Genomic DNA, 42,478 nt, shown 5'->3' on the forward strand with positions numbered 1-42,478 from the left:
CACCGCCCCCTTTTGATGCGCGGCCATTCATGAGCGATCCAGCGGGCGATCTCGGATTCATCCCGCTCCACCGCCCGGCGCTCGGGGCGCTGGAGGCTCCATCCCAGCCGGCCGGTCAGCAGCCGCCACACCGACGCCCTCGACAGGGCTGTCCCTGTCATCCGCTCGACCACGAGACCGACCCGTTCCAGTGTCCACAGATCAGCCTCGAAACCATGCGCCTGAGCCCCTTGTTCCAGCGCGGTCCGCACCTGCTCGACCTGGGCGTCGTCCAGCTTGGGCGGGCGACCGGTGGCCGGGCGCCGCCGCAAGGCGTCAGTGCCTTCCTTCTCCCAGACCCGTTTCCACCGCCGCACACTCTCGTCACTGACCCCCAGCATGCGTGCGATCTCGGCATTCGAGCGCCCCTGCCCGAACAACTCGGCCGCCCGCACCCGCCGAGCCTCGGCCAACTGTGGTCGCGTCAAAGGAGGAACGACAGGCCCTGAGACAACAGACGAAGGCTTGGAAGACACGACAACAGACTCCCACCAACGAGCCCGCCGCACCCACAGAACTAACGAAAAGATCAGTAGGGGCTCGTTCCGGTCGTCTCGGGCGCTATCGCCAAGGAGGTTGGTCATGCCCGATTTCCCGACCACGCGGTGTCGGAAGCCGCTGACTGTCGGACAGTTGAAGACAGTGCTGTGTGCCCTGCCGGATGACATGCTCGTCGTCCTATCCAGCGACGGGGAAGGCAACCGATACTCGCCGCTGCTGGACCTCGCGCAGGCGATGTACCTCGACGAAACCGGCGGCAGAGGCCGGGTCTATCCGACGAGCGAGGAACTGCGGCGGGACACCGGAGCCCGGGACCTGCTCTACCCCGACGCGATGCCCGCTGACGCTGTCGCTGCCGTGCTCCTGTACCCAATACGCTGACGCAACCATGCTGAACCGGCGGCGCTGCGCTCGGCAGCGTCCTCCCTCCGGGCCGTCGTGGCGCTGCTGGAGGCGGGTTTCCATGTCGACTGCGGCTCGGGACTGAACGCTCGCCCAGCGGCGCGCGGGGTTGTCGCCAAGACGACTACGCCTGAACACGGACCCCTGTGCACGGGCGGTTCAACCACGCCACGACGTCGGGAGCACGTTCCGTCGCTCATTCGGCGCTGCCGAGGCCCACTCGCACCCAGAAGGGTTCAGCGGTCCCCTCCCAGCTCCTCGCCCCGGCTGGGAGGGAATCTTCCCGCTGCCACCGCAGACCAGGTGACGGAGCACCGTGCTGCCTACGGCCGGTCGGTGTGCGGGGACATGCCGGGGCGATGACTGGAACAGGAGGACCTTCTTCATGGCCAATGGGGACCTGCTGCACACGACGCTGCGCCACATCCAGGACGGCCGCGAGTCCTGGGATCAAACGGTGTGGCGTGCGGGAAACCGGGGATGCTTTGCGTTCCACGCGGCTCGACTCGCTGGCGCGGTCCTGGAGGACCCCGAGCCGACCATCACCTGGGGGGACGGCTCGATCGACCCGAACGACGACGTCCGGGTGGTGGTGAATGACGCCGCACGGGCCCTGGGGTACGAGGACGGCGACTTCATCAGCATCAACCTGTTCGCCCGTCGAGCCCTGAAGTTGAGCGATGAGCAGGCGGCGGAACTGTTCTGCGGGTGCAACGGCCTGGCGGACCTCGAACGGCTCGTCCAGGAGTACACCGCGCAGGAGGCCGAGGGGGAGTGACCGCGGCCGTGGCCCTCTCTTACACCGAGGAGCGGAGGCGGGCCTGCGGGCGGTTGCTGTGTTTCTCGCAGCGGGTCGGGCGCCAGACGTCGAGGGCCCGGCGCCCGGCCCGCCCTGAACGCGTGATCGACGGCCCGTGGACGGCAGCTGATCGCGACACGCTCGGGGCCAACGAGCGGCCCGAAAGAAGGAAGGGCGGAGTGATCGTGGAAGCGCGCAACTACAGCCTGTGGAGCACGACGGACGATCCCGCGTGGACCGGCCATAACTCGGGCGTGCCGGATGTGCTGATCGTCCACGGCCTGACCGAGAGCCAGGCGCGATCGGCCCTGGAGCGCCTGCGCATGCTCTACCAGGACGACGGTCTGGAAATCAGGCTGAACAGCCGAAAGCTCTGACACGGCGGATGATTCCGCAGCCCCGACACGACGGTGCCGCCCTTCCCGGGCGGCGCCGTCGTGTCGTCCTCGTTGGTGCACGAATGGAAGGAAGGAGCCGATGGACGAGGACGACCGGAAGACCGTCGCGGTCGAACTGACCGTTACCGAGACGGTGAACTACACCTTTCCCGTCACTGTCGAGATACCAGGCGCCATAGCCGAGAGCCCGGAGGACTTGGCGGGATATCTGGAAGATCACGAGGACCAGTGGCTCGATGAACTGCCGATCGACGGAAGCGTGGGATATCTGACGATCACTGAGCGCTCCGTCGATGAAGCCAAACTCCTCCCTGAGCCGTCCGAGAGCTTCACGACAGCGACTGCGCCGTACGGGGACGAGGACGGGGAGGCCGACGAGAAGGACTGCGCCAGGCACGACGAACTCCGCTCCGGGGATGGCGGGGACGCGCTGGCACTGACCGAGGAGCTTGTCGCAGCGGCCCGTGATGACCCATGACCCGGTTGACCGGACGCGAGCCGGACCACTGGCACACCCCCGGCGGCGGCCATGCCATGCGGGACCCCCGCAGAATCGACGGCTACCCCCCTCAGTCGTGGACCGCCGATGAACGCGCCTACGTCGAACACCTGCTGGCGCATTGGCACGCCCTGCACGATCCCCAGCCCGAGGACGACGACCCCGAGGCGGTGAAGCGGGTCTTCGAGCTGCTGGCCATCCACCAGGACATCGTGGTCCTCCTCAGGGAACTGATCACCTCCCTGCGTCACCAAGCCAGGCGGAACACGGACTCGGGGGCGTCGCCATGAGAACGCGCCCCCCGGAAATCCACCGAGAACTACGCGGGCACGCGTTCTACCCGCCCGAGCAGGACCTGGCCGCGATCCCGCCGCTGTACGGCACGGACCACCAGCCCGCCGGGGATGCGATCGTCCACCTGCGGTACGTCGCCCCCTGGGGCGAGTGGTACATCACCGAGCTGGACCCGGACACCGGAGAAGCCTTCGGATGGGCGGCCCTGGGAGACGACACCACCCAGGGCGAATGGGGCTACATCGACCTGCCCGCCCTGGAATCGTTCGCGTCCGGACCGGACCAGCTTGTACGGCGGGACCTACATCACCAGCCCGTGCCCGCACGCGACTGTCTGCCCCACGGCCGCAGCCGCTGAGCACCATGGCCCGCCATGGCGGGCCCGCTGCCGATAGGCCGCTGACTCGGCCTGTTCAAGGGTGAGCGGGGCCGCCTCGCAAGGACTCCGGCAGCGCCTTTCGTCTGCATTCCACGCTGCCGGACCCGCCCGCACGCCGGGCGGAACGGGCGGCTCCCTCCCAGCCCTGCGCCCCACCCGCAGGAGTGGGGCCGCCCTGTACCGCCAACAGCCCATGACCTGTCTCCGCGGTCGCGGAAACGGGGCTGCCGGGTGAGGCGGACTGCTCTCGGGTGGGGACTCTGGAATGAGAAGGGACACACCTCGCCATGGCCAATGCCGAACTGTTGAACGCCACCCTGCACCACATACAGGAACACCCGGAAACCTGGCTCCAGCCGTACTACCGCCAGGGCGACAAGGGCTGCTTCGCCTATCACGCCGCCCGGATCGCCGGCGGGCAGCTGATCAGCCCTCAGCACGTCATCAGTCTCCCCGGCTGCGACACAGAGCTCAACAGGAACGCTGGGCTGGCATACAACGACGCCGCGCGCAGCCTCGGCTTCGAGGAGAACGACACGATCGAGATCCGCGAGTTCGCCCGCCGCGCCCTGGCGCTGACCGAGGACGAAGCGGACGACCTGTTCCACTCAGATAACGACCTCGACGACCTGGCAACTCTCGTCGCCCAGCACACCGCATAGCGCGGAAGCGTCGAGTGCCTGGGACGGTTGGTTGGCCTGCCTCTTAGCGGGAGACCGGCCGTCCCAGGCCTGCGCAGCACCACGCGTCAGCTCATCTTGACGAAGCAGAACGCTAATCGGATCAGTGCGAAATGACTCGCCATGCTGGCCGGGAAACTCCCGAATCTGATCGCCCCCTGCGGACGTTCGGGGCAATTCCACAGCCGCATTGTAATGAGGAGCAATAGCTCCGACAGCAAGAGGCAAGCGCGGGCGCTATGAATCCTCCTCCGAAGTGGAGGACCGGGGCGGGAAAGACTTCGCCAGCCCTTACAGCGGCTCTGATGCCCTACCCTCGTGCTGGCAGTCAAGAAACGGATTGGGGGCAACGTGCGTCGACTTCCCGATGGTGCACGGTGACGAGCGGAACTGTCCTGTGCGCACCGACTTGGTCAGCACGGGCAGAAGTTGCCGTCGGAAATTCAGCGAATTGGGGAGCCGGCCTGGGAACGTCTGGCCTCCGGACGGTGATGCATCCCTGCAGCAGTACCGAAGATCGCCTCTACGGGGAAAGGCGCCGAGAGAGGTGGCATCAATGGTCGTTGATTTCCCGCCCAGTGCTGTCAAGATGATCGCTCGCCCCACGAAATCAGGAGCTACTGAATATGGCCAAGCGGGACAAGCCGGCGATGTACGGTCACTACGCCATTGTGGAGCGCTATCAGGTGCCGGGTGAGAGTGTGGAGTTCGTGCTGGCCCACGGGTCGGAAGAGGTGCAGCCCTGGGCTGTAGGCGGTGGCGTGAGGCAGGGAGACTACTTCCATTCGGAGAAGGCGGCCCGCGTGGAGTTTGCGCGGCGCGTGGCCGAATCCCTCGACCTGATCGTGGCGCCGGACGGGGCGGTGGCGGTACTGCCCCAGGAACGAAAAGAGCTCACGGACCTGGCCCGCTCTTACCAGGAGGCGGCGGCCGCCTTTGAGGGGTCCGAGCACGACTGCGACGAGAACGACATGGCAGTGGACATGCGCACCGCTGCTGACGCCGTGACCATACGCCTTCAAGAACTCGGCATCATCGCCGGTGTCTACGAGACGTGGGAGATGAACACCGCGCCACGCGCACGGTGAAAGAGGAGAGTCGACTCCCATCGCAGGACTCGCTGATATGAACGGCGCAGAGGTGGCGGAGAGCCGGACTTCTGCGTGTTTGGCCAAGGGCTGCATGTCGCAAAGAAAGGGAGGAAGCGGTGCCTGATAAGAAGGTGGGAGAATCCGGTTGGTTCTTCCTTGAATGCGGCTGCGTCGTCTTCGTGGTCAAGTACTGGCGTTTGCATACTCTGGGACCCGGCACGAAAGAGTGTCCGGAGTCTCAGCGGCTGCACGCCGCGTTTGCGGAAGTTGCCGTGGACGGAACCGTTCACGATACGCTGCCTCAGCGACGGGCGATCAACGAGCATTACGGGGTTCCGGAAAAGATCACGGCCGCTTTCGAATCCCGCTACGCCGGCATGCGGCTCATGGAGCGTCCCGAACGGGTTCTCGTGGACGGCATCGGCGAGGTGACGGGCTGGTATTACCTCCGATGCGGGTGCCGGATCTTCGTAAAGTATCCGGGCTGCTACGTGCACGTGGTCGATGAGCCCAATGTCTGCGACACCATGCGGGGTCTGAACTGCGCCTACAGGCAAAAGCTGCGGAACTCGACACCCGACACCCCGGATGCTCTTGACGACTACATCGCCATGCTCCGGCACGTCGGCACGCCAGATTCCAAGGTATCTGAACTGGAAAGCCGAAGGAACGCTCTCGCGGCGCTTGGCAAAGGAAGGTGACCAGGCCGGGGACAAAGACCTGTGTGGCGTCCAGCGGCACAGACTTCGTCCGGCTCGGTGCGTCTGAGGTACGCAGGTTCCCTGGGACCGGTCGACAAGGTGCGGCTTGTCCGAGACTCAACGGCTGCCCACGCAATACGCTCGGCTGGGGAAGCCCGGCTGACCGTATCGCTGAGTGCTTGGCCTCTGGTGTCAGGGCGGCCTCACCGGTCGTGGCCGGTAGCGAGGCTGGGGTCAGGCGATCGTGTAGGGCCGCGGATAGCCCAGGTGCTCGTAGTGCGCGGCGTCGTTGTCGAGCTGCTTCAAGGCGTGAGCACGGCCATACGCTTCCAGCAGCATGACTGCGGTACAGATCGCGATGGTGTGGATGCGGTCCAGCGGCGCTAAGTCCTCCAGGGCTTGGGTGAGCGTCGACTCCTTCGCGGCGACCCGGTGTATGGCCGTCGTCGTCGCGTACTCGTGTTCCAACGGCGCCAAGGCTGCCAGTCCGTTGATTTGGCGCACCGTCATGGATGGTTCCCCCAGGGTGTCGAAGAGGTCGTCGTGGTCGAGGACGAGCCAGGCGAGAACGCGCTCCAACCGGCCGGCGTCCAGCCCCGTGAGGCAGGTTGCTATTAGGGAGCGGTTCTGGGCGAGGTACGCACGTGTCAGATCGGTCGCTCGCCACATAGAGTCCACCAGCCACCGGTCGTCAGTTGTCATCTCCCCCTTCTAGCGGATGGGCGGGGATATCGCGGCGATTCCCGTCTGATTCACCACTTCGGGTGGCACGCGTATCGACCGAGATGCGATCACCTGGTTGGTCACCACGGATTGCAGGGACCGCTGCACGTCTTCCTCGTCGATGCCGGATCGTTCGATCCAGCGGACCTCGTCGAGAGCCTCCGCCGCCAGCGCGATGAAGACCACAGCAGCTTCCCACTGCCGGACCACCTCAGCCACCGGGACAGATAGGTCCGGCGCCCCGTCACGAGTTGCCTTGCGGCGAGAGGTCGTCAAGACGCTGCCCGCGCCCGTGCTCAGTGCGGCACGCCTGCACGCCAGGGCCCGGGCCCTCTCCCTCCCTCTGAGGGCCTTGGCGTGCGGGTCTGCGGCATTGCACACCAATCTCCGCACACCACCGATTCGCGAAAGGAGCATCACCGATCATGGCCAACGCCCGCCTGCTGCACGCCACACTTCGGCGTATACAGGCCTGCCCGGAGTGCTGGAACCAGATGACTTATCGGCGCCGGGACCAGGGCTGTTTTGCCTACCACGCTGCTCTGCTGGCCGGCGCCCAACTGGCCAGACCCAATCCCGTCATCGCAGGGAGCGACGGCAGCGTCATCGGCTCAAACCACTCCACGGAGCTGGTGTTCAACGAGGCCGCCCGCGCTCTGGGCTTTGCTGAGGGGGACACCATAAGCATCCCGGCATTCGCTCGGAAGGCCCTGCGGCTGACGGTGCGGGAGGCGGCCGAACTGTTCGACGCGCTGAACACCCTCGCTGATCTCGAACGGTTCGTCCGCCGCTACGCCCGGACGGATGAGTGCACATGAGTGACCGCGAGTACTTCCAGTTCTTGGCCTACCGGTGGGATGTCACGCGGGCTCAGGAGATCGCCGCTGACCTGCCCGTCTATCGCATGGCCGTTGAACCGTGGTTCGGATGGCTTCCCGCGGTCAGGATCGATGAGGACTACATAGACCGGGTCGACCTGGACCGACCGCTCATTGTGGTGAAGATCAAGGAAGCCGACGGCGCCTTGTTGATCATCGACGGATGGCACCGGATCGCCCGCGCACAGCGTGACAGCGTCTCCCACCTGCCGGTGACTGTTCTGAACGAAGAGCAGGAGTGGGAGGTCCGGATCTTCGGCGGATCAAAGAAGTCGCGGTCTCGCAGCGGGCAGCGATCGTCTGCGGCGAGGCGGCCCCGCGTGAGCGGGGCGCAAGGCCCTCGTCGCGCGGCACCTCCGACAAGGCGGGGAAGACGAAGGAGGAAACGATGACTACGGACTCCTACGTCTTCGAGGAGTCACCCGACGGCGAGGATCGTGAATTCTGGGCCCAGACGGCAGGCTCGATATGCCACACCCTCGAAATTCGCGACACGGGCGAGGCAGTCAGCCTCGACCTGTGGTCGGAGGCCATCGACCTGGATGCTCCCGAATGGAGCGGCAGAGTGGAAATGCACATCACCTATAGCGATGTCCGCAAGATGATCGCTCGTCTGACACGGATCTGCGAGCGCCATGAACTGGACCTGGGCTAGCTTTCTGTGCCGCGTCAGCCCGACCTAGACATTCATCTGCGTCTGCTGCATGGCCTCGACTCCGATCGCGCCATCCGCAACCCGGACGGCGACGATGGCCGGTGAAATACCTACCAGCGCCTGCGTGACTCTCGTGAAGGTCAAGCACGTCCTGGTCCTGATCAAACGCGCCCATCGGAGGCGTGGCCACCGGCGGGCACCCCGTGGCGCAGTTCTCACCAGAACACGCTGTGTGGAGTGGAGAGTGGGTTCCTCCTTCCGGAGGGAATCGGAGCCGACGCGTCAAGCGGCTGCGGAGCGGACGTTTGAGCGTTTCGCTGCGCCGTATTCCTGTGAGGGGCAAGAACAGAGTCACGCCCCGAAGAACTGCAGGATCGAACGTGGTCTTGCCCGGGGCAGTTGATCAGTAACGATATTTCGCGTGCCTTTCGTGTGATGCACCCCCGAGAGGAAGGAAAGGAGCACGTCCGTATGTCTCAAGAGACGCTGGAATGGCTGAACGCCAACGTGCTGATTGGATTCACCGACAAGCGCGGAACGGCCTGGCATCACCGGCGCAGCCTGGAGGGTGACGAGCCCAACCACTATCCAGGGCCGGTGCCGGTGGAGGACGTCAGGAGGCGATTGTTCGGCTGGGAGGCCGTCTCTGGCGAGGTGTTCGTGAAGAACCCGGTCACCGGCCGACTCCAGCAGGACAGTACGCGCCAGGCGTTCCTGCGAAGCGACAACGGCTACGTCATGGGGTACTTCACCCCCGGCTACCAGCCTCACCCCTACGAGGAGTGGCTGATCAACAAGATCGGCTCCCTTCTGGACGACGAGCTGTCGATCGGCTCGGCCGGACTGCTGCGCGGCGGCGCTGTCGCATGGGTCTCGATCGAGGTCCCCGAGACGATCACCACGCCGGAAGGGGTCGAGTTCCGCCCGAACCTGTTCGGCACGACGAGCTTTGACGGCTCGCTGAAGACCCGGTTCAAACGGGCCGCGACCAACATCGTCTGCGACAACACGATGGCGTTGGCGCTGTCGGAGGCCGGGCAGGAGATCGCGATCAAGCACTCACGGCACTCACGGCTGAAGGTCGCCGAAGCCCGCGAGGCGCTCAACCTCGTCTACCAGACCGCCGACGACTTCGCCGCCGAGATCACGCGGCTGTGCCAGACCACGGTCACTGACCGGCAGTGGGACGCCTTCCTCGACGCCGAGGTTCGCGTGCCGGCGGAGAAAGGGCGCGGCCGCACTTTGGCGGAGAAGAAGCGTGACTCGCTGACTCGGCTGTGGAACGAGGACGCGCGGGTCGCGCCTTGGCGCGGTACTGCCTACGGCGTCGTGCAGGCGGTCAACACCTACGCTCACCATGAGGCAACGGTCCGCAACGTCCACCGGCCGGAACGCAACATGCTGCGCGCCATCACCGGAGGCGTCCACGAGATGGACCGCAGCATCCTGAGCACGCTGACCGGCCTGCTGGATCGCACTGACCTGGTGCGGGCCGCATAGCACCACCCCGCTTCGAGGGGCCGCGGTACGTCCGGCTGGGCGGGCCGGGTACGGCCCGCCCAGCCAGACGCACCTCGCGGCAGCAATCGGCTCCGCCCGACGTCCCACTCAGCGCAGCGCGGCTCGGGCTCCGAGCCTGGGGATGGGGGGAACGCACCGCTGGTCATCTGTGGACACTCCATCCCCTCAGCAGGGGTGTGCCTGAAGAACCGTAAGGACTGAATCCCCTACCAACGGCCTACGTGAGAAGGAGGACCTCGTGCTTGCGCACTATGGCCCGCTCCCGAACTCCCCGTATCTCGACATGACCGACACCCACCAGACGGATGACGAGGAACGAGGGTTCCATCATCTGCTGGAAGAGCATGGCTTCCACCACCTCGCGGAAGTCGCGCACGGAATCGGCGAGGATGAGAACTACCGCGACGACGACGGATGGCAGCGATTCGATGCCGATCTTGCCCCGGCCCTCGCAGCCCAGGTAATCTCCGAGATCCTCATCTATATCTATCGCGCCGCAGGACGCGACGTGATGGACCACACGGTCACCGAGGCATTGGCGGAAGTCGATGAGATGCTGAGGTACTACTGACCGGCCTCTCAGCGGGCCGGACTCCGCGCCGGTCCGGTTCGTACCTTGGCCGTCCAATTCACCAGCGCCCCGTCGCCGGATGGTCCTTCGGCACAGGACATCAAAGCGCCTCGTCCCAGACCACTGTCCCCCTAATCCCGCGCCGCCTCAACGCCTGCCCCTCGGCTCTGCTGATCTACCATCCCCGTCAGTTCGCGATATCCCGAAGGGCTGATCGGACTGGAGCCATGGGCCGAAGCATGCAACAGCTGGCTTAGAAGAGTGGGTTTACGGGCCCCACAGCTGCTCCTCAAAAGGGAATTCTGAAGTCCAGCCGTCCCCCGCAAGGGACGTGGTACCCGATGCGGTTCGACTGCCAGTTGGGTGCCAATCGCAGGGCGCCCCCAGGCCCCTTCGCCCAGCGGCCCAGCTCGTTCCGAGAGTGGCCGAGGACCACGTGGTCCCTTTCTCCATAGCCAAGGGCGATCGCCAGTCCAGAGCTGAGCCATCCGCCCATCACCAATCCGAGCTCTGCACCATCGAAGGGAGAAGACCAACATGTCCGACCGACTTGAATGGGCGGAAGCGGACAGCCCGGCAGAACTGCTCTATCCGGGCACCGACATCGACGGTGCCACCGTTGAGCCTGGCGAGATGGCCGTTGCGGTGTGGACCGGCAGCAACGGCATCGCCTTGTACGGACCACAGAAGCAACTGGCCGACCGGTTGGAGCAACTCGCCCGCGCTGTTCGCTGTGCCCCGCCGGCTGGGGAGCGGGAGGCGTGCATCGACCGTGCTCTCGACCCGCAGTCCCCACGTACGGAGGATGCCGACTCCGACGCGCATCTGGCGGCGCGGGAAACGAAGTGCGGATTCACCAGCACCGTCGTAATGGACCCCCGCCAGGCAACGTGTTCGGAGTGCATTGAGATCTGGAACAGTGACCCTGCCGTCACCGATGAATCGCGCGTTCGCCTCACCCGTCCTCTACCGATGCCAGAACCCTCTGAGCCCCGTGACGCCGAGGAATAGGCGTGGTGCGAGGAGGAGACGGCGACGCGGGTTCGCCCCCGTCACAGTCGTCGCGACACCCTCGGCCATGCGCCGCTAGGCACCGTTAAGGAAGCGTACCCGCCTGGTTGCAGGTCCGGACGACGGTGAGTTGAGGCTGCCGGAATGCGACGCGTCAGCGGCGCATCTGCGCACATTCAGGGGATCGGCCCCCAGGATTGAGGCGCGCGACCATGCGCCGGCCTGGCGTGGGCGACGATCAGCAGGAGTCGTCCGAGTGGAATGGGCGGGAGTCCTACCGAACGGCACTGCCTCCCACGGCGGTCGCTCTCGGGGCGTGCCATGCCCGCCCGGTCGCCCCTGCGACGATCCCGACTGTCCCTGCCCGGACACCACCATGCTCAAGGACAGGGCGGCCAGTCCAGAAAACCGGCTGACGAATGGGACGCCTGGCGAGCCCCCGGACAACTGCCGGCTCAAGCACAGCCTCACTGGCTAGATCTCTGGGCCTGATCCCGGCGTCGGTGTTCTGAAAACCGGGCGGTCCGCCGCACCTCTTGCCTGGACATCGACGTAATGCTGCTCCCGTTGCAGCACCTTCTCGGCACATCGCCGTGCCCACGGCCAGCCCTGAGCCATGAGCCGCGGCCCGAACCGGCTCCGTCACGTCCGCGCCCGACGGCGAGGCCTGCCTCGGTCGATGTCGCACCACTGCCGGGCGCTGAGGCCAGCTACGCCACTTATGTCTTTCGGCATGGGCTTCAACCAAGGCCCTTCCAACGCCTAATCGCCTCTAGGCCGGTTGCCCGGAGCCCGAAGTCCGTTCCGCCGGCGGCAATCCGTGGCCGCCGCACCCGTTGTCGCTCGACTGCATTGAAAGGAGGAAGACAGTGATACCCGCTAACCCGCCGGATGCGGCGCGTGAGCGGTACGTCCGCAACATCACCGCCGTGTGGCGGTCCGCCACGGCAGATCAGGAGCAGCGCGGCCGCGCCTGGTACCGCACCGCGCACGAACTGGCGGACATGATGACCGGCGGCAATCCACAGGCGGGTGCGGGCGTGATCGCCGCCTTATCTGCCAACAAGTCCTGGTCGGAGAACATCCGCCTAGCCCGCCAGGCCTGCGAAAGCGGCCTGTCGGGCGGGCACTTCACCGATGCGCTGACCAAGGCAGCGAAAATCCTCGCAGGCGCGGACCCCACCGAAGTCCTACCGATGACCCGCAAGACGGGCCACTTTTACCGATGCATCGCGAATCCATCCGATCCCGATGCCGTGGTCATCGACCGGCACGCCCACGACATCGCGGTAGGGGAGACCTACGGCAATCGCGATCGTGGCCTGTCCAACCCACGCCGGTACACGGCGCTGGCGCACTGCTACCGCGAGGCGGCACTGCGCCTGGGGGAACTGCCAAGCACTGTGCAGGCCGTCACCTGGGTCGTTCACACCGAACGCCTCGCCGGTACAGGAACTCGCCGTCCGCGCACCGGTCCCTGACCTCCGTGCAGGAGCCGGCCGCCGATCTGCGCGGCCATCTGGCCAGGATCACGAGTTCACGCTGTCCCATCCCAGCCAGTTCCGAGGTTCTCGGCGCCCACCCGTCGACCCGGCCGAACGCCCTCCGGCTCAATCAGGAAGGAAAGCCGTAGCGCTCATGACCAGCCCAGACCCCATCCCGCCTTTGCTTTGGTTGCGCGCCAGGATCTGCTTGGTGGAACTCATCGGAGAGCTTGGCCTCGGCGTACATCACATCGTCGTCAGTGTGATTGCCCGCTCGCCAGCCACTTCGGCACTTACCGCGGTCGTCACCGCCAGACACATCGCATACGACCCTGCGGAGTTGACACACACGCACGAGTTGCTGGCGAAGGGCATGGAGCCCGCTGTACAGGCGGCTCTCGTCGCCCGGTCCCGTGTACCCGGCTGCGGCGGACGAGAGGTCCTGCGTGGTTGGAAGATGACTGACGCGTGGCTCGAACCACTCACGGCAGAAGAGGTGCGGATCGCCTACACCACCAACCCGACCACCAGGGAACCGTTGCCACCGGAGCCAAACGTCGACTACCACGCTGGCCTGCCGATACCTCCGCCCTGATCACCTCTCAGCCAGCACCATCCTTCGGGATAACGCAGGAGGAAGCGCACGACCAGCCGTCAGAATCCTTTCTGCGAGGTTGTGCACGGCGAATCCACAAACCGGCGGACACCGTGCAAGCCCAATCCGACGGCACATCCGGCGCCCTGATCGGCGATCAGGGCGCCGATCGATACCCGTAGCGTGCTCACCGAGCCAGGACGGCACCGTACCAGAGGCTGCGGCGGTGACCTTCGGCCGCTCTACCTCATCTGGTCGGCACCCACGACACCACCACTGCATCCGCTCCGCCTCGATGACGCGCAATGCACGATGACCCGTTCGGCTGGACGGCCGCGGAGGTCGTCACGACATCGGACTGAGGAAGCGCCTGACGCATTCTTCCTTGAGTTCTCCTCTCCCCGGGCCGGCTGGGGGCGTCGTCCCGGTCCTCGTCGCCGACGGGTGGCTGGCTTGCCCGGCGGTCCGCTGGATGCGGTCCGGTTGGGTTTCTTGGCTTAAGCCGCCCGTTGGGGTGAGTTCGGGGGTTGGCTGGCTCTGGCCGGCAGGCCAGAGAAGAGGTCCACTGAACAAGGTGCCGGTGTATTGCAATTCTCGACTTTTCCAGGCGCGCCCCTCGCGGCCCTAACCATCTGACCGGGAACCTGACACCCTCTCAAAACAGCCTCAGCCGCCCATTTATCCAGCTGATTGATGAACCAAGAACTAGCAGCCTCGAAGTGGGGCCAAAGTCCGAAGGACGGGGTGACGCCAGCGGCCGTGGAAGGGCTGTGCGCTCGGGCAGGGCGAGGACGGCGTGGGCCAGTATCGGCTCCACTCGGGCTGGCCAGCTCGCCCCACCACCAGTACCTCACTGGTGCCGGCCCGGGCGGGTTCGGCGCGCTTGTTCGGCTGGTGGCGAGGCGAGGGCCGGTCTGTCTCGCGCTCAGCCCCCGCCGGGGACAGTGGCCGGTAGGCTTTCTCCGCCGGCGAGGGAGGGCCCAGTCCTCGGCTGAATGGTCAGGGGATGCTGACGCTTGCTCCGAATTCGAAGGCGCCGGCTTGTCCGGGGGTGAGCTGTCCGATGGCCTGGCCTTGGCAGTCGGGCTGGTCGTAGATGGTCGCGGTGGCGTCGGTGCCGTTGCGCACGGTCAGTGGGGAGATCTGTCCGTTGTAGCAGCCGCTGGGGTCCTGGATTCGCTGGAAGCCGATGGTCAGGGTGCCGGTCGCGGCCTGTGCCGTGCCCGGCAGGGACAGGACGAGCGTGCCGGCCGCGGCGACGGCGGCGAACAGGGTGGCGAGTCGGTTGAGTCGCACGAAGCCCTCCAAGGGGGATCGGGAGATGCCGGCGTTGGCGCGGCATCCGCGGGGGAGTGATGGAACGGTCGGGGTGGGCCGGGCCCGCCTCGGCCTTTCACGACCGGGCCGTCTCGGCACGGGGCTGGCTGACTGTGGGGCTATCGGGCGAGGACGACGACGACCGTAGGGTCATCGCAGCCGGCGGCGATCTCCTGGATGGCGGTGTGTTCGGCCGGGTCGGCGGTGAGGCCCCAGCGGGTTTTCACCACGACCCAGTCGGTGATGTACCGGCAGGCCACCCCCTCGGCGGGCGGCATCCATTCGGCCGGGTCGCGGTCGGCCTTGGACTGGTTGGCGGAGTCGTGGACGGCAAGCAGCGCGCGTTCGTCGTCGAGGTCGTTGGCGTAGGCCTGTCGCTCGGCGGCGGTCCATGTTGAGGCGGTGGAGTCCCAGGCTTCGCCGAGGGGGACCATGTGGTCGATGTCGACGTCGTTCTTGTCGGTCTGGGTGGTGTCGTCGTACCAGCTGAACCACTGGCCGGTGTCGGCGGTGATGGTGCAGCGGCCGGTGATCTCCGGTGCCACGACCGCGTCCCGAAGGAGGACTTCGTTGCGGGTGTTGCAGCCATCCCGGTCGGCGTCGATCCAGTGCTTGAACTGTTCCCGGGAGTAGCCGTCGCGGCTGCCTTCGTCTTGGACGGGAAGGTTGTCGATCAGTTCGGACAGCGAGGCGGTGATGACGTCGCCCGGCGCGGCCGCTGCCGGTGAGACGGGGAGGGCTAGTACTGCTGCGAGGGCGGCCAGCACGGAGGCCAGCGCGATCGAAAGACGCTTCATGCATCCGGCATAGCCCCCAACGACCTGGCGGCGCTGGGAAGCCGACAGGGGTTCACTCGCCCGTGGGGCGCGCACTTACAGCCTCGCTCCCGCCTTCGAGACCAGCCGCCGGCGCGAGAGCTTCGGCGATCGCGTTGGGGTAGGAGGGTGGCGGCCGGTCCCGGACTTCGGCGTGCATGAGGGGCATCCGTTGGCCCTGCGCCGTAGCGTCGGTGGCGTGACGGAGGCGGTGCAGCGGGAGCAGGGGATGCGCCTCGCCGCGCAACTCCGTCGACTCCGCGCCCTCTGGGGGTGGAGTCGGGTGCGGTTGGCCGATGAGGCGGGGGTCTCGCGGGCTACCCGCGCGGGAGAGGCCCCCAGCCGAAGGCTCTGGGCTAGGGGCCTCGATCGAGCGGAGAGCTACCGCTCCCTGGGCACAGACCGGGGGAGCGGCACCGGACGAGACCAGGTCACCCGTCGCAGTCGAACGTGCTCTGATCGTGATCCGCTGGCGGGATGGATTGGGCGGGCCAGCCTTGCAACTCGTAGCCGAACACGTAGCAGTGGCTGTACTTCGACTGGCGCACGGGGCCGCTCATCCCGCTCCCCGGGATGAAGCAACGCACGTTCATGCTCGGCGCCGACAACGCCTCCTTGGCCGCCTGGAAGATGAACGGCGGACCGAAGACGGCCCAGTCCACGTAGTGTTTCCAGTCCATCGGACCGACCTGGGCGGGGACGGGCAGACCGGCTTGCTTGCACTCGTTGATCGCCTTGTCCACGCTCGGCTCGTTGAGCAGGGTGAGGAAGAGCCAGAGGTTGTACAGGAACCACAGGACGTGATGGTCCGGATCGTCGGGCATCACCGCGCCGACCACCGCCGTGAAGCGGCCGGACTTGATCGCTTCCTTCAGCGCCGCGCGGGCGGCGGCGCCACCGTCCTCCGCGAGGACCACCCGCAGGGCCGATGTGACGGGGTCGTACTTGTTCCCCAGCACCCACGCGTACGTCGGCGTGATGGCCTGCCGCATTTTGGGTGCGTAGTCGTTGTAGTTGGTCAGGGCGTACTGCTTGATCCAGTTCGACGGCGCGTCGTGGACCTTGCCGGGATTCTGCCGGATGGTCTCCATGACGTACCCGCTCAGGGCACGGAACCTGGGGTGCCTTGAGTTGTAGGCGCATTCACCGATGGCATCGTCCAGGATGTCGCACACCCCGTACACCTGGTTGCGGTAGTCGGGCACGGAGCCGAAGAAGAGCGACCAGTACGTCGGGTGCTTGTCCGAGTCGTTGTACCGTTGCGCCCGCTCGACGTCCTGGTCGCTGGCCGCGGGGCCCGGCTCGACCCGCCAGGTGTGGAAGAACTGGGTGTGTTGCGGGTCCGGGCAGGTGTCCAGGGCTCCGAGCAGACAGGCGGCGTGCATCTGGTTCGCCGGTGAATCGAACCCCGGTCCGGGCATCTCGTCGATGAACGCGCACAGTTTATGCGTGAGTTCGGTACCGCCGCGGACTGTGGAGTCCCGGCCGACCCGGGCGGTGCCCCCGTCGTTGAGCGCGGCTTTGAGGCCGTCCCGCAGTTTGGTGTAGACGGTCACGACGCATCGGCTTCCTTGACCTCGACCGTGAAGCTGGTCTCGGTGTGGCCCAGGTAGTTGCTGGCGGTGAGGGTGTACGTGTTGGGACCGTATGCGGCGGTGGGCGCGGTCTTCACCCTGATCTCCCCGGTGTCGCTGTTCAGGCTCAGGAAGTCCGGGAGCGTGCCGCTGGTGATCTTGTAGGTGACGGGCTGCCCGCCGTACCCGAGGCCGGGTGAGAAGGGGACGGACTCCGAGCCGACGTAGAGGTGGATGTCGGGCATGGTCAACGCGCCGGGGGCGTGGCCAGCCATGGTCAGGGTCCATTCGGTCTTGTCGCCGTCGGTCAGCTTGGGCGTCGAGCCGTCGACGAGGGAGAGGTAGCCCTTGGCGCCGGAGGGCGAGACCTTCTTCTCAGCGTCGGGGTAGACCGGCTGGAGGGTGAGCTTGAGGGACTTCAGGTTGTCGCCCTCGCCCATTTCGGCGTCACCGTTGACGGTCGCCCACCACCACTGGGTTGCGATGTCGGCGTTGGGCTTGTCATCCGTGACCTCGTCGGCGAAGCGGACCTCGCCGTTGGTGAAGACGCTGAGGTATTGCTGGATCGGCTTCTTGCCGTCCTTGCGGTCGATGTCGGTGGAGAAGCGGGTCAGCCCCTCGCCGTTGGTCTGGGAGAACCAGACGGTGGCGGGACTGTTGTCGGCCGTTCCGGTGCCGAGCGTGCTGTTCGACGTGGCGGTCAGACACGTGCTGCCCACGCTGAGCCGACTGCCCTGCAGGCTGACGCCGCCCTGGGACTTGTCGTTGTAGGCGACGGCGTAGTCGATCGCGGAGCCGTGTGACTTCAGTGCGAAACCTGCCTCCTTCGCCTGGTGGTCGAGGAACTCCTCGAACGGGTTCGGTGGGTCCTTCTTGATGAACAGCTCGTAGATCAGGAAGCCCAGTCCCGCCAGGGCGCAGATGACGGCGAGGACCTCGGCCGTGGTGATGGCCAGCGCGACAGCGCCCACCTCGATCCCGGCGAAGGTCACCACCCAGCCCCCGATGATGGCGAACAGCGTCAGCGCCCCGCTGGCCACCATGAGGGAGTTCATGGCGACCTGTGCGGTGTCGCCCCCCTCGGTCAGCGCCCTGATCGAGAAGTACAGGCCGATGATGACGAAGATCGCACCGAAGGCGCTGGCCACGAACTTGGTGAGGTTGGGCCCCATGAACTTGGCCAGCAGCGACGCCTCCTCGGCGGCCTCCGCGCCCCCGGCGGCGGCCACGCCCTGGGTGCCGGTGCTGCCGAGCCAGCGGGCCAGGCGGCTGCCGAGCTTGCCCACGGCCTTGTTCAGTGCCTCGGACTCGATGCCGAAGGCGGCCTTGCCGAGGGCTGCCATCCGCTGCCATCCTGTCAGGCCGCTGGTGCTGAAGATCGCGTAGATCTGGACGCCGCGCACGACGAGAGCGGTCACCAGTTCCGTGCCCATCCGCACGGCGTTGAAGATGACCTCCGCTCTCTCGTTGGCGCTGAGCTTGTTCCACGACTTGAACGCCAGGCACAGGTTCCACACGGTCAACGCGGTGATACCGCCGACGATCGCCACGCTCAGGACCTTGGCGAGTGCCTGGAACTTGGGATTGGTCACGAACTTCGGAAAGACCTTGTCGGCGAAGTCCTGCATGATCGAGCCGAGCGGTGCCACCCCGCTCCCAGCGGCGGCCAGGACCACCAGCGCTTCCAGCGACTTCTGGAGCGCGTGGGTCTCTTCCTCCTCCAGGAGCAACTCCTTGAGCAGGAGCACCTGATCGTGCAGGTTGGAGTTGTTCTCGTTGCTCTTGATGAACTGCTTCAGGTAGTCGATGATCAGGTCGTAGCTGACCTCCGCGCCCGACGCGTTCAGCAACTGCGGCAGGGCGAAAGTGATGTGCAGCGTCCGGTACATCTCCAAGTACTTCTTGGCGAAGTACCCGGACGGGTCGAGCGCGTCGAGCAGCGCCACGTACTGCTGCGCCATCCGCGCCAGCTCGCTGCTGTTGTCCTTCCCGGGGCTGCTGATGGCGCTCTGCAGGAACGCCCACGAGGTGGGGAAGGTGAGCTGGGAGTAGATGGCGAAGGCCCAGAAGCGCTTGTTGTCCTTCGCGTACTGCCCGACCTGCTTGATGTTGGCGATCAGCTTGTCCCGGACGTCCGCGTCGAGGGCGGCGGAGTGCTCCAGGTCCTTGAGCCAGACGTCCACCCGGTGATCGATGGTTTTCTTCTGGTCCTCGGTGTTCTTGGCCTGGTCGTCCAGGAACGCCTTGGTGTCGGGGTTCTTTCCCTGCCAGGCGTGGGAGAAGAGGGTTTTTGTGTGGATCTGGTAGACGGGTGAGAACGCCACCTCGCCGTTCAACCAGGTCGCGGCGCGGACGGTGTTGAGCTTTCGCAGGTAGGTGTCGTTGGCCTTGGCCATCCCCTGGACCAGGACGGCGGTCGAGAGGCTTTCGTACCACTTCCGGCTGGGCTTGCCGTCCACGTCAGTGCCCAAGACGTCGGCGAGGTACCCCTGTGCCTGGGGCTGGTTGACCGTCGGGTACAGCTTCTTCCACAGCTCGCTGTCCACACAGCTCAGCATGAGCGTGTTGAGGTCCTCCCGGACCTTCTCCTGCACGGCGTCGACGAGCTTGCCGTCCGCGGCCGTCCGGTACAGCGACATGTTCAGGAGCGTCTTCGCGTCCAGCTTGTCGTAGTAGGTCGCGGTCACCGACGGCACCACGGACGAGGCCAGCTCGGGGTAGCGCGACTGGTTGTCGGACAGGTACGCCGACAGCTGCGAGGCCCGCATGCGCCGGACGAGCAGGCCGTCCGGCCCCGACCCCGTCGACCCGCGCGGGTTGAACTCCAGGGTGCCCGCCGGTGGCAGTCCGGTCGCCTGGCACACGGCGTCGGGCAGGTCCGACCAGACCAGGTTCCGTCCCAGGACGGCGGCCTGCTCGACCAACCGGCCGTCCAGGTACAGCGCGCCGTCGAAGATCCCGATCACCCCGGACGGCCCCTCCTCATCACCCCCCAGGCTGTAGTAGCCGTTGACCTCAGGACTCGCGTACTCCCCCCGCACCCCGTACACGGTGCCCTTCCGGTCGGGCGCACCCACCAGGATGGCGCCCTCCACCGTGTCCAGTGACGACGGAAGGGCGACGGCGAGTCGGTACGGGTACACCGGCTCCTTCCCGGAGCACCCCGGTCCCATCGGGACGCCGGCCCCCAGCGTGAAGTCCAGGTTCCACGTGAAGTGACCCGCGTCGTCGTGGCTGATCTTCACGCCCGACGTGTACTCGGCGCCCCGCGTGCCCGGGTTCCACTGGCTGTCGGGGCAGCGCAGGTCGGTGAAGACGAACCCGGAGGCGTCCGGCTGGGTCTGGTCGTCCACCGTGTCGTAGGTGAACTCGAACCGCAGGACCTTCCCACTCCACGTCGCCTTCTTCCACGCCTCGGACGTGCTGTCCCACATGAGGTCGACGACCCGTTCGCCGTCCAGTTTCGTCCGCGCGCCCGCGTCCTTGGCCACCTCGCATACGAAGGCGGTCCGGTACTGCGCGTAGAAGCCGACCTCGGCGCCCACCTCGCCCATCAGCCCGGCGCCGGACCGGTGGCCGGGGGCGAGTCGCATGCGCCCGCCGCCGTACGCGCCGTGCCAGGTCACCACCCGCTCGAACTCGTCAACCGACCAGGCGTCGCGCGCCAGCGGCACGCGGTCGAGGAACAGCAGGTCCTCGGCCTGGTTGTTCGGCGTCGGACGCAGGAGCGTCAGCGTCCGCGGCGCCCCGTCCTTCGGCGCCTCACCGGAGCGGGTGTCCACGGTGATCTCGTAGGTCAGCGCGCTCGGCCAGTCCCACGCGTGCCGGGGGTACTGGTCATCGGTCGTTTCCCGCGCGGGAAGCTCCTGTTGGACGACGGTCATGGAGAACTCCTCAACTTTCGCTGGACGCCGTGATCTGAACACCCGGCCCGCACGGGGCTGGAGTCCGTCGCCACGGCTTCGTGATGGACGGCCTGTGATGCCGTGACCGGCGTCGGCGGACGAAGCACTCGGGAGCGGACGCACCTCTCCCCGGTGTCCTGTCCGAATTGATCGCGCGGCGACATCGCTGAAGGCGGTGGCGCTCGATCAGGCGTCACACGCCGGTTGAGCGGTCTTCAGCGGGAACAGGGGCGTATGGCTCTCGAGCCTTCCGTGCCGCCGTCTTCGCCGGATCGTGCGGCCACATCACCGTCTTCTTCCATGACAGGCATGTGAGCGTCCTTCTTCATGACCCCGGACGCGGAGCCGCGTCTCTCGGACGGCTATAGCTCTATCCCGAGTGGTCACCACTCCAGTGCATCGAACCTCTGAAGACCGCCATCAGTGTGAAGACGTAACGATTCCTCTATTCCCGTCCAGGCCTATGAGGCGGCTTTTCGGAGCCGTGGGAAGTCTGACACCCCTTTCATAGCTCTCTTTCGAGCTATTACAGAGGCTGGGGGTGGGAGATGCGGGGAAGTTCTTGGGGTTGGCGCTCAGCGCCGCTCTGCGGGGCGAGGATGGCTCGGCTGTGGCAACGGGACCGGCGGGCCGGCTACGCGGCTCACGTGCCTTCCAGGGCTTCTGCTGACGCCTGGGTCGGGCGGTGTGTTCAGGGTGATGGCGCTCGTTGAAAGCGACCACCCCCTGCTCGGGAGTGGACCCACCCCTGCTCAGTGGATCTCCCCACCAATCCCGCACCTGACCTGTGGCACGGCGCCACAGCGACGGGGTCGCCCCATAGCCGGCCAGGTCCAGGGGCGGGGCGAGCAGCCCAGGGGGGCCGAAGGCCAGCGCGCAGCGCCGCCGCAGGCGCCCTTGACGGCTCGGCACGGCCCGCACACTCAACAAGCGGGCGGCCCCGGCCAACAACGCGCGCGACGCTCGCTGAAACTCCCCACTCCGTTGAACGCCGGACCGAGTGGGGCGACGAGTGCCCCTGGCCGTTTTCAGGAATCGCCATCAAGCTCCGCCGCTCTGGCCGCCCAGGTCCTCCAGAACCAGCTTGCCGGCTTCGTCGCCGCCGGATCCACGCCGGACAGGGAGGGCGATCCCCGGCGCCCCTGATCGGACAAGCCCCCGGGTGTTGCGGCAGACTACCGGCGACGCCCCGGAGGTAGAACGCTATGGACATCGACCTAAGCAAGGCGATCGCGACCGTCGAGGAACTGCTCACCGAGCTGAAAGCAGTGGACGGTACAGCGGTCGACGAGGCACCGACCCGTGCCGGCCAACGCCAGCGCACACACCTGAGCCGCACACTGCAGGAACTCGCCCACCTGGGTAACCGCAGCTCGGTGGAGATCATGGACGTCTACTACCAGTTCAAGCGCAGAGACGCCTCTCGCGAGGAGCGATCACGGTGAATGAAGCCACCGAGACCCTCCTGCACGAGGCCGTCGAGCGGCTCCAGGCGGCGATCCGGTCACGCGACTGCCCGGCCGTGGTGGCTCTCCACGGTCAGCGCACGCTGCTGCTGTCGGACTACGACTATCTGCGCGACGCGGCCACCGCCCACGCATTCGAACACCGCGCCGCTGAAAAGGCCCGAGAGATCAAAGCCACACGCTGGGTAATCGTCGTCCCTCAGGTGTGGCTCGCCACGGACACCGGCATCTCCGCCCGCGCGGTCTCCAACCTCCCACTGCGCGACGGAGAGAACGAGGTCATCAGCTGGACGGCGTTCGACGCCGACGACGGAGTGGACTACGGATTCGTCCCCTACACCCGTCGGCCCAACGGCTCCCCCGTCTTCGATGAGCCAAAGATCTTCACCGAGCCGGTCCACCCCCACGCCCAGATGCCCGGCATCACTCTGCTGCGCGGCCTGAACGACGGAACAGACCCGACTGCTGACTGACCCGCCAGCCCGCCACGTCGACGCGTGCCGCCATCGGCACCAGCCGGAGCGGACCACAGACGTGGGCGCCGGCGAGGAGGGCAGCGCCGGTGGGCTCTCAGCTTGAGGATCAACGCTTGGATCCAAGACGTGATCCGGGATCATTCCGAGCCGAAGCGAACTCATGAACACCCCGAACTTGGGCACTGACGCAACGCGCTGTTTGCGGTGTCCCACCCCTCTAGCATCGGCACTTGCTGTGACGCCAGAGATCCTTTCCTGTGGTGGTTGATCACGAGTGACCTTTCGTGATCAGCGGGCGGCCTAGATCAGCAAGCGCATTTGGCGGGAAACCGTTGCGCAGCAACGGCAAAGTCCGGTCGAAGTCCTGGAGCAGCCCTCCACCGGCAACGGGCCACAGTCGGGAGTCGGCGATCGGAATGCCGACGTAGGCTCGGCCTGGCGCGTCATCCCAGGTCGGGTCCAGCACGGTCCCGTCAGGACGCACGACCCAGGCGTGAGGCAGGTAGAAGTTGAGCTCGGCGTGGGTGAGGGCGAACCCCTCGGCGTACACCAGGCCTTCGCTGCGGTGGGCGAAAGCGTAGCGGGCTGCGTTGCTGTAGCAGAGCCGGGCAGGCATGCCGATCAGCCCTTCAGGGCTGGGCGTGTGGGTGAAGCGGCGGCCGAAGGCCAGCAGGAGATGGAACGGACTCCGGTACCTCCAATCCTCGGGTATGCGGTAGGCGGCCTCCGACAGCCCGGCGTGCTGCCGAATGTGGTCGATGAGGCCATCCTCCGCAACGATGAGGGACGCGGTTTGGTGAGCGCTATTCGTCATATGCGGCAGTTCTCCGATGCCTTCCCACGGTGCGGGCACACATCCTCTCCCATCCAGAAGTTTTCGTTAGCGCTCCAACTCCAGCATGAGAGGAAAGAGAGCATGCCTCGTGCCCCTGCCCGGCTAGCTGGATGCGCGCCGGCCTTCGGCCGGCACAATTCCTTCGCTCCGCGCCTGGGATGGCCGGCCAAAGTCCACGCAGCACTGAATGATGACCCCCTGGCCTTCGCCCGCCCAGGTGCCACCGTGACCCTTGGCGTCGGCTCCTCGATGGTGAGGCCGATGCGGTTTTGGTCCAGCGCCTTCGGGCTCATCGAAGACGACGACCACGCCACAAGGCCGCGCCCGGCCCATCCGACATCACGCGGACACTGGCTGCTCGACGAGGACGGCGCGGATCCCTACCTGGAGGACCTCGGTACGCTGTGGCTGCTCCACTGGTGGCTGCTGAGCGCCGAGCCTTGCCTCCTCCCCACCTTCCGCTACTTCTTCGGTTCGTGGTGGAAGACGCGCTTTACCCGTGCCGAACTGCGGGCGGCCGTCCAGGACGCCGCAGTGGGTACCGGCTGGCGACGCCCGGCCGACAGCGTCGTCGCGCATGACATCACCGCGCTGACCGCCATGTACGGCACCACCCGCCATCGCGAGAACGACCCCTGGGCGGTGGAGGAGTTCGTGATCAACCCGTTCCGCCAACTCGGCCTGCTCGACCTGGACCCCGAAGTCCGTTTCACCCCACCGAACTGGGAATCTGGCTGCCGTCGTGGAGAACTGCTTGTGGACCGCAGGCGGGGCAACAACGCGCCCGGCGCCATCCTGGCCTACGCCTGCCTGACGTACGCCCACGACCGCGGCGCCCAAGGCCCAGGCACCGTGGCGCTGTCCCGGCTGCACACCGACGATCGCGGACCGGGCCGGCTGATGCTTGCTGACGAGCGCGCACTGCGGACGGCAATCGCCAACGTCGCCCGAGATCCGGCTGGGCAGGGCCTGGCACTTGCCGAATCATCAGGCGGGGATCTGCTGGCCTTCGAGGAGCCGCCGCTCATCCTGGCCAACCGGGTCCTGGCCGCCTACTACCGCCATCCGAACGGCCCTGACGAGTGACCGTTGACGTGGCCGGCCTCCTTGCGCTCCGACCCTCCCTCGACGTCGTCGGCATGGGCTCCATGCTGCCCCCGGTGCTCTGCCGCAGAGCCGCACCACGAACACACGCAGCAGGTGAACACGCCTGCAGTTCCTGGCCCGGGACGTACCCGGGCCATCGATTTTGAAAGGAGAACCGTTGTGCCCCGCAGTTCCGACTACTGGATCGACATCGCCCGCGCCGGTGATGCTTACGTTCACAGCTGCGTCCACCTCGACGACATGCCCGCCGCCATGACCACGGTCAAGGCGCTGCGTGCCCGTTACGGGTCGGCGGGACTGCTCGACCTATCTGCGGTGCTGTTGCTGGTTACCGCGAACAAGTGCCCCGTCGACCGGTTCCGCACGCCTGATGGGCATCCGGACGCGATCGCACTGACATCGCATGGCCCTGTTGACGCGCTCAGGATCCTGGATGCAACGGCCGCCGTCACCCGGTACATGGGCCGGCAGCTCACTGTGGCCGACATTGCCAACACCGAGCGCCAGGCTGAGGAGGTAGAGCGTGTGCAGCAGCTCGTCCAGGTCGCTCTGGACGCCGCTCCCGACCTCGAGGTCATGGCAGCGGCACTCCGGCCTGCCCAGGACTCCCTGGGGGCGGTCTCGGCTGTTGTTGCCCTGGCCACCATCGCGCTGCGCGTCGTCACTCAATCCGCGGGGTGATGGCGAGGATCAGCGCATGGCAACGGCTTCTTGACCGGTTGCTGGAGGAGCCGTCTCGGAGACATTCGGCCGGGAGGGCCAGCGACGGCCGGGCGGAATCCGTGAGCAAGAGGAGAGTGGGAACAGCCTATAGTGTGCCTCTATCCTGGCGAGGTGTCATCGGGGTGCTGGGAATCTCCGATAGCTGCCCGGACAACGCGCTGATGTGAGAAGGCGGGTCGCGTCGTGCCGACGTAGTCGTCGCCGGTGTAGCGATAGGGAGCGATCTGGATCAGTTCTCCCGTTCGTGGGGCGTGGATCATTTGTTCGGCTCCGATGTAGATACCGACGTGATGGATCCTGTCGGGCGTGCCGTAGAAGACGAGGTCTCCGGGCTCGAGAGGTTGCCCTGCGGGTACGCGCGGTCCGGCGTCGTACTGGTCTTGGGCGACGCGGGGGATCTGGATGCCGGCGGCGGCGTAGGCGGCGCGGGTGAGGCCGGAGCAGTCGAAGCCGTCTTCGTTCTCGGCAGGGCCGTCGCCACCCCACAGGTAGGGCAGGCCCAGTTGGCCTTCGGCGTAGTTGATCGCCGTGAGGGCGGCGGGAACGGCGTTGGTGTCGCCCCCGATGGTGGCGGGGCTTTGGTACTGCGCGGCTTGGGCGAGGACGTCGGCGACGTACCAGTCGGCGCGGTTGTAGGCGAAGATCGCGGCGTTGAGGTCGCGGCCGTCGCGGGCGCCGGAGTCGCACAGGTAGGCGGCTGCTGCGTAGACGGCGTCGTGGAGATTGTACGGCGAGGGCGGGTGTGCCCCGCCCGGCGGCGGTGGGTGTTCGGCGACGACGGAGTCGAAGGTGGGCTGGAGGAACTGCATGGGGCCGCGGGCGCCGGCGAAGTTCTCGCCGCTGCTCACGCCGGGCAGGGTAGAGCGGTTGTGGTCGGTCTCGATCTTGCCGATGGCAGCCAGAACGGACCAGTCCAGGCCGGGGCAGGTCTGGGCGGCGGCGGTGTAGAGGGTGAAGTTTTCGGCGGGGATGTCTTCCATGGCGGTGCGGCTGGGCGGGCTGGTTCCTTGTGCGGCGAGGGCGGAGAGCATGCCGCTGGCGCCGGCGGTGCCTAGTGCGACGATGAGCAGCAGTCCGCCCAGCACCGCGGTTGTGATCTTGAACATCGGGGTGGTCGCCGCCTTTCGCAGTTTCGGTGAGGGGAGTTCAGGTGGTGGGCGGGTGCGGGCTTGGCGGGCGTAGTCCTGTCGTGCCCTGGGCTGCGGGTGTGTGCGAGGAGTGCGGCAGGGGCGGGAGATGGGTCCAGACATGGCCGAGTTCGGCCAGGGGCAGGCGGACGGCGATGCGGCGGGATTCCAGGGGGAGCCAACGGGCGGAAGCGAAGTCCTTCTGGCTCCCGGGGACGTAGTCGGCGCTGGTGGTGGCGACGGGGACGAGCGCGGGATCCTCCAGGCTGGCCTGCATGCCGGCGAGCGCGGTGCGGGCATTCGCTTCTCGACGAGCGGTCGGAAGCCAGATCAGCACCGGGGTGGTGATCCCGGAGGTGAGCGCGAGCCGGTGGTAGTCCAGGAGCTTCCCGGCGAGTTTCGCCAGTGGCTCGGTGCCAGCGTCGTACTCCACGAACCACTCGATGGATCCGGTGTTGCGGTCATGCCAGCGCCCGTAGCCGTCGGGGCGGACGATGTCGCCGAAGTGCTGCGCGCAGCGCGTCTCCGGCCACCAAGCGGTGAGCTGTTCGGTGCTGGCGGACTGGCGGGCGCGGTGGACGAGGCTGGTGAACAGGCTGTTGGTGCCGACGGTGTGGGCCAGGCGCAGGGAGTGGGCGATGCCGATGGCGCGGTCGTGCCGGTAGGCCAGCGCGTTGGGCTCCAGGCCGTCCTCGCGGGCCAGGATGGCCGCTCCGGCGACATCGAGGACATAGTGCATGGGGGCGGAGCCGGTGGTGATGAACGGTTGGAAGCGGTCGATGACCCGCCACTTGAAGAGCTGGAGCAGGCGCAGGTTGGCCGCCCGGGCGGTGGGCCAGGCGAGTTGGACGATCTGGTGGGTGGTGAAGACGCGGTAGGTGTAGAGCATGCGGGCCAGCCACCGGTCGCGGGGGGTGAGGTTGCCGGCCAGGCGGGCCAGGTGGGCCCCGCTGGCGGCAAGCCGCGGGGTGGGCCGGGCGGGGCGGTGGCCGCGCAGGGAACGCTGCTGGGGTGGGTTGGTGATCATGGGCAACCTCACATCGGGATAGCGGTACGGGCCGGTGCAAACGGCCGTGTCGGTTGGGGTCAGGTGACTCGGCGTGGGTCGAGGGTCCTGGCCGGGGGTGCCTTGCCCAGCGGGGCGGTAGCGGTTGGGGGTTGGGCGTTGCGGCGAGCGGCGGCGCGGATGGCGCGGGAGCGGCCGCGGATCGCGGGCGGGAGTTTCTCGGTGACCGCGGTGAATGCCGGCGCGTCGGCTCCGTGGAGGACGGGCCGGACGGCGATGGTGAATGCGCCGAGGTGCGCGAGGTCGTGCTCGGCGAGACGGGGGACGGTGTGGCGGGCCAGGAGCCGGGCGTCCTCGGGGCTGGAGTTGAAGAAGATCTTGGTGCGGGCGTTGGCGGAGATGCCCTCTTCGAGTTCCTTGGGGAGTTGCCGGAGGTACTGGTGTGCCAAAGTGATGGACAGCCGGTAGCCGCGGGCCTCGGCGAGCATGTCCTGAAGTGGGTAGGGCAGGTTGAGGAAGTTGTGGGCCTCGTCCAGGTACAGGCTGGCGTCGGGCCGCTGGCTCTGGGGCAGGTGGGCGCGGGCCGTGGTGGCCTGCCAGGTGCGGGCCACGATGAGGGAGCCGACGAGGTTGGAGGTTTCCGCGCCCAGGGCGTCCCGTGCGATGCGGACCAGGCAGATGCCCCCTGCGTTGAGCACCTGGTCCATGTCGACGGTGGAGGTGCCGCCGGCCAGGGCGGCGCGGACGAACGGCCGCAGCAGGAAGCCGCGGAGCTTGTTCATCAGCGGTGCGATGATCTGGGCTCGCGCCGGGTCGGACAACTCCTCGTACCAGGTCCAGAACCCTTTGAGGAGGTCGTCGTCGACCAGTGCCATGGCGCGTTCTCGGAAGGCGGGGATGGTGAGTAGTTTCGGTAGGTCAGACAGTTTTGGGACGCCCGGCAGCGCGTGCAGGGTCAGCAGGCCGGCCCGCAAGATGTCATCGGTCCGCGGACCCCAGGAGGACGCGTAGACCCGGGAGAAGATGCTGACGAGGTTGTCGACGACGCGCGGGGCATCCGCACCTTCCAGTGGATTGAGAACGGGTGGGCGGGCGTTGCTGTCGGCGTCGAACAGCACCACCTTCTCGCCGAGGTCCTCTGGCAGCCGCGCCAGCACATCGGTGATCAAGTCGCCTTTGGGATCGACGGCCACGACACCCCGCCCCGCATCGGCGTCGTCCAGGATCATGCGAGCGAGTAGCTCGCTCTTGCCGGACCCAGTGGCGCCGAGGACGTGCAGGTGGTGGCGGGCGTCGGCCACGCGCAGGCCCACCGGCCGGTCCCGGCCGGCATCCGCCCTCCCGATCAGCTTGACCCCCGCCCCGCCCGCAGGAACGCCGGGCGGTGGTGCGATAGCGCGGGCCCCGGCCCGCTCCAACTGTGGGACATCCGCGTCCCACGGCAGGTGCGCCAGCACCGCGAGTTCCTCGACGGAGAGCAGATCGCCGCGGTCCAGCCGCCGCTCATCCAGCCAGGGGAGTGTCCGGCGCCGACGCAGCCGGGCGCGACGGTAGTAGTTGTGCTCGCTGAAAACGGCGAATGCTGCCGCCAGCGCATGGGCTCGGCCCCGCAACCGCTCCGCCACCCCCGCGCCGGCGGGCCTGTCAGTGGCCGCCGGAACGGGGCACGTGACGGCGTAACGGATCAACGTCTCGTACTTCGCGCCGCGTCCCTTAGCGACGATCGCCCGGTCCTCGGCGGTTGTCTCCAGTGCCATCTGCCGGTCCTGCACCGACATCCGTCGCCGCGAACGCGGGGAACGAGGGCCGGGCAGCAGCAGATCTAGCAGACCGCTGACTATGTGCGATGAGCGCCCCGAGCGCAGGCGCCGCGCCGCGCGGCGGGCGACGCGGACGCGTCGGCCGGCGACCGGCCTGGCCAGGATTTGCACCACTGCTCGCTCACCTTGGCCCAGTCCGGCGGGCGTGCCGAGCAGGGCGCGGATCGGGTCGGTGGCGAAGTCGGTGCGGATGGGCAGGGCCTCGGTGCGGCCGAGCCGCAGTTGGCCGGCGGCTACTTGGAGCGTGTGTTCGTCCGGTGTCGTGACAGGGACTGGGGCGGCGGGGGCGGTGCGGGTGTGGGAGCCGGGCCAGGCCGTTTCGACGGCGCGCTCGACCAGGCCAGGGGGAACCAGGCCGGGGACCCACAGCTGGATGTGGACGGTTTCTCGGTCGGCGACGTACTCCCACACCACGTGGGGCTGTCCGGTGAAGTGCCTGTGCCAGGCCGGACGCAGCAGCCCGACGAGGTTGGCCCACATCGCCGCGGCCCCGTCCGCGTCCACCTCTGGAGGCGGGAACACGCGCACCAGTCGGGCGTCAGCGGCGATGCGCTGACGGCACCGACGCCGCCACCACACCCACCCCCCAGTCAGCGCTGCGATGGTGGTGGCGGTGAGGACACCGGCCAGGAGGCCCCAGGTGGCGGCCCACTGCCGCACGCCATCCACGAGGTGCTCGAGGACGCCGGTCGGGTCGCGCAGGTATTCCTCCAATGGCGAGGCGGGTTCTGCCCGGGCGGCCGGGAGCCCGGACAGCGCGCGGGTGAGACGATGCGACATCACTTCCTCCCTTCCGGCAGTTGGCGATCTACGCAGCCTGGTCCTGCCGATCGGCCGCCTGCCCATCGGGCGTTGGGTGGGCGGCGGTGTTGCCGCCGCGTAGCAGCCGCAGCCCGCGGCGGTGGTCGAAGGCCTTGGCTCGGGTGGCGCGTTCGGCGTCGACCTCCTGCTGCCAGGTGCGGAAGGTGCGGCCGGCGAGGCGCTTGAGAAAGTGCGGGATGCGGTTGGCCGGTATGCCGACCAGGCGCGGCCCGAGGACTGCGAGGAGATCGTTCGCCTCCTGGGAATGCCAGCCTGCCGCGGTGATGGCGTCCTCGTCGGGGAAGACGTCGGCGACGCGGTCGCTGGCCGGGTCGAGGGCGTTGTCCTGGGTACCGCCGTAGCTGTAGACCCACAGGAAGTTGTCCGGCGGGTCGGGCTCGACCATGGCCCTGAAACGCGCGATCTCCTTGGTGTAGGCATAGAAGTTGACCGCCCACCGGGCGCGGATGATCCGCAGCCAGCTGGCCAGGTAGGCGTCGGAGAAGAAGTCTCCGGAGTCGTGGATCCTGATCCAGGTGCCGCGGAATCGGCGCGCGCCCAGCTCGGTGGTCATCGCGCTCTCCCAGCCCGGCAGGTCGTCGAGCACGAACTGCAGGTTGGCGTGATGCTTGGCCTTGACCTGGGGCCAGGTGTAGGTGCCGTGACGGGCGTAGCAGACGCTGGAGCAGACTCCGGCGGAGGGGCAGGTGTTGTAGGTACGGCCGTCGGGCAGGCGGCCGGCCCAGGCGGGCAGGGTCCAGTTCCAGACCCCGATCGCCCGCATCTCGCGGTTCTGGGTCAGCAGCCGTGCTGGACGAGCGACGGCTGGGGGTGGATGAGGTTCGGCGGAAGGCACACAGGATCGCCCTTCACATAGCGGGGATACGATCAGGCCGCGGCTGAGCGCTCGCGGCGTGCTGAAGATGACGGGGTCAGGTCGCTGAGATGTCTTCTGCGGGGCCGAGGTCGATGAACGGGTCTTGGCCGTCGTCAGCCGCAGGGGTAGCTCCTGTTTCGTCGTCGTAGGCGGCGAGTTCGGCGGGGTTGGTCGTGATCAGCTGGTGCTCGGCCGGTGAGGCGATGGCCTCGAACGCCACCCGCTGCGTGCCGGCCGAGAGGAGGCCTTGGCCCTGGGCGGCTGAGAGGAGGAACTGCCGCTCGCCGTCGCTCAGGTTGAAGGTGTCGGTGATCTCGTCAATGGCCTGGGATGCCTGGCGCAGCAGGATCTGCGTGGCCGCGTTGGCGACAACGGCTTTGCCCAGGTCGGTGGACAGGACATCGGCGGTGTCCTGGGTGGCGATGGTCAGCCCGGCCCATTGCTTGCGGGACGCTTTGGCCATGCGGAAGAGGAAGTCCGCGCCGGCTGGGTCCTTCATGAGGAGCCAGGCTTCATCGACGACAACCAGGCGTGGTCGGCGGATGGTCGGGTTGGACACCCGGCGCCATACCGCGTCGAGGGTGAGCAGGGTGCCGATGGGCTTGAGTTCGTCTGGCAGGTCGCGCAGGGAGAAGACAACGAGGTGGCCGTCGGGTTGAGTTGAGGTGGGGCCGCTGAACAAGCTGGAGAACGCGCCATCCACGTATGGGTGCAGTCGGGCGGCCAGCCCGGAGGCTTCGGCGTCGTCTGCTTGGCGGAGGGTGTGGGCGAGGTCGGCGAGCAGGGGAGCTTGGCGGGTCCAGGTGCGCGGGTCGGCGGTGATGCCGGCCTGCTGGTAGGTGGCGGTGATCGCTCGATCCAGGGTGGCCCGCTCGCCCGGGGTGAGCGCGGTGTCGAGCAGCACGCCGAGGACGGTGTGGAGGAACAGCGACCGCCTGATGAGTGCGTCACGGGGGGCGGTGCGGCGCCCGTCGGGCCGCACATGGATCGGCAGGTCGAGCGGGTTGAGCCGTACTCCTTCGGCGCCGAGGTGGACGTAGGTGCCGCCGACCGCGTGGGCGAGGCGGGCGTACTCGTCTTCGGGGTCGATGACGTAGATCTCGATCCCTCGATACAGGCTGCGCAGGAGTTCGAGTTTGACGAGGTAGGACTTGCCGGCTCCGGAGCGCCCCAGGATGACGCTGTTGTGGTTGTCCAGGGCGAATCGGTCCCAGTGGACCAGTCCTTGGGAGCCGATGTTGTAGCCGTAGAGCACGCCGGTGGGCGCGGCGACGGAGGTGGGATCGGCCGGCGGCAGGTCGGGGGAGGTGAAGGGGAAGGCTGCGGCCAGAGCCTGGGTGTCGAAGGTGCGGCGCATCGATAGCAGGTCCAGGCCCATCGGCAGGCAGGTCACCCAGCCCTGCAGGGAGCGGTAGGTGGTGGGCTTGGCGTCCAGAAGCAGGCTTGCGGCCAGTGCCCGGACGGCGCTGACTTCCGCGCCGAGCTCTTCGCGGCTGGCGGCGTGGACGGTCAGGTACAGGCCGAGGCGGAACAGGCGGCCTTCACCACGGGCGACGCGGGCGCTCAGGTCGTAGGCGTCTTCGGTGGCGGCTTCGACGTGGGGGTCGGGCAGGCGGCCGTGCTCGTCGTTGGACCTGCGGCCGGACTCGAACCGGGCCAACTGGCGCTTGAGGCGGTTCGAGGCGGTGACCGGGTCGATGGGATCGATGTGCACGGAGACGTCGATGCGGCCGGGGTAGGTCAGCAGCGGCTGCAGCCATCCCGGGTGGACCTCCCGTGGATACCCGACGACCGCGAAGGACGCTACGTGCTCGCCGCCGACTTCCAGGTGCCGGGCGCCGACTGCCAGCGCGTCCGGGGCGAACGCGCCACTCTCCCCACCCTGCTGCCGAGCCACCGGAACGGGACGAGGGCGAAGCATCGGGCGTCGGGTCATGAGTCCTCGCCCCAGTGCGTCGTCTGGAAGGAGTCCCCCGCGGTGTCGTCCTCGTCCGTTGGGGCGGTGGTGATGACGTCGTGGGTGCCTGCCAGGTGAGAGGAGGGCGGGATGAGGCTGTCGGGGTTGCACGCGGCGGCCAACACAGCGGTGGCCTGCCCGGCGTCCAGTGGCGTGACGGTGACCCCCACCGGCCCGAGCAACTCGACTGCTTCCTCGATCCGACGCATGAGCCGGGCTTCGGCCGACCGCCGTGCCGCGTCGTCTGGGTCGGTCTGCCGCTTCCCGGCGCGGCGCCTCAGCGCTGCCTTGGGACCGGCGGTGTAGGGGTCGGCAGGGTCTGCCGTGCGTAGGGGTTCGCGGGCGATGAGTAAGACTTGGCGCCGCAGCAGGTTGCTGGAATCCCGCAGTTGCGTGAGGTACTCGGCATGTTCGAGGGCGGCGTGCTCCAACGCGGGATGCGGCAGATGCGGGGCGTAGGTCTGCAACTCCGTGATCTGGGCGGAGACATCGAGGCGTTCGGCGCGCACCAGGATCTGGACGGGAGCGGTCAGGGAGTGCAGGTAGCGTCCGAACGCCGCGGTCAGCGACTCCTGTTCGGCCGGGGTGCGCAAGGCAAAGTTCACCGTCGAGCACACCGCCACGATGGCCATGCCGTCCCGGCCCAGATCGATGACCCCGGTCTCAGCCACGGCCTCGGCGGGCAGCCGCAGCGGCGCCGGTGCCACCTTCCCGGGCGCCTGTTCGGGGTCGTCAGCGGGGACGGCGCGGGCCGCGAGCCACCCGGGCGCGGGCTGAATGCCCTCGGGGGCAGCGATGCGGTAGCGCGGCGCGATGTTCTGCCGGACCGCGGCCCGCAGCAACTGGTCCAGGGGAACACCGTCGCGCCGGCCGAGCGCCAACAGCACCGCCGCCCCGCCCAAAGGCACCGCGGCTGCCAAGAACACGACGAGCGGAACGACGGTCCGGGTAGCGGTGTAGAAGGCGTACAAGAGGATGCCGGCGCCGGAGAGGATCAGCAGTTGGCGGGCGGTCAGCCCGGCCAGCACGGTGTCCTCCCGCTCGACATCCGCCGGTATCCGCACCGGAGTACTCACGATTGCGTCCTCCTAGATCTTCTTCGGGGTGCGCGGCGTCGGGGGCGCGGAGCTGAACGTCGTCGGGGCTGGTGCCCGGCCGCGGGGCGGTAGCGGAACGTTCCCTCCGCCCAGAGAGCCGGGGGAGCGGAAAGTAGGCGCGGCCGGTGCCCGGGGGGCATGGCTCGGCGGCCCGGAGGTGGCCGGGGTGCCGGACTGTTGGAACAGCGGCCGGCCAGGAACCGGTGCCGTGGGCCGTCCCCGCGGGGGCGGTGTGCTGCGGCCGGCCTGGGGCGCGAGGAAGACCGGCGGACCGGGCGGTGCGCTCGTCCGGTTGGGGTGAGGTCGAGGAGCTCCAGAGTGAGGGCCGTGGAAGGTCGGCTGACCGGCGGGCGGCGTGCTGGCCCGGAGGAATCCTGGATGCGCCGGTCCGCCGGGTGCTTGGAAGGTGGGCAGCCCGGGAGCGGTGGGGGTGTGGAAGGGGCGGGGCGCGGGCCGCTGGTTGGGTGCCAGGAACAGCGGCTGGCCGGGCGGGCGTCGCGGGCCTGGGCGGCGAGCGGGCATGGTCGGGGGACCTCCCGAAGGTGGACGACGGGTGGGCGCCATAGACCCGGCGGAGTGAGCCGCGCGAGTGGCGGTCACGCCGCCGCCGCGCAGCAGGCCGAAGGTCTTGTACGTGAGGTAGACGCGCACGAGGCGGCCGGCCATGGAGGGGCGGCCGCTGGTGAGCCGGGTAGCGGCCATGATCCAGAAGGGGATCTTGAACAGGATGTACATCAGCCCCAGGGAGACGATCATGTTGATCGTCCCGGTGCCGGGCGTCGTGCCCAGGAACGTGAACCCGTCGCTGGAGAGGAACACGTTCAGCGCGGTGACCAGGGTCAGGGACTGGGCGACCTGGATGGCCAACAGGCCGGAGAACGCGCGCCACCACCAGCGGGCGATGGCGTCGGTCTGGGGCAGGGCGTGGCACATCAGCGCCAGCGGTGCGGCAGCGAGCAGGATGGTGGTCAGCGCGACCCGCACCACGTAGGTGACCAGGACCGCGACGAGGAATCCGGCAACTGCCAGGGCCAGGAAGACCATGAACATGTTGCTGCTGTCCATGGAGCTCAAAATGAGATCGGTCAACACGACACGGGGCGCCTCCGGCTCGATCCCGGGGTCCAGGAACGCACCGGTCAACGCGTTGGCGATGACGATCATCCGGGTCGCGAAGAACAAACTCAGGGCCGAGGCCAGGAAGCCGAGGATCAGCCGGGGCGCGATCTCGCGGGCGGAGTACTGGGTCTGGACGGTCTGATAGCCCATGACGATGATCCCGGCTGCCATCACCAGCACGGAGTAGGAGGCCAGCACGATCTGCCAGGACCGCGACCACAGCGCGTCCACATGGGGCAGCTGGTCGGGTGTGGGCGTGGCCAGCAAGGTGTTGCCCAGCAGTTCCAGCAGGGGGTTGAGCGCGGCGGTGGCCAGCCCGGTGAAGAACGCGTTGATCGCCGAGGTGATCCCGTCGAAGACCCACCCGGCGAACCCGCCGGGCCCGCCGTCGTCGAGGTCCTCCAGCTCCTCGTCGGCGCCGTCGTCCGGCTCGAGGGTGTCGCCGCCGGGCGGGTTGGGGTCCGGCTGCGGGATGCAGTCCCAGTCCTCGACCGGGTCGCAGGACGGCTCATCATGCTCATCCGCCGGCGCGGCCACCGCCGCTGTGGTAGCTGGCATCGCGGGTGGGGCGGGCTCGGGTGCGGCGTGGGCTGCGCCGGACAGAGCGAACAGCGTCACGGCTGCCGCACCCAGCAGCTGCGGCAGCCGTGGGCGGCGCCGGCACCGCCCGGTCACCCCTCCTCGTTGAGGGCGCGCCGGGCGGGGCCAGGCGGGGTGCGGCAGCCGGACGGACATCGGCTACTCGCCGCCCACGATCCCCTGGAGGATCTCCACCACCAGCGGCGCGAGAGCGACGATCCCGTAGCCCCATGCCGCGGCCTTGAAGGCACGGTTGGAGCGTTCGATCTCGCCCGGGTCACCGCCGGCCAGCATGCGGATCACACCGCCGACCGACAGCATCACCGTGGCCAGGGCGGCGGCGATGCCCATGATCCAGTTACGGATGTTGTCCAACACGGCGTCGAGGGAGTCCTCCGCGGCCAGCACCTCAGCCGACGCACGAGCGTGCGCGGGGGAAGCGATCAAAACGCACATGCCGATCGCCGCGACGGTGACGGTCACAGGCAAGCACCTGTGCTGCACGTCCTGGCCGGGGCGGCGAATGGCCGGCGGGCACGGGGCGGTCGCCCGGGCCGAGCCTGGGTTGGAACGATGGGGGCGGTGTCCGGGTATCAGGCGCATCGCGGCACCTCCGAAGAAGGGGGAGTTTCCGGGCTCGCGGGCGTTCTCCTCCCGCGTATAGAGAGCCCGGATTTCGGGCCGTTTTTGGACAACAGGCCCTGAACTTTTTTGTTTTCTCCCGCACAGGACCCCTCGGCGACATCTGTGGCTGTGCCTACGGAACGTGACAGACCGCCAGGCCGTGACCGGGTGCCAGACGGACTCTCCCGCCGGGTGAGTCGGTCGGCGACGTGGGCGGCGACCGGGTCGCTGGGGTCCACGCTGCCGGAGCCCTTGGCCAGGTAGTCAGCAAGCCGACGCTCAGCACGGCCGCGCGCCTTGTAGGCGGACTGCACGGAGGACTGGTGCTCCCTCGCCCACCGGTCGACGGCAACATCCTCCAGACGCGTGGCGCCGATCAGATCAGCCTCGGTCCGGGTCAGGACCCCCTCACGGACCGCCCGGCCCAGGACCAGGTCCGGGTGACCCCACGGCGGACGCGGCGCGGCGGACCGAAACCCCGGCGGAACCGGCATCGGCGCATTCAGCGCGCCAGACAGCGCGGCCAGCCCGGCACGGAAGGCCGCCCACCGCAGCCGCACCGGCAGCTGCGGCCGCTCAACATCGATCGTGGGCAGCGCGTTGAGGTAGCCGGTGAGCACCTCGGCCTGGACATCGAAGACGTCTTGATCCGGGTAGCGAGCCGCAAGCCACCCCGCGGCCGAAGTCAATGCCGGCAGCGCCATCCCCACGCACGCCAGCGTCCAGGTGGCTCCCTGCCGCCGGGAGCGACGCACCAGTTCCGCCCACGCCGCGTCCCTAGCCGTCTGCGGACAGCGGCGATGCATCAGCCGGTCTCGCAACTCATCCAGCGGAATCAACCGGTTGGGCAGGCCGGAGATCCTCCGGCCATTCACCGACAGCGGCTTGGGCCCAGTCACCAGCCAGGCGAAGCACTCCCGGGCGACCTCCAGCGGATCCCGAGCAGCCTTCACCTGTGCGGCGGCTGTCTGACTCGTTCTCGTCATCGGGCGCCTCCTTCACACGAGGAAGAAAAACGACGCCCCCAAGCAATCCACCTCCGCGACAAGAAATCGACAAGAAGACGACAACGAGAGACACGAAGATCAGACAGCGCCGTCCCGTCACCTATTAAGAAACTCTTACAGGAGCCCGGCCCTACGATTTCGGTCGCCCTCTTCACAGTAGAATCAACAAGGCAGCACGAGTTGAGCCCGACATCCTCTGACCTGCCCTTTTGAGCGATCAGTAAGAGTTTCTTGGCCAGGTGCGATCGCGCTAGGGGACTCCAGGAGCCCTTTAGCCTGGCCCGCTCCTGCCGGCGGTGAGTCGAACTGTGCGGGATTCTCGAGTAACCCCGGCGGAGACTGATCTGGTGCTCGCTCAAGGACGTGACGGCCAGAGCTTTACGGGCGGAAGGGGCAGCGGCGCCCGGGCTGCCCACGTGCCTTGAGAGGGCGGCAGCGGACGACGGCGATGAAAAGATCTTGAGAGGCTGTTGTCCAAAACGGGCGCCAAATCCGGTCTCTATAGGCGAAGGACTAGAACCGCTCGCCCGACCGGAGCCGTGCCCATGACCTCACCACCACCGCGCATCGCCCGCCGCCGCTCCCGCAGCCATCCGACGTCCGTTCTGACCGTCACCGGGGACCGCCCTACCAACGGTGAGGGAAGGGCGCCAGGCTGGGTACGAGAAGCCATCCGGCAGATCGTCACGCTCTACACCCGGCCGAATGATCGCATTCAGCTCATTGCTCCACCAACGTCCGACGCTGAAGGCTTCTCCCGACTGCTCGACGTCGCCCAGTCCGTGTCCCGACGAGGTCGACCGACCGAGGTCCGCACGGTCGCATCCCTGACCCACCCGAGCATCATGCGGACCGCGCAGCGCCAAGAGTCCGAGTCCGACTCCGGACCCCGCCACCACGAAGAGTCCGTCGCCCGACGGGTCCTGACCCGGCTCCGCCCGGACCCCGGTGACACAGACCCGCGCGGACCGGACCGCCACTCGCTGGTCCTGACGATCGCCGGTCCTGAGGCTGCCGACTGGGCCGACACCGTTCCCGGGGACCGCTTGCTGACCCCGACCGGCGTCCTCGCTGCCATTACACACAGTAGTCCGTGTCAGGGGCGATTGATTGATCCGGAACCTTTGCTTATGCACCTGGCGAATCAGTTGGGACTGGCCCTCCTCGACCGCCTCGTGATCGTCTCCACCGGCACACCCAGCGCCATCAGGAACGCATCCCTCCGTCGCCAGGCGCGGCAGGCCTACTGCGGCGTCCTGCTGTTCAGCCACCCCCGGGAGGCGCGGCGATGAACGCCAGCTTCCCGCTCCGGCCGCCTCTTGCCGATCCCGGGGCACGCCCTGAGCCCGAGGACGTGCCCATCGTGTGGCCCACCGGCCAGCAGCCGCAGCAACCCGCCGAACACGGCTACGCCCCCGAGACCGCCCGTGATCACCTGCGTATCCGCCCTCAAATAGCGGCCTTCGCCATCGCCGCCTATACCCGCCCCGGCGACACGGTCCTCGACCCCGACTGCGGAGCCGGCACCACCCTCGTCGAAGCCGTCCGCGCCGGCCGGCACGCCATCGGTCTGGCATCCGGGCGCCGCTGGTGGAACACCGCCCGCGCCAACCTCACCGCCGCCCGCCGCCACCACGACGCCAGGCAGAGCCCGCCGACCGACGGCATGGTCCTGGACCAGACAACACCTCCCGGCCAACTCGCCGCGGCAGGTGCTGTCGACCTCATCCTGACCTCCTGGCGCCACCCCACCGCGCCGCAGCGGCCAACAACGGCCCAGCCCTCTGATCGGCGAACCCCCACCGGAGCCAACCGACTCGCCGAGCTGTTGACCCGGTGCCGACCGCTACTCGCCCCGGACGGACACGTGGTCGTCATCGCCCGCCCGCGACGGCGGGAGGGATACCTGCTGAACGGTCCCGCGCAGATCACCGCCGCAGCCCGCACCGCAAAACTGGCCCTCGTCGCCCGCTGCGTCGCCCTCGTCGCCCCACTCAACGACGAGGACGTGCGCGTGGAGATGTCCATCGCCCAGCGTGCCGCCATCGCCCGCCTCCAGCGCATCACCGGTCACCCCATCGCCGCCACCGCCCACCACGACGTGTGGGTCTTCCGCGCACCGCACGCCTGTGCCAACGCCTCCGCACTCCGGAACGCCGACGCCCCCGAGCTCCTTGGCCGCCCCACCTCGGAATCCGCCACTGAGCTCGCGGAGACAGCAGCATGAAGGAACGTGATCCCGTGAGGGGTGCGGCCCACTCGGCACTGGAGATCGTGCCGGTCACGTTCCGGCAGGCCAAGCAGTTCATCGCGACCCATCACCGCCATCACCCACCGCCGCAGGGCATGAAGGTCGCCCTCGGCGTTGCCGCTGACGACATCCTGGTTGGGGTGGCGGTCGTCGGCCGACCGCTGGCCCGCCACCTGGACGACGGCCGTACCGCCGAAGTCACCCGGACCTGCACCAACGGCACACCCAACGCCAACTCCAAGCTCTACGGAGCCGCGTGGCGCGCCGCCAAAGCGTTGGGATTCCGTCGTCTCATCACATACACCCGGCATCCCACGTGCCGCACCTGTGAACACCCCCCTGACGCCCACAGCTCACCCAGTGACACGGCTCACACCGCACAGCCAGGGCCGGGTCGGTGTGCACACCCGCAGTGCGTCTGCCAGCGGTACGAGGGCGGCGAAACGGGAGCCAGTCTGCGAGCCGCAGGGTTCCAAGCTGTCGCCCACCTGCCGGCTCATCACGGTTGGGACAGGCCCAGCCGACCACGGAGCGCTCGGTACGCAGCCACGGACCGCATCCGGTGGGAGATCACCCGAACGCGTGGAGCCCCGGCCGGACACCCGCCCGCAAACGAGGGCCCACCATGATCGGCCACGGACCGCCCTCGCGACCGGACGAACGTCACCTCCGCGCGCAGGGAGCCTTTGACACGAGCTCGCAAGAACTGAGCACGAGACATAGACACCGCCTTGACCTGCGGTTTTTCCAGCTCATACAGTCAAAGCGGTCGCAGGCTCCCGCAGCAGAGCTGGCCTCGGAACTTCGGGGACACCGGTGACCGAGCACGGCGACATGCCCTCCCCACAACCCTCATCGGCACCACTCGATCCCGCGGCACCCGTGCAGACCTCGCCCAGCATCCCGACCGGCCAGCCGGATGTGACGGTGATCGTGCCGGATCAGCCGCCTTTGCTGACCGCGCCGGCAGCCGCCGCGCTCCTCGAACTGCTGCGACGGGTCGACCGCACCAGCGCCACCCGCCTCACCGAGGAGGTGGGGGACTCGGCGCAGAGCGATATCGAAGAGAGAAGATCAGCGTGACCCTCGCGTTCGCCTTCGCGGGGCGGTGCTCCACCGAGGATCAACAAGATCCGGTTGCCTCCCGGAACTGGCAGCTCACCCGCGCACAGTCCCTCGTCGCCTCCCACGGGCACATCGTCGACGAATACTTCGACGTGGGCGACTCCCGCTCCATTCCATGGAAGAGACGACCACGAGCGGCCGCGCTCCTGGACGCCCTCAAACGCCCAGACCGCGGCTTCGACGCGGTAGTCATCGGTGAGCCACAACGCGCCTTCTACGGCAACCAGTTCGGCCTGACCTTCCCGGTCTTCGTCCACTTCGGTGTGCCCCTGTGGGTTCCCGAGGTAGGCGGCCCCATCGATCCCGAATCCGAAGCGCACGACCTGATCATGTCCGTCTTCGGCGGCGTGAGTAAGGGCGAACGCACACGAATCAAGATCCGCGTGCGCGCGGCCATGGCTGCCCAGGCCAAGATCGAAGGCCGCTTCCTCGGTGGACGCCCACCGTACGGCTACCGTCTCGTCGACGCTGGCCCGCACCCCAACCCCGCCAAGGCCGCCGAAGGTAAACGCCTCCACCGTCTCGAGCCCGATCCTCAGACCGCCCCCATCGTCATCCGGATCTTCACCGAGTACTTGGCTGGCATCGGGATCTTCGCCATCGCCCAGCGCCTGACCGCGGACGGCATCCCCTGCCCCTCCGCCCACGACCGCGAGCGCAACCGGCACCGTGACGGCATCGCCTGGTCCAAGGGCGCCGTGCGCACCATCCTGACCAACCCCCGCTACACCGGCCACGAGGTCTGGAACAAGCAACGCAAGGAAGAAATCCTCATCGACGTCGAAGACGTCGCCCTCGGTCACCGAACAAAGCAGACATGGAACGCGAAGGACGCCTGGGTCCGCTCCGAGCACCCCACTCATCCGGCCCTGGTCAGCCTGGAGACCTTCGAACGCGTCCAGCGACGTTTGGCCTCCCGCACCCCTGCCTCGACAGGCCGCCACAAGCGTTCCCAGCACCCCTACGCCTATAAGGGCATGATCTTCCACGACTCCTGTGGGCGCCGGATGCAAGGAAACTGGGTCCGCGAAGAGGCCTACTACCGGTGCCGCTTCCCCAACGAGTACGCGATCGCCAACAAGATCGATCACCCACTCAACGTCTACGTCCGGGAGGCCGACTTCTCCTACCGCCTGGACACCTGGCTGGCTGGCGCCTTCGCCCCCGACCGCATCGAGCACTCCCTCGACGCCATGGAACAGGCGCAACCCGACAGCAGCACGGAGCTCGAAGCACTACGGCGAGCCGTAGCAGAGTGTAATCGCAAGCTCACCCGGCATCGCGCTGCCTTGGAAGCAGGCGCCGACCCGGCCCTGGTCACATCATGGATTCGCGAGGTCCAGGGGGAGCGCGGTCAGGCCGAGGCCAGGCTGAAACGGCTCAAGAGCGCCGCCGGCCCCTCCGAACGGATGACGCGCGAGGAGATTCGAGGCCTCGTCGATTCTCTGGGTGGCCTTCTGGCTGCTCTGCGTAAGGCAGATGCCGCAGATAAGGCGGAGGTCTACGGCCATCTGGGTCTACGCTTGACCTACGACCACAAAAAGCAAGTGGTGGGGGGGGGGGGGGGGGGGGCCCCCCCCCCCCCCGGGGGGGGGGGGGGGGGGGGGGGGGGGGGGGCCCCCCCCCCCCCCGCAAAAGCCGCGGACCCC

Annotated in this window: 43 protein-coding genes; 26 read left to right on the top strand and 17 right to left on the bottom strand. The window is 67.8% G+C overall.

The genetic code is table 11. The features are described from left to right. The coding region (locus ACFWI8_RS30270; protein ID WP_387098106.1) for a winged helix-turn-helix domain-containing protein at positions 1-434 on the bottom strand (434 nt) is incomplete at its 3' end. Between the two features lie 187 nt (positions 435-621). Here ACFWI8_RS30270 and ACFWI8_RS30275 point away from each other — a divergent pair. The 9 genes from ACFWI8_RS30275 to ACFWI8_RS30315 all read left to right on the top strand — a co-directional run bounded on the left by ACFWI8_RS30275 (position 622) and on the right by ACFWI8_RS30315 (position 5,783). Next, positions 622-921 carry a hypothetical protein gene (locus tag ACFWI8_RS30275; RefSeq protein WP_387098108.1) on the top strand — a complete coding sequence of 100 codons (300 nt, stop codon included), beginning with the start codon at positions 622-624 and terminating at the stop codon, positions 919-921. A gap of 406 nt (positions 922-1,327) precedes the next feature. Next, positions 1,328-1,720, top strand: a complete 393-nt coding sequence (locus ACFWI8_RS30280) for a hypothetical protein (RefSeq protein WP_387098110.1) — start codon at positions 1,328-1,330, stop codon at positions 1,718-1,720. Continuing rightward, positions 1,717-2,118, top strand: coding sequence for a hypothetical protein (locus ACFWI8_RS30285; RefSeq protein WP_387098112.1), 402 nt, complete (start codon positions 1,717-1,719; stop codon positions 2,116-2,118). Before ACFWI8_RS30280 ends, ACFWI8_RS30285 begins: the two co-directional genes overlap by 4 nt. Before the next feature lie 100 nt (positions 2,119-2,218). Then, positions 2,219-2,617, top strand: coding sequence for a hypothetical protein (locus ACFWI8_RS30290; RefSeq protein WP_387098113.1), 399 nt, complete (start codon positions 2,219-2,221; stop codon positions 2,615-2,617). Continuing rightward, positions 2,614-2,928 carry a hypothetical protein gene (locus tag ACFWI8_RS30295; protein WP_387098115.1) on the top strand — a complete coding sequence of 105 codons (315 nt, stop codon included), beginning with the start codon at positions 2,614-2,616 and terminating at the stop codon, positions 2,926-2,928. The genes ACFWI8_RS30290 and ACFWI8_RS30295 overlap by 4 nt, the downstream gene beginning before the upstream one ends. Beyond that, complete coding sequence (locus ACFWI8_RS30300) at positions 2,925-3,290, top strand: DUF2958 domain-containing protein (RefSeq protein ID WP_387098117.1); 366 nt, start codon at positions 2,925-2,927, stop codon at positions 3,288-3,290. The genes ACFWI8_RS30295 and ACFWI8_RS30300 overlap by 4 nt, the downstream gene beginning before the upstream one ends. A 308-nt stretch (positions 3,291-3,598) precedes the next feature. Continuing rightward, on the top strand, positions 3,599-3,973 hold the full coding sequence (locus tag ACFWI8_RS30305; protein ID WP_387098119.1) for a hypothetical protein: 375 nt from the start codon (positions 3,599-3,601) through the stop codon (positions 3,971-3,973). A gap of 644 nt (positions 3,974-4,617) precedes the next feature. After that, the gene (locus ACFWI8_RS30310) at positions 4,618-5,079 is read left to right on the top strand and encodes a hypothetical protein (protein ID WP_387098121.1); all 462 of its coding nucleotides are present in this window, start codon (positions 4,618-4,620) and stop codon (positions 5,077-5,079) included. Between the two features lie 119 nt (positions 5,080-5,198). Beyond that, positions 5,199-5,783 carry a hypothetical protein gene (locus ACFWI8_RS30315; RefSeq protein ID WP_387098123.1) on the top strand — a complete coding sequence of 195 codons (585 nt, stop codon included), beginning with the start codon at positions 5,199-5,201 and terminating at the stop codon, positions 5,781-5,783. 234 nt (positions 5,784-6,017) lie between these two features. Here ACFWI8_RS30315 and ACFWI8_RS30320 read toward each other — a convergent pair whose 3' ends face one another. Beyond that, the gene (locus ACFWI8_RS30320) at positions 6,018-6,485 is read right to left on the bottom strand and encodes a hypothetical protein (protein ID WP_387098125.1); all 468 of its coding nucleotides are present in this window, start codon (positions 6,483-6,485) and stop codon (positions 6,018-6,020) included. Positions 6,486-6,494: 9 nt separating this feature from the next. Then, entirely contained in the window at positions 6,495-6,725 is a 231-nt protein-coding gene (locus tag ACFWI8_RS30325) for a hypothetical protein (protein ID WP_387098127.1), read from the bottom strand. Positions 6,726-6,931: 206 nt separating this feature from the next. Here ACFWI8_RS30325 and ACFWI8_RS30330 point away from each other — a divergent pair, with 206 nt between their 5' ends. The 8 genes from ACFWI8_RS30330 to ACFWI8_RS30365 all read left to right on the top strand — a co-directional run bounded on the left by ACFWI8_RS30330 (position 6,932) and on the right by ACFWI8_RS30365 (position 13,221). Then, positions 6,932-7,324, top strand: coding sequence for a hypothetical protein (locus ACFWI8_RS30330; RefSeq protein ID WP_387098129.1), 393 nt, complete (start codon positions 6,932-6,934; stop codon positions 7,322-7,324). Then, positions 7,321-7,776: a hypothetical protein gene (locus ACFWI8_RS30335; protein WP_387098131.1), complete on the top strand. Its 456-nt coding sequence runs from the start codon at positions 7,321-7,323 to the stop codon at positions 7,774-7,776. Before ACFWI8_RS30330 ends, ACFWI8_RS30335 begins: the two co-directional genes overlap by 4 nt. Further along, positions 7,773-8,039 carry a hypothetical protein gene (locus tag ACFWI8_RS30340; protein ID WP_387098133.1) on the top strand — a complete coding sequence of 89 codons (267 nt, stop codon included), beginning with the start codon at positions 7,773-7,775 and terminating at the stop codon, positions 8,037-8,039. Before ACFWI8_RS30335 ends, ACFWI8_RS30340 begins: the two co-directional genes overlap by 4 nt. Positions 8,040-8,510: 471 nt before the next feature. Continuing rightward, positions 8,511-9,539 (top strand): DUF932 domain-containing protein, encoded by a 1,029-nt coding sequence (locus tag ACFWI8_RS30345; protein WP_387098135.1) that lies wholly within the window; start codon positions 8,511-8,513, stop codon positions 9,537-9,539. A 259-nt stretch (positions 9,540-9,798) separates the two neighbouring features. After that, a complete protein-coding gene (locus ACFWI8_RS30350; protein ID WP_387098137.1) occupies positions 9,799-10,131 on the top strand; it encodes a hypothetical protein in 333 nt (110 codons plus the stop codon). A 537-nt stretch (positions 10,132-10,668) separates the two neighbouring features. Then, the gene (locus ACFWI8_RS30355) at positions 10,669-11,142 is read left to right on the top strand and encodes a hypothetical protein (protein WP_387098139.1); all 474 of its coding nucleotides are present in this window, start codon (positions 10,669-10,671) and stop codon (positions 11,140-11,142) included. 869 nt (positions 11,143-12,011) lie between these two features. Next, on the top strand, positions 12,012-12,623 hold the full coding sequence (locus ACFWI8_RS30360) for a hypothetical protein (protein ID WP_387098141.1): 612 nt from the start codon (positions 12,012-12,014) through the stop codon (positions 12,621-12,623). A gap of 214 nt (positions 12,624-12,837) precedes the next feature. Continuing rightward, complete coding sequence (locus tag ACFWI8_RS30365) at positions 12,838-13,221, top strand: hypothetical protein (RefSeq protein WP_387098143.1); 384 nt, start codon at positions 12,838-12,840, stop codon at positions 13,219-13,221. Positions 13,222-14,220: 999 nt separating this feature from the next. Here the strand turns inward: ACFWI8_RS30365 and ACFWI8_RS30370 are convergent. From ACFWI8_RS30370 to ACFWI8_RS30385, 4 genes are all read right to left on the bottom strand, one after another. Further along, a complete protein-coding gene (locus ACFWI8_RS30370; protein WP_387098145.1) occupies positions 14,221-14,517 on the bottom strand; it encodes a hypothetical protein in 297 nt (98 codons plus the stop codon). A 140-nt stretch (positions 14,518-14,657) separates the two neighbouring features. Further along, complete coding sequence (locus ACFWI8_RS30375; RefSeq protein WP_387098147.1) at positions 14,658-15,335, bottom strand: HNH endonuclease family protein; 678 nt, start codon at positions 15,333-15,335, stop codon at positions 14,658-14,660. A 449-nt stretch (positions 15,336-15,784) separates the two neighbouring features. Then, positions 15,785-16,909 carry a hypothetical protein gene (locus tag ACFWI8_RS30380; RefSeq protein WP_387098149.1) on the bottom strand — a complete coding sequence of 375 codons (1,125 nt, stop codon included), beginning with the start codon at positions 16,907-16,909 and terminating at the stop codon, positions 15,785-15,787. Next, on the bottom strand, positions 16,906-20,811 hold the full coding sequence (locus ACFWI8_RS30385; protein ID WP_387098151.1) for an Ig domain-containing protein: 3,906 nt from the start codon (positions 20,809-20,811) through the stop codon (positions 16,906-16,908). The genes ACFWI8_RS30380 and ACFWI8_RS30385 overlap by 4 nt, the downstream gene beginning before the upstream one ends. A 1,226-nt stretch (positions 20,812-22,037) precedes the next feature. Here ACFWI8_RS30385 and ACFWI8_RS30390 point away from each other — a divergent pair. Continuing rightward, complete coding sequence (locus tag ACFWI8_RS30390) at positions 22,038-22,277, top strand: hypothetical protein (protein ID WP_311597287.1); 240 nt, start codon at positions 22,038-22,040, stop codon at positions 22,275-22,277. Further along, positions 22,274-22,771, top strand: coding sequence for a hypothetical protein (locus ACFWI8_RS30395; protein WP_387098153.1), 498 nt, complete (start codon positions 22,274-22,276; stop codon positions 22,769-22,771). The genes ACFWI8_RS30390 and ACFWI8_RS30395 overlap by 4 nt, the downstream gene beginning before the upstream one ends. Before the next feature lie 271 nt (positions 22,772-23,042). On the opposite strand, the gene ACFWI8_RS30400 is transcribed toward ACFWI8_RS30395, so the two are convergent. Then, positions 23,043-23,627 (bottom strand): hypothetical protein, encoded by a 585-nt coding sequence (locus ACFWI8_RS30400; RefSeq protein WP_387098155.1) that lies wholly within the window; start codon positions 23,625-23,627, stop codon positions 23,043-23,045. Between the two features lie 63 nt (positions 23,628-23,690). Here ACFWI8_RS30400 and ACFWI8_RS30405 point away from each other — a divergent pair, with 63 nt between their 5' ends. Then, positions 23,691-24,695, top strand: a complete 1,005-nt coding sequence (locus ACFWI8_RS30405) for a DUF4007 family protein (protein WP_387098157.1) — start codon at positions 23,691-23,693, stop codon at positions 24,693-24,695. Between the two features lie 180 nt (positions 24,696-24,875). Beyond that, positions 24,876-25,397, top strand: coding sequence for a hypothetical protein (locus tag ACFWI8_RS30410; RefSeq protein WP_387098159.1), 522 nt, complete (start codon positions 24,876-24,878; stop codon positions 25,395-25,397). 140 nt (positions 25,398-25,537) lie between these two features. Here ACFWI8_RS30410 and ACFWI8_RS30415 read toward each other — a convergent pair whose 3' ends face one another. From ACFWI8_RS30415 to ACFWI8_RS30455, 9 genes are all read right to left on the bottom strand, one after another. Next, on the bottom strand, positions 25,538-26,545 hold the full coding sequence (locus tag ACFWI8_RS30415) for a C40 family peptidase (protein ID WP_387098161.1): 1,008 nt from the start codon (positions 26,543-26,545) through the stop codon (positions 25,538-25,540). A 40-nt stretch (positions 26,546-26,585) separates the two neighbouring features. Next, on the bottom strand, positions 26,586-27,593 hold the full coding sequence (locus ACFWI8_RS30420; RefSeq protein ID WP_387098163.1) for a replication-relaxation family protein: 1,008 nt from the start codon (positions 27,591-27,593) through the stop codon (positions 26,586-26,588). 59 nt (positions 27,594-27,652) lie between these two features. Continuing rightward, on the bottom strand, positions 27,653-30,172 hold the full coding sequence (locus ACFWI8_RS30425) for a type IV secretory system conjugative DNA transfer family protein (protein ID WP_387098165.1): 2,520 nt from the start codon (positions 30,170-30,172) through the stop codon (positions 27,653-27,655). A gap of 28 nt (positions 30,173-30,200) precedes the next feature. After that, positions 30,201-31,049, bottom strand: coding sequence for a hypothetical protein (locus ACFWI8_RS30430; RefSeq protein WP_387098167.1), 849 nt, complete (start codon positions 31,047-31,049; stop codon positions 30,201-30,203). Positions 31,050-31,125: 76 nt separating this feature from the next. Beyond that, a complete protein-coding gene (locus tag ACFWI8_RS30435; protein WP_387098169.1) occupies positions 31,126-32,967 on the bottom strand; it encodes a VirB4 family type IV secretion system protein in 1,842 nt (613 codons plus the stop codon). 35 nt (positions 32,968-33,002) lie between these two features. Beyond that, positions 33,003-34,103 carry a PrgI family protein gene (locus ACFWI8_RS30440; protein WP_387098171.1) on the bottom strand — a complete coding sequence of 367 codons (1,101 nt, stop codon included), beginning with the start codon at positions 34,101-34,103 and terminating at the stop codon, positions 33,003-33,005. A gap of 12 nt (positions 34,104-34,115) precedes the next feature. Further along, the gene (locus ACFWI8_RS30445; protein ID WP_387098173.1) at positions 34,116-35,801 is read right to left on the bottom strand and encodes a hypothetical protein; all 1,686 of its coding nucleotides are present in this window, start codon (positions 35,799-35,801) and stop codon (positions 34,116-34,118) included. A gap of 180 nt (positions 35,802-35,981) precedes the next feature. Further along, positions 35,982-36,305, bottom strand: coding sequence for a pilin (locus tag ACFWI8_RS30450; protein ID WP_387098175.1), 324 nt, complete (start codon positions 36,303-36,305; stop codon positions 35,982-35,984). Between the two features lie 110 nt (positions 36,306-36,415). After that, on the bottom strand, positions 36,416-37,432 hold the full coding sequence (locus ACFWI8_RS30455) for a hypothetical protein (protein WP_387098177.1): 1,017 nt from the start codon (positions 37,430-37,432) through the stop codon (positions 36,416-36,418). A gap of 566 nt (positions 37,433-37,998) precedes the next feature. On the opposite strand from ACFWI8_RS30455, the gene ACFWI8_RS30460 reads away from it, so the two are divergent. From ACFWI8_RS30460 to ACFWI8_RS30480, 5 genes are all read left to right on the top strand, one after another. Further along, entirely contained in the window at positions 37,999-38,745 is a 747-nt protein-coding gene (locus ACFWI8_RS30460; RefSeq protein ID WP_387098179.1) for a hypothetical protein, read from the top strand. Next, complete coding sequence (locus ACFWI8_RS30465; RefSeq protein WP_387098181.1) at positions 38,742-39,680, top strand: DNA methyltransferase; 939 nt, start codon at positions 38,742-38,744, stop codon at positions 39,678-39,680. Before ACFWI8_RS30460 ends, ACFWI8_RS30465 begins: the two co-directional genes overlap by 4 nt. Continuing rightward, entirely contained in the window at positions 39,677-40,333 is a 657-nt protein-coding gene (locus ACFWI8_RS30470; protein ID WP_387098183.1) for an XF1762 family protein, read from the top strand. The genes ACFWI8_RS30465 and ACFWI8_RS30470 overlap by 4 nt, the downstream gene beginning before the upstream one ends. 187 nt (positions 40,334-40,520) lie before the next feature. Next, entirely contained in the window at positions 40,521-40,787 is a 267-nt protein-coding gene (locus ACFWI8_RS30475; protein ID WP_387098185.1) for a hypothetical protein, read from the top strand. Next, on the top strand, positions 40,784-42,478 hold a 1,695-nt coding region (locus tag ACFWI8_RS30480), incomplete at its 3' end, for a recombinase family protein (protein WP_387098187.1). The genes ACFWI8_RS30475 and ACFWI8_RS30480, both read left to right, overlap by 4 nt.

This window comes from Streptomyces sp. NPDC127098, from assembly GCF_042722465.1.
GTDB classification, from domain to species: domain Bacteria; phylum Actinomycetota; class Actinomycetes; order Streptomycetales; family Streptomycetaceae; genus Streptomyces; species Streptomyces millisiae.

What these genes read in the sequence shown, in the direction of transcription:
- ACFWI8_RS30460 (WP_387098179.1), top strand. Translation starts at nt 37,999, where the DNA reads ATGACCTCACCACCACCGCGCATCGCCCGCCGCCGCTCCCGCAGCCAT.
- ACFWI8_RS30470 (WP_387098183.1), top strand. Translation starts at nt 39,677, where the DNA reads ATGAAGGAACGTGATCCCGTGAGGGGTGCGGCCCACTCGGCACTGGAG.
- ACFWI8_RS30300 (WP_387098117.1), top strand. Translation starts at nt 2,925, where the DNA reads ATGAGAACGCGCCCCCCGGAAATCCACCGAGAACTACGCGGGCACGCG.
- ACFWI8_RS30320 (WP_387098125.1), bottom strand. Translation starts at nt 6,485, where the DNA reads ATGACAACTGACGACCGGTGGCTGGTGGACTCTATGTGGCGAGCGACC.
- ACFWI8_RS30345 (WP_387098135.1), top strand. Translation starts at nt 8,511, where the DNA reads ATGTCTCAAGAGACGCTGGAATGGCTGAACGCCAACGTGCTGATTGGA.
- ACFWI8_RS30445 (WP_387098173.1), bottom strand. Translation starts at nt 35,801, where the DNA reads ATGCCAGCTACCACAGCGGCGGTGGCCGCGCCGGCGGATGAGCATGAT.
- ACFWI8_RS30405 (WP_387098157.1), top strand. Translation starts at nt 23,691, where the DNA reads ATGCCTCGTGCCCCTGCCCGGCTAGCTGGATGCGCGCCGGCCTTCGGC.
- ACFWI8_RS30335 (WP_387098131.1), top strand. Translation starts at nt 7,321, where the DNA reads ATGAGTGACCGCGAGTACTTCCAGTTCTTGGCCTACCGGTGGGATGTC.
- ACFWI8_RS30385 (WP_387098151.1), bottom strand. Translation starts at nt 20,811, where the DNA reads ATGACCGTCGTCCAACAGGAGCTTCCCGCGCGGGAAACGACCGATGAC.
- ACFWI8_RS30355 (WP_387098139.1), top strand. Translation starts at nt 10,669, where the DNA reads ATGTCCGACCGACTTGAATGGGCGGAAGCGGACAGCCCGGCAGAACTG.
- ACFWI8_RS30305 (WP_387098119.1), top strand. Translation starts at nt 3,599, where the DNA reads ATGGCCAATGCCGAACTGTTGAACGCCACCCTGCACCACATACAGGAA.
- ACFWI8_RS30310 (WP_387098121.1), top strand. Translation starts at nt 4,618, where the DNA reads ATGGCCAAGCGGGACAAGCCGGCGATGTACGGTCACTACGCCATTGTG.
- ACFWI8_RS30455 (WP_387098177.1), bottom strand. Translation starts at nt 37,432, where the DNA reads ATGACGAGAACGAGTCAGACAGCCGCCGCACAGGTGAAGGCTGCTCGG.
- ACFWI8_RS30340 (WP_387098133.1), top strand. Translation starts at nt 7,773, where the DNA reads ATGACTACGGACTCCTACGTCTTCGAGGAGTCACCCGACGGCGAGGAT.
- ACFWI8_RS30465 (WP_387098181.1), top strand. Translation starts at nt 38,742, where the DNA reads ATGAACGCCAGCTTCCCGCTCCGGCCGCCTCTTGCCGATCCCGGGGCA.
- ACFWI8_RS30415 (WP_387098161.1), bottom strand. Translation starts at nt 26,545, where the DNA reads ATGTTCAAGATCACAACCGCGGTGCTGGGCGGACTGCTGCTCATCGTC.
- ACFWI8_RS30425 (WP_387098165.1), bottom strand. Translation starts at nt 30,172, where the DNA reads ATGTCGCATCGTCTCACCCGCGCGCTGTCCGGGCTCCCGGCCGCCCGG.
- ACFWI8_RS30390 (WP_311597287.1), top strand. Translation starts at nt 22,038, where the DNA reads ATGGACATCGACCTAAGCAAGGCGATCGCGACCGTCGAGGAACTGCTC.
- ACFWI8_RS30290 (WP_387098113.1), top strand. Translation starts at nt 2,219, where the DNA reads ATGGACGAGGACGACCGGAAGACCGTCGCGGTCGAACTGACCGTTACC.
- ACFWI8_RS30280 (WP_387098110.1), top strand. Translation starts at nt 1,328, where the DNA reads ATGGCCAATGGGGACCTGCTGCACACGACGCTGCGCCACATCCAGGAC.
- ACFWI8_RS30375 (WP_387098147.1), bottom strand. Translation starts at nt 15,335, where the DNA reads ATGAAGCGTCTTTCGATCGCGCTGGCCTCCGTGCTGGCCGCCCTCGCA.
- ACFWI8_RS30330 (WP_387098129.1), top strand. Translation starts at nt 6,932, where the DNA reads ATGGCCAACGCCCGCCTGCTGCACGCCACACTTCGGCGTATACAGGCC.
- ACFWI8_RS30420 (WP_387098163.1), bottom strand. Translation starts at nt 27,593, where the DNA reads ATGATCACCAACCCACCCCAGCAGCGTTCCCTGCGCGGCCACCGCCCC.
- ACFWI8_RS30295 (WP_387098115.1), top strand. Translation starts at nt 2,614, where the DNA reads ATGACCCGGTTGACCGGACGCGAGCCGGACCACTGGCACACCCCCGGC.
- ACFWI8_RS30275 (WP_387098108.1), top strand. Translation starts at nt 622, where the DNA reads ATGCCCGATTTCCCGACCACGCGGTGTCGGAAGCCGCTGACTGTCGGA.